Below are 47,003 nucleotides of genomic sequence, written 5' to 3'. Positions count from 1 at the left end.
CTCGAATTTTTGCGTCAGTTCCCACGGATTTGCGTCCATTCTCGAGTTTTTGCGTCAGTTTCCACGAATTTGCGTCAACTCACTATCTTTGACTCTTCTCCCACAGATTTGACGCCACATAAATATTACGACACCGCAAACATATTTATGACTTTCGAACGTTTATTACATCGTTTTCCAAGCATGTGCATCAACATCGATGGTTATGCATCTTCTATGTAAAAAGAGACCTAACCACAGTAGTGGCCAGGCCCCATGTAAAGGAAGAGAAGGAATTACCGTTAAATACTCTCCTGTTTCAATCCATCGATGATATTTTCTTTTTTAATTTTTTGTATGGAATACAGCATGGCTGCACCCACGATGACAAAGATAATGATGATAACAAATAAGATGCTCATCCATGGGAGTTGAAATCCATATTCAAAGGTATTTCTAAGTGACCAATAGATAAGATACATAACGACCAGGCTGATTGGAAGTCCATAGAGCAATGCCTTCACCCCATAAAACGCACTCTCATAGTTGATCATTTTGTTGAAACCTTTTGGCGTCATCCCCACTGAGCGCAACATTGCAAATTCACGTTTGCGAAGTGAGATGCTTGTGGAAATGGTATTAAAAATATTTGCAATGGATATCAATGAAATCAATGCGATAAATCCATACGTAAAAATGGACATCATGACAACCATTTGCTCTTGTTCTTGTCTTCTTTGATAGACATTATACACATGTGTACCTGAGTCTGTAATCTTATCCAGCTCGTCTTGCGTTGCCAATGGATCTGAGCTTTTCATGTATAATTCAGCTTGAATTTCACTTTTGGCTCTTTCGTTGTTTGAAACAATTTCATCGAATTGATCTTCTGAAACAATGATATCGAATCCGCTAAGTCCACCAGAAGATATCCCCATCGGATACAGATCTGTTAAAGCTCCTACCTCAATTGTATTTATAAACTGTTGCTCTTCGGTTTCATAGTTCATCAAATTTAAATCAATCCGATTCCCTACATCTGTAAGGATTGATTTCGTCTCCACAAATTTACCTGACTCGTAATCTTGATAGGAGATGTCGTCAATAATGATGGCAGCAGGTAATTCTTTATTAGCTAATTGCGTATGGTCCACACCAACTTTTTTAGCATAGGTTTCAAAGCTCTTCTTATCAATTCCATACAATCTTACAAAATAAGAGTATTTGCCGTCTTGAAGTGAAGAAGGGTCAATATATTTTTTCAGTAATTCTGGGAGCTGTTCTTCCTCAATCCATGAATTAAGATATAGTGTTTCAACAATAGTTGACTCTGTTACATGAGCAAGATTCGTAAACTGCAATAAATCATCTTTGCCCATCTGATCATTCATCACTTGAATATCAAATTTAATGTCCTCTTGAGACAGTTCGAGGGACTTTTTGAGATTATCTGTAAAAAACGAAACCGTTAGAAAGAGGACAATACTTATCACAAGTGAGAAAACAGTAGCTTGATATCTCTTTTTATTTCGTTTTAGGTTTTTTAAGCCAATTTCCGCTTCCATGCCGAACAGTTTTCGAACGATTTTTGACGTCTTGACTGTTTTTCTCGATAATTTGATATCCTGAGTTTGCCGGATGGCATCAATTGCAGATACCTTTGATGCTCGCTTCGCAGGTATATAGGTTGAAATAAAAATCGTAACAATCGAGATGATACACGCCACTAGGAGTGAAGCAGGTGTAACGATTAGCTTAAGTTTCTCATCTATATTCAGTGCACCTTCAAGATAAGAGTTAATAAACGAGAAGGTCACTCCTATTCCTGCTAGACCTGATAGAATACCAATGGGAATGCTAATTGCACCAATCACTGCTCCTTCAAAAAAGACAGAATTCCGTTTTTGTTTTTTGGTTGCCCCTACACTTGATAGCATCCCTAAGTGTCTGGAACGTTCAGACACACTGATTGCAAAAGCATTGTAGATTAACGCTACCGATCCAATAATAATAACTCCTATAATAATTCCAGCTAACGAAAATAGGGTCATTCGCAGGTTATCATTATCAGTTACACCATAATATCGTAATAAATCATCATTATAAGAAACAGAGCTGATTCCATTTTCTTTCGCTATTTTCTCAGAATGTTTATATAATGAGCCTTTCACTTTTTCTAACACAATAACAGCATCTACTGTACGAGTTGAGTTCAGAGCATTTTGATCTACGTATTTTATCACGGTGTATCCTGGGGACCACGCTTGCTCCCAAGTTGGGCGTTTGATGGTTCCTACAATTGTAAATGTTTCATTGCTATCAATCTTAAGAGTTTCCTTGGTGCCATTTTCATCTAATTGTAAAGGGTAATTTTGGCCAAGTGGATTCTCTTCCCCTTGAAGTACCCTTTTCCCGATATCTACTGTTAGCTTGTCACCAATGTTATATGTCACTTTCGCATTGTTAGCAATGTCTTCGGATATGACAATTTCATTTTCAGTGAATGGTAGTCGTCCCTCTGCTAACTCGATTGGAAATTGCTGAAAACCAGCTGAGTTGTATTCTTTAATAAATAAGTAGGGTTTCCCTTTATTTTCTGAACCTTCTAGCTTTGCATAGCCAAGGTCATTTGAGAGAATCAGCTTTTTGGTTTGACTATCATTTTCAATCGCCTGGATTTGCTCTGAATGAACGGCATTGTATTTAACGTGCCACTCTCCATTTGCAGAAATATTATCTCGAATCATTAAGTTTAAAAACGAAACGCCAAGTGTTGCAACAGCTGTAATCATCGCTACCGAGATGATTACACCAATGATCGTAACCAGCGTTCTTCGTTTATTTTCTTTCAAATGGCGAATCGTCAATTTATTGATGATGTTCACGGACGAATCACCTCATCCTTTGCAATCCTGCCATCCTCAATGGATATGACGCGGTCGGCTTGAAGGGCAATTCGCTCATCATGGGTAATCACAAGTAAGGTTTGATTATATGTTTTATTGAACATTTTTAAAAGTTCAATGATTTCTCCACTGTTCTTACTATCCAAGTTGCCAGTCGGCTCATCAGCTAACATAATGGCTGGGTTACTAATCAGGGCACGACCAATTGAAACCCGCTGCTGCTGACCACCTGATAGCTGATTGGGCAGGTGGTTTAAGCGTTGCTCTAAACCAAGAATTTTCACGACATCGGCTAACTGCTTCGGATCCACCTTATGTTCATCCAATAGCATTGGTAATGTAATGTTTTCTTCTACCGTTAAAATCGGGATTAAGTTATAGAACTGATAGATAAGTCCGATTTGCCTTCTTCTAAAAATCGCCAATTGAGTTTCATTCAAGTCATAAATATCCGTGTTATCAATTAGTACTTTTCCACTAGTTGGCCGATCCACTCCGCCAAGCAGATGTAAAAGCGTTGACTTTCCTGAACCAGATGGTCCGATAATGGCTACAAATTCTCCCTTTTTGACTGTAAACGACACATTATCAAGAGCTCTAACAGCTGTTTCACCTTTTCCGTAAACCTTAGACAGATTTTCAATTTGTAAGATATTCATTCCTAAACCTCCATAATTTCGATGTTGAGTTCAGTATATCTATCTAAGATGACTCTAAAGTGACTCCTAAAGTGACAATTTATTCACTTTCTAAAAACTCTTTTCTAAAAAATTGATGTTATTACTTAAAATTTATTGGAGGAACAAGGGTGATTTTCGCTTCTGACACTCACTTTCCGCGGGCGATCCGCAAGCCTCCTCAGGCCTACACGATGTAGGTCACGAAGCCGTTGCCACAGGACGTGGCGTTTTTAGGCTTCGAACATTAATTCTCACTGCGGGGTCTCGCTTGGCTCGCTATTCCCGCAGGACATTGAATAGGCTCCCTAGAAACTACACCGCACGAAGAAAACGCGTGCATTTTCAAGGATCTCGTGTCATACGCTACAATCACTAGAAGGAACACCAAAGTGTCTAATAATACTTATAATAGCTATCTCAAAAACAACAAAGTTTGCGAAAACAGCCTTCTTAAAAGACGGATCAGCTAGATGACTTGTTTATAGAATTTTATAATAAATATTGTCCCTTTTTCTTCTGCACTTTTTACTTCGATATCACCCTGCTGACTCTTGATAATGCTATATGCCATTGCAAGTCCAATTCCTACACTATCTTCACCTGCATTTTTCCCCTTGTAAAAACGTTTAAAGATATAAGGGACATCTTCTTTTGCTATACCTTTTCCGTTATCTGAAATGATGATTTCGGTATATAAGGCATTTTCGGAGAATGTAATGGAGATTCTTCCCCCCTCCTGGGTATGTTCGACACAATTTTTCAAAACATTGATGAGGGCCTCGGTCGTCCAATTGAAATCCCCTATCATAGAAACCTCTTTATCTCCTTCTACAATTAGAGTTTGCTGTTTTACATCCATCGGTACTAGGACCGGCTGAACAGCACGTTCTACTAATTCAGAAACATACACTGTATCCTTTTTAAAAGGAACGGTTCCCGCATCAATTTTTGAGAGCTTTAACAACGACGACACAAGCCATTCGATTCTTTCAAACTGAACGCGTATGTTATTTGTGAATTCGGCCCGCTTTGCGGCATCAAGTTTGGCTTCACCCAATAAATCAGCCATTACCATCATGGAGGTCAGTGGTGTTTTTAATTGATGGGAGATATCCGAAATCGCATTCGTTAATTTCAGTTTGTCCTGCTGCAGAAGTGAACTATGTTCTGATAGTTTTAAAGTCACTTTATAAATATCACTTTTTAATATACTTAGTTCACCCTCATGGTTGTCTCTTACGTCTAAACTATAATCACCACTCGTTATCTTCCGTAAATAACCAGAAAGTTTTTCAATTTCACGATATCTCCACTTCGTAAAGACCCAACAACACCCAATCAATAAAGATGATGGGAGAAAAACGAGGACTGCAGCCAGTCCAGAAAAAAGAAAATAGGCTAATACGGTTGAAACTAGCGTTATAGTGAATAATGCCAGAAGGAGGTACTGAATTTCCCGATTACGGATCATATCAGTTACCAACCTTATAGCCCATTCCGCGGACTGTCTTTATGATTTTCGGACTTTGCGGCTCATCCTCAAGCTTTTCTCGTAATCTCTTGATATAGACAGTCAATGTATTATCATTTACGAAATCTCCGGCTACATCCCAGATTCGATCTAGCAACTGTGTTCTCGTAAGGACTTGGCCAATATGGTTTGCGAATATCAAAAATAGACGGTACTCTAATGCTGTCAGGAGAATCTCCTCTCCATTCCTATACACCTTTCCCTCCAGGGTGTTGATCCGGATATTTTCAATATCGATTATCGTTTTGGGCTGAGCGATTGTTTGCTTGTTATACCGACGAAGTACCGACTTAATTCGGGACAAAAGCTCGCGTATGCGAAAAGGCTTTGTAATATAATCATCCGCCCCCAGATCGAGCCCCATTACCACATTTACTTCATCATCCAGTGCCGTTAAAAAAATAACTGGCTTATCCATCTGTTTTTTTACTAATTCACATAATTCATAGCCACTACCGTCCGGCAAAGATAAATCAAAGAGACATAGGTCGATTCCATTTAATTTTTCGTGAATGACCTTTTTAGCATCCTCTGCATTATGGCAGATAACAGTTTCATACCCCTCCTGCGTCAACGAATAATTCAAACCCGTTGCAATCGTCTTATCATCTTCTACAAGTAATATTTTCATAGTGACGGGACAAAGGATCAGGTCCGTTGTCCCAACACCTCCTATTGTTTAAATTAATGGACTTAGGGTTCAATCCGACTTTACTAGAATATTTTAACAAAAACAAATGCCCCTGGATATGTAGTAAGAATATTTCCAGGGGCTGCAATTTTATAAATAGATAAAATAAGCAATAAACGTCACAAATAGAACATACATGATGGGATGTACTTCACGATGTCTTCCCAAGGCAAGCATTGTAACAGGATACATGATGAACCCGAGGGCAATCCCTGTTGCGACACTGAAGGTTAATGGCATCATAATAATGGTCGTAAATGCCGGAATCGCAATATCGAGCTTTGTCCAATCGATATGCCGGACTTCTGCCACCATCATTGCCCCCACGATAATGAGGGCAGGAGCTGTTATTTCGGCCGTAACTACCGATAACAATGGCGAGAAAAAGAGGGCCAAGAAGAAAAAGGCGGATATCACGATCGATGAAAAACCAGTTCGGGCTCCTGCCGCAATACCTGCTGTTGATTCAATCAAGGAAGCAGTCGGAGAAGTCCCGAGAACAGAACCGATCACAGTCGCGGAAGCATCCGATAATAGCGCTGGCCCGGCATTTGGAATTTTATTATCCTTCAAAATTCCAGCCTGACTCGCGACGGCAATCAACGTCCCGGCTGTATCGAAAAATCCAACAAATAGAAAGGTGAAAATGACAATAATTAAATCGGGTGTAAATACATTTGGAAGTTCGGAAAATACCACACCAAAAGTTGGTTCAAGACTTGGTATACTACCAATGATACCTGTCGGCTTGTCAATGATGCCAAAAATCATCCCGACAATTGATGAAATAACCATACCGTAAAAAATGCCACCACGAATCCCTCTTACAAGCATAATGGAGGTAATGATGAATCCGAATAATGCAAGAACAGTCGCGCCAGATGTAAAATCTCCGAGTGATACAAATGTCGCCTCGTTCCCGACAATGATTCTTGCATTTTTTAAGCCGATAAAAGCGACAAAGAAACCAATCCCACCCGCAATTGCATACTTCAAATCCTGAGGAATCACATTAATAATTTTTTCGCGAATTTTTAAGACACTTAAAATTACAAATAAAATACCTGCGACAAAAACACCGGTTAATGCAGTCTGCCAAGGAATTCCCATCCCGATTACAACAGAATAGGTAAAAAATGAATTAAGACCCATACTAGGAGCAATTCCGATTGGATAATTAGATAGGATACCAATAAGCAATGAGCCAAGAATAATCGTGATTGCGGTCGCGGTAAACACGGCACCCTTGTCCATTCCTGATTCACCTAAAACAATCGGGTTGACCACAAGGATATAGGCCATCGAGAGAAATGTGGTTAAGCCACCGATAAATTCCTGCTTATAAGTTGTTTGGCGTTTACTGAAATCAAAATAATTTTGCATACATGTACGTGCCCCATTCAAATTAAAATTTATTTGTTATAGAAAATATAGAACAGTTTTGTTATAATAAACATAGAACAGATTAAATAGGACTTGGGACAAAAAACCTGTCCCTTTTGTCCCATAGAATTGGAGGGATCGAAAATGATGATTCAAATTGAACCTGAATCCGAAATTCCCATCTACCAGCAAATGACGAATCAAATCATTGAAGGAATCGCTAGAGGCTTAATTCATCCTGGCGAAACACTACCTTCTGTAAGGATGTTTGCTGCAGACCTTGGCATCAATATGCACACAGTTAACAAAAGCTATCACCAATTAGAGAAAAAAGGAATGATCCGAATCGTTCCTAAGTCTGGAGCAGTTATCTCATCCCCTCAAGATTTTAACGACTCATCCTTTAATAGATTAAAGAACGATTACAAATTACTTGTCGCAGAGTCTCTTGTTGTTGGTATGTCTAATGAACAAATCCATGAATTAGTTTCTTCTATTATTACAGATTTTAAAAGTTCATCAAATAAGGAGGCATAATTATGACGTTAGCTATCTTTCTCATCATCGCGGTGATTCTAGCCGGAATTCAAACCGCAGTTCCTTTTCTTGTGAAGCGCTCCGTTATTTTTGGTATTACAGTTCCTGAAAAACATATCAAAGATGAAAAACTTTCTTCTTATAAAAAGAAATATGCCCTACTCGTATCGCTTTTATCAATGATTGCTTTGGTGGGTTACACGTTCTGGGTACTTTCTAGTCATGTTGCTGAGGGACAGACTGTTTTGATTGGAACCATCATTCAATTTGCGATTATTCTTTTTAGCTTCACCCTTTATTTCTACTTTCACGGAAAAACTCTTCAGTTAAAAAAGACAAAGAATTGGGGAGAAAATACAACACAGGTTCAAATCGCAGACTTGTCAGCTCGTGCTAAAGATGAAATGCTGCCATGGTATGTTTTTTTAGTACCAATGCTTATTACCGTTGGTGTGATTGGGTACACAATCGCACAATATGATCTTCTTCCCGACCAGATTCCAACCCACTGGGGAATAAACGGTGAGCCCGATGCCTTTACTGAAAAAACACTTGCATCGGCTATTTCAAGCCCACTTACGATGTTCGTGATGCAGGCCATGTTCTTAGCAATTATTGTCAGCACCAAAAAATCAGGCATTAAATTAAGTGCAACAGCAACCAATGCTTCACGACTAAGACAACTCACTTTACGTAAATATACAAGCTGGTTCATGTTTTTAACAACCATTTTATTAACAGGGATGTTTAGTTTCTTTCAATTAAGAACGATTCACCCGGATATCGTCGATGGAACCATAGTGATGGCAATTCCAATCCTTTTTCTAGTTGTGACTTTAGCTTCTACCATTGTTTTTGCCGTTAAAGTTGGGCGTTCCGATAAAATGGATGTTGGTGAAACAAATGCAGGCATAAGAGATTATGACGATGATTCGCATTGGGTCGGCGGACTCTTTTATGTCAATAGACAGGATCCATCCATCTTCGTCGAAAAACGCTTTGGCGTGGGTTGGACACTCAACTTTGGAAACCCCATCGGTTATTTTATCATTTTAGTACCACTTGCACTCATCCTTTTGTTTAGTTTTCTTTAAAAATCGACAAGCGCGGGCTTGTCGATTTTTTTCATCACGATGTTGGATTTAGTTTCATTTTTGTATCATAAGCCCGGAACATCTTTCCGTACAAATAAGCAAAACTGCCTTGTAAGCCTGCTGCAATATAAAAAGGTAAAGCCAATGCACCTAATCCAAAGAGGTATCCCGCTACATAAGGGGCAATCGACATGGGGAGTCGCATTGAAAGAAGATGGATGCTTGAAGCAAAACCACTGCGGTGACCGCGGGTCAGGCTCACACTTAGTGCTTGCTGTGCTCCTTGTGACCCTCGATTTAAAGACGTTCGTAACATATAGAGAATCGAAACGAGTGCATAGGAGGATAACAACGGCATTAATATCAGGAGAAGACATGCCATGAAACGAACCAGTACAATCGAATGAACGGTTCCATACTTATCTGAAATTCTCGCCTGAAAAATGGAGGTCATCCCCGTTGCAAAAAAGGTAAGGGCCAACGTGCTACCAATTTGAACACCGCTCACCCCAAATTTGACAGAGAACCAGTACGCCATCATCGGTCCTGTCAATCCAATTGCCATTCCATTTAACACATTAATTCCAGCTAATTTTAACATTGCTGTGTTTTCTTCTTTGGTAAGTTTCTTTTCTTCCATGCTGGGTCGTTTTTTCGGTGTTTGCTGTTGTGTTTCTTCTTTTATCGTTAAAATAATCGAAGCCGTTACAAGTGAGAAGGCAAATGTAACATAAAAAACAAGATGATAGGAGGCGACTCCAGAACTTACACTCATCGTCCCAACGAGCAGCGCACCTGTCGCCATTCCGAAAAAACTAAGTGCATTGTTCAAGCTATAGATTTTACCTCGTTCAGAGGGTTTAATAAAGGATGCCAGCCAAGCCTGTTCGGCTGGCGCAAATGGACTTGCTGAACCGGCATCAGCTTTTCCAAAACCGGAAAAGGTGATTGCAATGAATAACAGAATCGGGTTGGTTGTCATAATCCCGATCAATGCACAGGCAGCTGTTAATAGCTCGGAAAAAAGAATGAAGGGTTTCCTGCCAATTCGGTCACTATACATACCGACGAGTGGTGCAATGAAAACACCGAGTACCCCACCCGCTGCCAGCACAGCTCCGATTCTTATCGCGCTCCACCCCAACGCATCAAGATATAGCGCTAGAACCACAACCATCATGCCTTGTCCAATGCTACGAATGGTATTGACCAGCATCAGCTTTTTGACTGCAGGATGGATCTTTGCTGAATTATCTTCTTTGATAAGCATGTGTTCACCACTTTAGTTTGTTATAGAGAATTTGGGCAAAACAGGAAAAATAAATAGTCTATTTTAAAGCCTTCCAAACAGGGGTGGGAATTATTCAGAGGTGAGGTTGGCTGGGCTCGGGACTTCATAGCAGGGACGCAAAAAAAAAGATACTAAGGGCATTTTTAAAATAGCCCCTAGTATCTTTCTCTTTACTTCATTTTACGATAAATCAATGATTCCACTTCTTTAATTGGCTCACGATTTGCTTCCTGCACGGCTTTTTCGACGATATGATGATCTGGCGCCAAATAACAGACGGGGTCTGTTGCTGCTGCGTCTCCCGTTAGAGCAAACGCCTGGCATCGGCATCCGCCACCGTCTTGATGCAGCATGTCACATGACCGGCATGTTTCCGGCAACCACTCATCCCCGCGAAATCGATTAAACGAATCCGATGCATACCAAATTTGCTGTAACGACCGCTCACGTACATTTTCAAAAGAGATACCTTCAATCATCCCAGCCGTCGGGCATGGTAACACATCTCCATTTGGGGCTACCGTAAGCGCGACGGCACCCCAACCGCCCATGCATGGCTTTGGCGTTGATTCATAATAATCAGGTATAACCCATATGATTTCCATTTCTTTACCAATTTGCTCTCTTGCTGCTTCAAAAATCTCACTTGCCCGCTCAATTTGCTCTTTACTTGGCAGAAGCTGCTCCCTGTTGAGTAGCGCCCAATTATAAAACTGGGTGTTTGCTAACTCCAAACGCTCTGCTCCGACTTCATGAGCAAACATAATTATTTCATCCAACGTATCAATATTCAACCGATGCAACACGACATTCATTGATAAGTGCATGCCCGACCGTTTTACCGCTTCTACAGCCTTGCGTTTCATATCAAACGCATTGAAACCACCAATCCGATTGGAAAGCTCTTCTTCCGCTGCTTGAAAGCTGATTTGAACATTGGCTAAACCAGCTTCCTTCAGAAGACTTGCTTTCTCCTCATTTAATCCAATCCCGCTCGTAATCAGGTTTGTATATATTTCTAATGAATTTGCATGTTCAATTAACGCAACCAAATCTCTCCGCAGAAGTGGCTCTCCGCCTGAAAAATGAACCTCCACCACTCCAATCTCCGCTGCTTCCGATAACACATGAAGCCAATCATTGGTGGATAATTCCGTTTCCATTAACGCCATTTCGATGGGGTTTGAACAATACGGACATTGCAATGGACAACGATGCGTAAGCTCAGCAAGTAACGAAAAAGGTGGCTGCACCTTATGTTTCTTTGACTCTAGCATCCTGCATCACCACCCATCCTTCGTCCACCATTTTTAAAATAAACTTCGTGATATCCGCCTGCATGACTTCAAAATCAGGCAAATTCTCCGACTCTAGCGAACCTCTCATTTTTTGGGTGATGGCGTGAATGGATTTATTTCCGTCACAAAATGCAAGAATCGATGCGGCAGTTTCATTCAAAACCACCACCTTTTCTGGTAACAAAAGGAGATGCTTTTCTCTCACTTTATCAAACTTAAGTCTCCCCTTTTGTGCGAGTTTTGGAAAGCTACTAGTCAAAATTCTCCACCACCAATCACCTTAATTAGGAAACGCTTTTTCAATCGCATCAAGCTGTGCCCAGAGTACATCACATTTAAACTGCAATGCCTCGACTGCAAGCTGCTGTGCTTCTAACGTATGGCAATAATCCAACACTATATTTAAAGCAAATTCCGTATCTCGCGGTGCTTGTGTTAAGCGATTTCTGAAATACCCTAGTCCTGAACGGTCAATCCATGGATATAATCGCTCAAGTATTTTTATCCGTTCTGAAATCAAAATCGGTGAAAATAGTTCGGTTAATGAAGAAGCAACCGCCTCCAGCCAAGGCTTTTCCTTTGCAAAATTGACATAGGCATCAACCGAAAAACGAACAGCCGGTACCACATGTTCCTCACTCAATACTTCTTCGCGCGATAGCCCGACAACTTCTCCGAGTCTTAGCCAAGCCTCGATTCCGCCCTCTTGCTCATCGTTCCCGTCATGGTCAATAATCCGCTGAATCCATTCACGTCTGAACTCCCTTGACGGAAGTTTCGATAGAATAACAGCATCCTTAATTGGAACTGATTTTTGATAGTAATACCGGTTGGCGACCCAGCCCCGGATTTGTTCTCGACTTAGAGTTCCTTCGTGCATTGCCACATGAAACGGGTGTTTGTCATGATAGGAAGCCCGCCCGACGTCGATTAATCTTTCTTTAAATTCCACCCGTGACCATGGTGTTCCCGCCTCATGAGTTACCCTCTCTACCCCTCCTTGTTGTGGCATCATCAAACCTCCAATTCCATACCTTCAAAGGCAATCTCAATACCATGTTGTTTCAATAGTTCTGCTTCCTTTGAACCTTTTTTCAAGATGGGATTACTATTGTTAATATGAATCAAAATTTTTCGTTCAGCTGAAAAAGAAGCTAATGTTTCAATCATGCCTGACGGGCCACTAATGGGCAGGTGCCCCATATCTCTTGCATTTCGCTTCGTCGCTCCTAATGAAACCAATTCATCCTCAGACCAAAAAGTGCCATCCACCAATAAAATATCTGCTTTTTGTAAAGCAGACTCAATTTCCGGGGTAATTGTATCCAATGTCGGAAAATAAGCCACGCATTTTCCAGACCTTTCATTTTGTAAAAGTAAACCAACTTCCCAAATATCTTCAGTATCACCATTGCCAGACTGTGCATAAAGTGGCGGGTTTTTAGAAACAGAAATCGGCTCAGTTAGGATTGTATCCCCAATTCGCTCCTTAACATTTGGAGCAAGTGTCTGCCATTCCCATGAACAATAGTTTTTCAGCATGGGAATTACCGGAAATGAAGTGTGTAAACAATTTCTCACCGTTTCCGTCCCATAAATCGTTAAATGGGAACCCTCTCGTAACGACAATAAACCGATCGAGTGGTCAAGCTCTGCATCGGTTAAAATCACACCAGCCAGTGGTGTTTCTCTAATTCCAGGACCCGCATGAAGTGCAGCAAATGTTTCAATCTGCCTGCCTACATCCGGGCCCGTATTGATGAGATACCAGTCCTTATCATTCGCACTTATGGCAAGGGAAGATTGTAACATCGGTGTAAGTGCAGCATCTCCGTCGCGGACACCACGGCAATTGGGACATGCACAATTCCATTGTGGAAATCCTCCTCCTGCAGCTACTCCCAAGACCCTGATTCGAATTTTGCTTCCATCCCTTCAATTCGACTTAAATGAACTTCCATCTATTATTACTCACGAATGTAGGAATACATTGTTACCTCTGCAGCCGTATTAATCACTTCGTACTCAGGAATGATCCACATGCCATTCACCCCCTTTAGTAACAATGAAATTTAGATTACGCCCTTTCAAACTATTCTTATGTTCCTTGCCCACATAAAATAACCTTGAATTTCGACAGAAAGTTGTCCAATTTGCCAAAATAAAAAACAATGCTCAAAATAGCATTGTTTATTGTCCAAGACTCGTACCCGTATGGAATAACTCCTTCTTTTTCCATCCTCCCCATTTATAATAAGAGAAAGAAAAGAGGCTGCTGATGATAAAACTAATTCCGATTCCTAGTGCAATTCCGTTCTGTCCGATTAAACTAGAACAGAAATAAGTTAGCGGATAACGAAGAAGCCAGAACGAGAGAATGTTCAGAACCAAGACTTGATACATGGCACCGGAACCTCTAACAACCCCATTCAAGATAAAATTAATCCCGATAAATGGATAAAAGAACGCCACTATTTTCAAATAATCCGTACCAAAGGTAACCGCTTCTTTTTCCTGAATAAACAACTTCGTAAACCCTTCGGAAAACAAAAATACAATGAGTGCAATGGAGACCATGATGACAATATTGAAAACCGTTCCGTACACCGCAATCTGGCGAACCCGCTCCCATTGGTTGGCTCCAATATTTTGACCTGCCATACTATTTACGGCTGTGCCTAAAGCCATCGCCGGAATGGTTATTAAACTATCAATTCGTTGTGAAGCACCAAAGCCCGCTACTACAGCACCGTCAAATGAATTGACGACGGATAAAATCGCCGTTACCCCTGCGAAAATCACCATCATTTGCAGCCCCGCAGGAATTCCTAATTTTAAAATCAACCAAATATCCTCTTTACTTGGTAAAGAGGGAATGGAATAAGGAACAAGCTTACGTCGAAACGTATAGGCTAACGCCAACAAAAATGAAATTCCTTGTGCCAACACAGTCGCCCATGCAGCTCCATGAATTCCCCAGCCAAACGTGGAAATAAAGATTGGATCCAAAATGGCATTTAATACAACGGCTACAAACACAAACCGCAATGGGGTTTTACTGTCACCCAAAGCCCTTAGGACAGTGCCAATAAAGTTATACCCCATAATAAATAATATTCCGAGAAAATTGATTTCTAAATAGGCCCTTGCCTCATGAAGCATCTCCGTTGGTGTATTCAAAAAGAGTAAGAGTGGTTCTGAGAAAAAGTAACCAAATAAACCGACTAAAATAGAAAGAGTAGTTAGTAACACAATAAATGCATTCACATACCTTTTTAATCCTTCATCATCACTCATCCCTTTTTGTTGGGAAAGAATGGTCAATGTAGCATTGTTAATTCCAATAATAAATGCCAATACCGTTACCACAACGGTCGAAGAAATCGTAACAGCACCAAGTGAATTCGCACCGAGTAAGTTTCCTATCCATAAACTATCGATAAATTGATAGGAAACCTGAAGCAGATTGGTTAACATGATCGGACCTGCAAAGAAAATCAATTGCTTGCGGATTGACCCCTGTGTAAAATCCTGTTGCGCCAAAACAAAACACTCCTTATTCGTTCAGAGATATCTGTTCTCTAGGATACCATACCTTCATTAAACTGTCTGATTCCTGTAACCCCTGGAATCCCAATAAAAAAAACAATAAAGGAGTTTTCCTCTATTGTTTTTCCTAGAATGTGAATTTATTAATTAACCTCACACATACTTTTTGATCTCGATCGTACGGCTAGGTTGACATGGTGTAAGATCCAGTTCAATCTCTTCATCTTGAATCATTGAAGCTGCTAAACTACCAATATATGGACCCATTGTAAGTCCAGATGCCCCTAAACCATTAGCGAGGAATACCCCTTCAAGTGTATCTACCCTTCCCAGGATCGGTAATAAATCTGGCCCCATTGGTCGAAATCCGATTCGAACCTCTTCCAATGTTCCATCTTCTAGACCTGGTGCAACCTCCAGGGCTTCTGTCAGAACTTCATTCACCCCACCGGCAGTCAAGCGATAATCAAATCCTGATCCCGTTTCTCTTGTCGCCCCTGCTACAACTTTCCCATTGTCAAATGGAACAAGATAATGAGTGGACTGTGGGATAATAATCGGCCAATCAGAAGTATCCCTTCCAGTTAATCTTATATGAGCGATCTGACCACGCTGTGGATTGACGTTTAAATGGATACCAAACGGCTCCAATAATTTTGGGGCCCAGGCACCTGTAGTGATGAGGACTTGATCAGCCATAATCGTTTTATTACCAACCGTCACACCTATTACTTTCCGGTTCTCATGAACAAGTTCTGCTTCCCCTTCGATAAACTCAGCACCATTACGCTGTGCAGCACGCTTAAGAGCATCACGTAGTAAAGCACCATCTACTCTTGCCCCTCCTGATACATACAAAGCTTCTAAGTTTTTATTAAGGGGTGGAAAGTACTCACGAGCCTGTTCACCATTGAGACGAAGAATATCTCCTATTTCAGGGGCATCAACCCGTTTGTTTTTTACTCTCTGTTCAATTTCATCCAATTTACCAGGGTCCGACGAGACACATAATGCTCCTACTTTTTTATAGCCGACTTCATGTTCACCTTCTCTTTGCAGGGCAGAAATCAATTCAGGATAAAAAACAAAGCTTTTTTTGGCAAGGCTATACCAATTCTCGTTTTCGACCTCTTTAAACCATGGACAGACAATTCCTGCTCCAGCAGAAGTTGCTTTACCGTCTTGTTTTTTATCTATCATGATGACTTCCAGATTATGTTTAGCTAAGTGATAGGCGGCACTTGCACCTACAATTCCTGTTCCGATGACAATCACTTTCATATACTCACTCCCTTTACATCTTCAAAAATCGATCCAAAGCTGGACAGTCACTAAAATGGCCCACTTGCTTTTATTTAATTATACAGACTATTCGCAAATAGGGTAAGGCCTCTAGATAATTACTCATATAAGGTACATCGAAAAAAGCCATTTGGTATATACCTGGACAGTGAATCGCAGGATCTTGTCAAATTTTCTTACGGGTTCCGAAGAAAATGATTGGCATATTGGGGGCAATTCTATTATTATAAGTATTATCAAAAAAATAGAATTGAACGCCTGAAAAATGGTGATACATAAAGCAAACTAGGAAATGGGTTTGACCCTATTTTTTTGAGAGTATCTTGAGGTAAAGGAGAAATGTATATGAGCAACAAAATTAGACTAGGTATCGTAGGTTACGGTAATCTTGGAAAAGGTGCAATTAAGGCTATTAAACAATCTCCTGACATGGAATTAGTAGCAGTGTTTACAAGAAGAGATCCAGAAAGCTTAAAGCTTGAGGATGCGAATGTGAAGGCTGAGCATATTTCAAATGCAAGTGATTATCAAGGTAAAATTGATGTCATGCTGCTTTGTGGAGGATCTGCGACAGATCTACCTGAACAAACTCCGCAATTCGCTAGCATGTTCAATACGGTAGATAGTTTTGATACACACGCGAAGATTCCCGAATTTTTCCAATCTGTAAACGAGGCTGCAAAAAATACTACAGCAATCATCTCAGTAGGTTGGGATCCAGGTCTATTCTCCATCAACCGTGTGATGGCGGATGCAATTTTACCTAACGGTGAAAATTATACATTCTGGGGCAAAGGATTAAGCCAAGGACACTCTGATGCAGTAAGACGTGTGAATGGTGTTAAAAACGGTGTCCAATATACAATCCCTTCTGAGGATGCAATGGAAAAAGTGCGCAGTGGTTCAAATCCAGAACTTACAACGGCTGAAAAACACCGTCGCGTTTGCTATATTGTGGCAGAGGAAGGTGCAGACAAAGCAGCAATTGAAAATGAAATTAAAACAATGCCAAACTATTTCGCGGATTACGAGACAGAAGTGAACTTCATTTCTGAAGAAGAACTAACTCGCGACCACAATAAAGCACCACATGGCGGATTTGTGATTCGCGGTGGGCAAACAAGTGAAAACACGAATCAGATTTACGAGTTTTCGTTAAAACTAGACAGCAACCCTGAATTTACTTCAGCAGTATTGGTTGCATATGCAAGAGCGGCATATCGCTTAAGCCAAGAGAAGCAATTTGGTGCAAAAACCGTATTTGATGTAGCGCCAAGCTATATCTCTCCTAAATCACCAGAGCAATTACGAAAAGACTACTTATAAGCAAGCAAAAAATCACTCACATTTGTTGTGAGTGATTTTTCTATATTACTCGTCACTTCCTCTGTATCGCTTGTATGGCAGCGGGTTCCAAATCCGGTATTTTAAATCGTCTGAACGTAGTGGTGCCGGAATATCATCAAAGATTTTCCGTGCTACTTCTAATTCACGCTCTGCTTCCGACTTATCCTGGTACATAAATTCGTCTGAAGCTTGCTCCAGCGCCTTATCCACCTTTTCTTCTAAATACTCTACCACCATTTCTTGTTGTCGATGGATTGACTCCCTCGCAGAAGCGACCCAATCAGGCTGTGCCGTACGAAGAGTGTCAGAAACATAGCTAAATTCATTAAAGACATCCTTGTAAATTTTATCTGCATTGTCACGTGCATCCCTAATTGCGCTTTCTAAATCTTCAATCGTAAGTTCTTCAACCTCAAGTGGCTTTCTCCGTTTTGGACCACCAATTCCTGACCTCGTTACGTAATATGGGAAGATACTTTTTATCGTTTTGCCAACTGGTGAAATCGCCATGTGATTTTCATCTACACCTTTTGGCTGCACGCCCTGCATCGCAATTCGGGCTGATTCCGGTCTTACAATTTCCTTTGGAGGTAGCACACCATAACGCAACAGTTCGCGAATCCCCGTACCAGAAATATTTATCCGATATTGCTCATCATGAGGGCATGTTTGTTCAGTTGCTTGCGCACTACAACGTGTACAATAGAACACCTCATGGAACAGACGAATATCAATCCCTAATTCATCTGGTGTAAATTCGTCGAAAATCGTGTGGCTTGCATATTTATCATAATAATCACCGATACCGGCGTGATCTCGCCCAATCAAGGCATGTGTACAGCCATAGTTTTTCATAATCAACGCATGAAGAACAGCTTCACGCGGTCCGGCAAAAATATAGGTAACCCGTAATGGAGCAAGAATCGTTCTTTCCTTTGGATAATATGTATCCAGCACACTGCGATAGGACAATACGCGGAATTCATGTCGTGTATATTCACGCTTTGCCATTTCGACCAGCGGCTGAACAAATAAACCTTCTAATTCTTCTAAAGCATTTCGATGAATGTACTCGTGGCCTCGGTGTAAAGGATTGGCTCCTGTAATAAACCCTCCAACCGATTTAAAATTCTTCTTCTCATAAAATAGCTTCCATGTGTCTTTTGGCTCCATTCGAATCTCTTCAAAGGGTCCCCAGTGAGCCCGTCGGAGTAATGTGATGGGTCCGGCTAAGGCTGTATCCCCCATTCGACGATAGATGGAATCTACACCTGGGTGGTTACGGTCAGTTGTACCGAAAACATGGTTTGCACGGAATTCACGATCATAGTGAAAAATATCCGTCAACTTAAGTATGGCTACAGGCACTCTTGTCTCATCTGCGAGAGCGACCTCATCCCCCACAGATAATGTCTTAATAATCTGTTGGTTCCGGTCACCAATTGGTGCGAAACTAAGCGGCACCGGCCAAACGACTCCATTTTTCAAGCGGCCTTTCGTCAGCACAGACTTATAGTCTTCCTCATCCATAAAGCCTTCATTTGGTGACAATACCCCTGTTGCAATCATTTCAAGAGTAATGACAGCCTCTAAATCCACCATAATCATTGGTAACTGCTTGGCCCTTTCCATTGCTGCCTTTTGTTCTTCCCCAGCAAGAACACGATTTACCAATTTGCCACCATGTGGCTGTTGTGGGTAGCTTGCGAAAGTCTTTTCATCTAAAACATCTGTAAATTGATCCATCCTATCACTCTCCCCTTATCACTTATATTCTATTGATATTCTTTATATCCTTCATAAACCGAATAATTTATTAGAAAATTTAATTTATTTTACGTAAGCGCTATAATTCAATTTTTAAAACATTTTCTCTTGTACAACAATTGTTTTATATTTATGATTAGTATTGAAACTAGCATAGGGGGATTGACATGGAGCTAAAGTACACAGGTAAAACAAAGGATGTCTACGAATTACAAGACGGAAATTACTTACTACAATTCAAAGATGATGTAACAGGCGTTGATGGTGTTTTTGATCCAGGTGCAAATACAGTCGGTTTAACCATTGAAGGTGCTGGACGTGCAGGATTAAAACTAACAAAATACTTTTTCGAACGATTAAATGAAAAAGGTGTACCAACACACTATATAGACGCTGATATCGAACAGGCAACGATGACAGTAAAACCGGCTGAAGTATTCGGTAAAGGGCTGGAAGTCATTTGTAGATACCGTGCTGTAGGTAGCTTCTTGCGTCGCTATGGTTTATATGCTGAGGAAGGACAAGCCTTGGATGCGTTTGTTGAAGTGACCTTAAAAGATGACGGTCGTGAAGATCCTCCAATCAGTGAAGACGCTTTGGACATGCTTGGCATCTTGTCTAAAGAAGAATATCAAGTATTAAAAAGCCTTACCCAACAAATTGCAGGGATCGTCAAGGATGAACTTGCGAAGAAGGGTATCGAACTCTATGATATAAAATTCGAATTCGGACGTACAGGCGATAACAAACAAATCGTACTCATCGATGAAATCTCCGGCGGCAACATGCGCGCCTACAAAGACGGACAATACGTCGAACCACTCGAATTAGAAAAAATGTTTCTATAATGGGATAAAGGGAAAAGTCCCTCGTACCGTACAATAATAAAAAGGGTTAGTTCGCCGTTAGTAAAACTTACGGGGACTAACCCTCTTTTATCATTGAAATAGTTTACTTGGTACAAAACTACCATGTGACCCGCTTTTGCATTGCTTCTTTACGAGTACTCTTACTGGGCACTTCCCGAATAAATGTTGTGGTATTTATCAAAAATAAAAGATTTTTTTTCTTTTGTGAATCCGATTTTCTCTGCTACTCGAATAGATGGTAGATTTCTAGGGTCTATAATACTGATTAACTTCTTCAACCCTAATTGATAAAAGCCGTATTCCTTGCATCCTTTTGCTGCTTCAGTTGCAAATCCCTTTGACCAAAATTCTTTGTTAATGTGATAGCCAATTTCAATCTCAGTTTTTCCGTCCACTTTTTGTTTTACAAGCCCGCAATCACCGATTAATTCATTCGTTTCCTTCAAGCAAATTCCCCACAACCCGAAACCATCCTCAAGGTATCTTTCTTGATTCCTTTTTATCCAGTTTTGTGACTGTTCAAAAGTAAATGGTGCTGGATAGTATTCCTTTGTTTCAGGATCTGAAAAAATAGTATGCAGGGAGTAGATATCATACTCATCATATTGCCTTAGATATAATCTTTCAGTCTCCAAAATAATCATGTTTATGCTCTCCACGTTCTCCATATGGTTTATTAGAAAACTCGATTCTTTTGTGTTCAATCTTTTTACCTACACTATTTCTCAACCCATAATCATTTCAATATAGAATAACTTCTACAAATAAAGAGTAAACCCTTCTTAGACAAACACACCAACAGCTTTTAATACAGCTGTTATCCCAATTCTTAAATTTTCCATTTTCTATTTAGTTAAATGTTGTTAACTCTTCTGAAACAGAATGTAAAAATTCTTTTTCAAATTGAATATAGTATGTCTCATCTATCATTGTATCCACCATTCCATCGGTTAATGATACCGATTGTATCGAGTGAAGTTCCATTTTATTCTCAAACAATTGTTCAATTGGAAAATTTCCTTCTATTTTAGTAGTAAATTGTTTTAATTGGCTTATTGGTAATACGTTTATTGTTTGATTTATCACTGCATTAGTGAGGTTTAATTGGTTTTCTTTATCCAAGATTCTTCCCTCTGTAGCAGCCATCATTAAAGCCACAACCTCTTCTCCATTCAAACGATTTTTTCCCTTTTTGAATTCAAATGCCACTTGAGATATAGCTCTTACTCGAATATCTTCTTGCAAGTCGTAATCTATGCCATTCACTAAATCAACCATCGATGAAAAGGTTTCTAAATCCATAACAGCATAATAATCAATTGGTAAATCAAATAGGTTAGAAACTGCTGTTCTTACATCTTCAGCTCCTCCCGAACCGTTTACATAAGCATGTGACAATTTATCATAAGGAGTAGTTCTATCAGTATCCAATATTGGGGCATAAGTATCACGAGGGATAGATAGAACTTTCATCATCTTTTTATCTTTACTATAAGTAAGTAAAAGGTTAATCGGTATTCTATTATTCTCATCTTTCATCATAAATAGAGTGGTAATATACTCGTCTTCTTGAGATACTACTCCACTTGCATCAATTCCGTTGTTTTCGTTATTAAAGTTTCCATGAAGAATCGATGGAATAAACAAAACGATACACAAGCCGACCACTAATAAAGCGGCTGTATAAATGGAGAATTGTTTTGAAATAGAAAAAAGAGGTTTCTTTTGTATATTATTACTTTTCTCCATTTTATTAATTTTTTCAAACACTTCATCACGGTCTTCTTTTGTGAATCTTAAATTTTGAAAAGACACATTATTAAATTTATCTTTTATTCGTTTATCTTCCATAAAATTCAGCCTCCTTTATCATCGACTCTAATCTTTGTTTTGCTCTTCTTAATCGAGTTTTCACTGTATTAACTGGGATATCTAGAACGTTAGCAATTTCGTCTGTTTTTAATGAATCATAGTAATATAGATAAATCACTTCCCGATACACTTTCGGGAGAGAAAAGATATTCTCTTTCATTTCTTCGTTATTATATTTATCAATAACTGTTTTTTCTGTTGATGGTAATATTGACCATGTTGTTTCATTTATAAAACTTCTTACTTGTACCATTTTGTAATTCCAACTTTTTAAATAATCTTTACATTCGTTAATTGTTATGCGATAGAGCCATGTTTTTATTTGTGCGTCAAATCGAAACGAATCAAGGTTTTTGAAGCATTTTATAAACGTATTTTGAACCATATCCTTTGCAATCTCGGTGTCTTTCACATAAGAAAATGCCAATCGTACCAACTCATTACCATATTCAATCATCATTTTTTCTAATATGAAATCTTTTTCTTCTCTGTCCAATCTACTACCCTCCCATTCAACCTACTTCAAATCCAGCTATTAGACGATTATCAAATCATAATAGGTTCAATTTTTAAAATATTTATTAACAGGATTCATTTTTATTGGCGTTAAACCTTTAATAATAATATTTCATATAAAAAAAGCATCCGTTAAAGATGCCTTCGATATCAGTTTCTTATTTTTCTTCCATTAAACTGCATCGTTTGTTTAATAAGGAATTCAACAAAAAAGCGATTAATCCTTTTTAGATCAACGCACCCTTTACTTTAAGTACAAACGTTCACACACTAAACGCGTTAAATTAAAATATTGTTCTATATTAGACGAGTCAAATCCACTGATTATTCGGTAACTTGTTTGACTATTTGTGCTGTAATCGAATATCATTAAATATTTATGATCGTATACTGTCATCCCTAACTTTCTCTCACCATTTGTTCTTAGAGTTAGCCAGTAGGATTCATTAAAATTAATTGACCCCATCCTGCCCCGTTAGTTTAATAAGTTTTCTTTTAGCTCACTTACAATTTCTTTATCTAAAATTCTTCCATAACCTTCATTATCATTGTTACTAATAATCGTGGCATTGTTGACACTAAACCAAATTCGATATTGATAAAGTCTTTCAGGCATATTTCCATCAAAAGTGTAGAACAAAGTAGCTAATATATCTTCATTTCTCGCCATTTCAGCTTTCGTATGTGGATCCCATATTACATTTTCCAATGATCTTTTAATTGAATCTAATTTTTCTTTGTCAGTAATCATAATAACATCATCTTCATAGTTTCCTTCTTGATTAACCTTTTGAACATCAGCTCTTATTAATTGCCGTTCTTTTCCAGAACAAGCTACAAGTATTACCCCTAAAACCAATATTGTAGTTAAACCAAAAAAATTTTTCATCTCTAACCCCCTTTTCAAAAATTTATTCCTTGAAGTTATAAAACCTCCTTCAACTATCTAGCTCCTTTAGTTCAATAACCAACATTCCCTGCTGTTTTGTTTGTTGTATTAACTTTTTCGCTATTAGCTCAACTTGATTATTAACATGTGGAAATAATAAAGGTTTGAAATGTTGAAATGTTGAACTCATTCTTTGTTTTCAGTCGAATGCATGCCCCTATCTTCGACCGGTTATTTACTTCAACAAAAAAGGTGGTTAATCCTTCTTGGATCAACACACCCCGTTAGTTGAAGAAGAAATTGATAAAACTTAAAAATCATACTTATCTTCTTTTTCTTGTCGAATTTTTGTATATGTTTCGGTGAGAAATACCGTATCTTCAACCAATCTTGTAATACGGAATAAAACATCATCATTTACTATTTTTTTTCTCAAGAAATCCTTTTCCTCAATAAATACATAAGTTTGAACGATTTGTGCCTTCATATATGAAAGAATTGGTTTTAATTGTTGTTCGGCAACAAGATAATGCTTCGATGAACCTGCTGTCACAAGTATACTCACCACTTTATCGCGAAATGCATTAACTGGCAGCAAATCAAAAATATTTTTCAACGTAGCTGGAATAGACGCTTGGAAAATGGGTGTACCGATCATAATGGCATCTGCTTCCATGATTTCCTTTGTAACAAACGCAGTATCACCCTCATAATCCAAATAATTACGCCCATCACTGAATTGAACATTATAATTCGCTAAATCAATAAGACTGTATTCTGCTTCTGGATATTTTTCAGCAATTTCTTTCGTTAAATAATCCATAGCTGTTTTGGTTTTAGAACCTACAATTGAACCTGAAATTCCAACAATTTTCATAACTTATCCCTCTCCTAATCTTTTACTGTATATTTTCTAATAGCAGGTAAAATTTCTGTACCTATTAGTTCAATATTTTTGGCTAAATTATCAAATGAAACTCCACCCAGGTCGATTTGTGCAAGATAACGCTGATGACCGAAAAGTTCATGTTGATATAAAATTTTTTCGATAATTTGTTGCGGGCTTCCAACATTCAATACGCTACGAACATCAGTACCTTGTGCCATAAGTTGTTTCGGAAAACCCTGACCATTTGCCAAAAAAGCCCCTTGATTAATATGAGGGTAATATTCCTTTAAGGCATCCTGGGTTGTTTCCGCCACATAAAAGAAACCAGTTGTTGCAATGGGTAGAGTATTAGGGTCAAAACCACTACTTTTTGCCACTTCTCTATAAACATCAATTGTTCTTTTAAAAGAACTAGTAGCCCCTCCAAGCATTGCCAAGGTCATTGGAACTCCAGCAGAACCAGCCTTTATCGCACTCGCAGGCGTACCTCCTACTGCACGCCAAATAGGTAGCGAACCATTTTTAGGTCTAGGCAAAATTTTTGCATTTTTCAACGGTTCTCTGAACTGACCACTCCAATTAACAACCTCTTCTTCATTTAACCTTAGAAGTAATTCAAATTTTTCCTCAAATAAAGCTTCATAATCACGTATATTGTAACCTAGTAGTTCAAAGAGACCGATACGCGAAGCCCGTCCTGCAATGATTTCAGTACGTCCATCCGAGATTAAATCAATTGTCGCAAAATCTTCATACACACGAACGGGGTCTGAAGTACTTATAATTGTAGAAGAACTACCGATTTTTATTTTTTCTGTTGCTTGGGCAATAGCCGATAAAACAACAGTATGTGCCTGAGTAGCAAAATACTCTTGGTGACTTTCTCCCACACCAAAAAAGTCAATACCTGCTTGTTCAGCTAACTTAGCCAATTCAATAATTTCATGAATCCGTTGCTTAGCTGAAATACGATCTCCAGTTTTAGGATCTGGCATGTGATCTCCTAAAGTATATAGACCAAATTCTAGACCTTTACTTTTGTCGATTCGATTTTTTTCCATATTATTAAACCTACCTTTATATAAAGTTGTTCTTTTTATCTGACACTGTTATTATGACTTATAAATACCTTTTTAAGAAGTACGCACTTTAAAGTGGTATAGTATACAAAGAGATACTATTGGAGGTAAATGAACATGAATATTGAACCGGAATTATGTCAAGTCGATGACGCTTTAGATATTATCGTGGGGAAATGGAAGCCCATTATTTTATTACATTTATTGAAAAACGGTACAATGAGATTCAGTGACTTAAAACGTAGTATCCCAGAGATTACACAGAAAATGTTAACTAAGCATTTGAGAGAGTTAGAAGATGAGGATATTATTGACCGAGTAGTTTACCCACAAGTACCACCTAAAGTTGAATATTCTATAACTGATTATGGAAGAAGTTTAGAACCTATTTTAGTGAATATGCATGAATGGGGTTTAAATCATCAGAAGCATAAACTGCAAAAGCAAAATGAAAGAGCATCGACAACCAAATAGTCGATGCTCTTAATAATTTAATGAGGCTTACATTATACTTCTTATTTCAATTAACCTGCTTTGTTTGCTCAATAATAAATTCAACAAAAGGGTGCATTAATTCCTTCTTGGATTAATGCACCCTTTAGCTAACAGCGATTCACAAAGTCTAATTTCAATATCACTTCAAGAAAAAATTAATAATAACTTTCTACAATCTTTCCTTGGTTATCATATCCTATCACATTGGCAATTTCCGTTTGAAACTCTTCTATTGTTGTTGCTAGAATTGGAGGTAAGTCTGCAATGAATGTATTATTTTTTGCTTTAATTTCCTGGATTTCCCCATTTTTATATTCAATAACAAACTTTTCTACCTCATATTGGTCTGTTGTAATTGCACCATGAATTATATTACCTATACCTTCAAAATAGTTAGCTTGAACAAAAAAAGGGTAACCTTTGCCTGAACTGAACCTCATACCAACGCTTTGGTCATTGCTGTATCTATACTTTCCCTTCTCGAAATGGTAAACACCTAAGATATGCTGAGTTTGGTCCAAATAATATACTAATTGCTTCTCTTTGTTTTGGTTGAGAATTTCTATTGGAGTTTTCCATTGACTTTGTACTGCTTCTTCAAGGGAACGATAACTTCTATTACAACCTGATAATATAAATAGAATGATAACTACAAATATGGTCACTTTCTTCATGAAATACCCCCAATTTCTAAAGAAAAATCTAATTCTTAACTTCAATAAGAAAGAGATATTATCCTTCATCCACAAAACTACACCTTTAGTTGAAGAAGCCTTTATTTTTCAAATCTCACTAACGTTTTTTCTGGTATTTTAATCTGATTAATATCAAAGTTATTGATTTGGAGAGTTATCTCGCCCTCTTGCTTATCCGTTTCTTCTCCAATCCAACAGCTATATAACGATACTATAATTATTATTGAAAATAGCCAAGCTAACAAAGGTATTTTGTGATGAATAGGCAAGATAAAGAAAATAATACCTGTAAATACAACAGATCACCTATGGTATGAAATAACCCCAAACTTACTGTTAAAATATTCTACACCTAAATATATTCCTACCCATAACAATACCATAATGTTCGTTTTTTCCATCCTTCAGGGAACTTCCCTAAGTATATTAATACGGTTGCAGAGTATGATACGGCATAGCTAAAATTGTAATCGTTGTATGGTTTAAATTAGCCTTATTTCACTGAATATTTTACTAAAGCAGTGATAATGTCCCTCATATTGTGGGAGACTAAAAAGTAAAAAAGAAAGGATAATTTATACATATGGAAGATAAAACAAAGATTCCTTTAACGGCTGCCGAAATATCGGGGTTATGGGCGCAATATATAAATGACACAGTGGCAACTTGTGTAAATCGTTACTTTTTAGAAAAAGTAGAAGACGAAGAAGTACGTCCAGTTATTGAATGGACATTGGATACAGCTAAAGAGAATCTTTCTATTATGGAAGAGCTTTTTAAAAAGGAAAATTATCCGATACCGATTGGATTTGCCGAGAATGATGTCAATCTTGATGCCCCCAAACTTGTTTCAGATTCGTTTATGCTTGTATACCTAAGGCATATGTCGATTATTGCTATGACTGCAGGTGGTTCATCACTTGGAATTGTTACACGTCCGGATCTTGTATCTTTTTTTAAACGTATATCCGAAAAAGGAATTATGTTGCAGGATTTAACAAGAGAATTAATGTTAAAACAAGGGACATATGTTAGGCCCCCGTCTCTATCCAAGCCGGATAAGGTTGAATTTGTAAAAGATCAAGGTTTTTTGGCCGGATTTTTTGGTGACAAGAGGGCCCTAACAGCTATTGAAATTACACAATTATTTATTAATCTTGAATCAAATGCGATTGGGAAAGCCTTAATAACTGGTTTTGCTCAGACTGCACAAGACGAGGAAGTAAAGCAATATTTTTCAAGAGGAAAAAAACTTGCTGAAAAAAATTCAGATATATTCACTCAATTTTTAAAAAAAGAGGATTTACCTACTCCTATGAGTTGGAGTTCAGCCATTTCAAATACTACAACGAATGTTTTTTTTGATAAACTCATGATGTATCATATATTAACTATGGCCTCAGTTTCAATTGGATATTATGGAACAGCTATGGGTACAAGTCAAAGAAGAGATTTAGGACTGAGGTATGCGTCGATGCTTCCAGAGGTTTTACTATATGCTGAAGATGGGGCCAATATTATGATTAAACATGGATGGTTGGAAAAACCTCCTCAAGCAGATAATAGAGATCAATTAATAAATGAATAGTAGTGTAAACCCATTCGAGTAACTATTTTGATGGGCTGCATTTCCTGTATTTGGGCAACTTTAAGGTGGAAGTTTTATATGAAGGTTGCAAAAAAAGCTAATCCGTTATATAGGATTGGCTCTTTTACGTTTCTATTCGTTAATGAATTATTTTATACTTTGAATAATCAACTTTTTCAGCTTCCGAAGGAGCCTGGCGAACACATAAAAAAGTAGTATTTTATTCATCCTATTATTAGGTTAAATGGTACGATTATTGAACATTAATTAAAATCAATCTTCAACTAACCTGCACCTTTTAGTGCAAAAAGCAATTACTGATTTTGAACGCTATTACCTGTTATTTCAATAAGTAAATACAGACTTTTAGTTTATAAGTTTATTCTTTATTAGATAAATCGAAAAGGCTATTCGATATCCCGCCAAGATTACCGCTTATAACCTCTAATAGTTGAATGATTTGGCTAAGCCATAGGGCAATGAATGCTGAACTGATCGCTATAACAACCCAGGAAAGAACTTTTATTATTTCTAAAGTCTTGACATCGATTTTCATTAAAATATTCCCCTTTATAAAATATAATTATTAATCTACTATAATGCACCCTTTAATTTAAGTGCATTTTTTCACAAGCAAAAAACCTTATGTTATTATTCTTTCAAGTTTTTAAAAAAATCATATATTTCATCAACTTTATAGGTTTTATAAACTAGTTCTTCTTTGTTAAATACGAGTATTACAGGGAATGTTTCAATTCCCAGTTCTTCTTTATAATCGACCACGTAATCTTCATCGTATTCCATCCATGTGGCTACGGCTTCTTGCTCTTTGTTTTCCATGATGTTCAAAATCTTTCCGTACATTTGCTCTTGCATCTCGTCGGGCACTTTCTCACCAATTTTGTACATTACAACAATATTAAATCCTTCTACATGTGATAAGAGCCTTAAATACTTATCTCCGTCTGTCATCTTTAATAATATTATTTCTTTCGGATAACCCTCGAACTCATTCCCTCTTGGTGGATTAACTAACACTTTTTGCCCCTTTTTTATATCATCAATAGATGCTTCTGTTCCATCCTCATAGTTAATAACTGTTTCTTCCGTTATCTTAGATGTATAAGAATATCCTTCACTTGTTATACCAGGACCTTTTCTATCTCGTTTTTCCCATTCAGAAATATCAACAACAACGCTGACTTCGCTTTTCTTAACTTCCAATACAGTTCCTATCATTTTATCATCTTTATAATGTCCGTAAGGGTACTCTCCATTGTCTACCGCATTTTTACTACAAGCAGAAATATATAACATGCTAAATAAGAAAATAACTAAAAATGGAATTCCTTTTCCCAAGTCGCTTCCCCCTCATTATGTATTAGACATCTTAAAATGATTTATATCTCATAAAACAAACCTGCTTCATTTGTTCAATAAGGAATTCAACAAAAAGGAGCTTTAATCCTTCTTCTATGACCTACGCTTCACCTTCACAAACTTGATTATTTTCTATGAATATCTGAAAAATAAATGACTAATTTACCAAGTTGCAAAATAATTATGTTAGACTTAAAAAAGGAAAAAAATTGAAGGAAGGGGATTGATAAGAAGATGAAATCGAAAGCATTATTAGGATTGGGTGCGGTTGTTATCGGAGGAGGTTTAGTCGTTGGATTTACGCACGTTGATGCACTATCGGAAGCAAAAGCGGAAAAACAATCGGAAGTGAAAGTGAACGCACCAACGAAGGAAGAAATCAATGAAATAATCAAGGATTATCCAAAGAATACACCCTTAAAGCCAGAAATGTCCGACAAAGTGACGAAATATCTTGAAACAGTGGAAAAGAACGAAGAACCAAGTTTCGAAACTATGAAGAATAACCCAACGGTCACGGCAGCGGTTTTTGCATATCAACAGGAAGACGAAGCATTGCAAAAGAAAATTCGATTCAATCTTCCATCTAGTTCACTACTTCATTACAACACATTTGAAAAAGGTTTCTATCCGCAAGATCTTCTTAACCAATCAGTTGAACGTGACATTCCGATTTTGGAATCCGTGAAATCAATGTCGGAAAATGTGGCATTGAATGGATTGATTGACGAAACGATTGAAGGTATAACCGAAGCACGGACAAACAGGGACGCAGAAGGATATTTCAAAGCATGGGCGAAATTGAACGCCTTGAATGATATAATTGGGGACTTATCTCGTCCGAAGGAATGGAAGGACGTATCAACAAAGGGTGATTTAACACATCCTGATTTCCCTACGAATGCGAAAGATTACATTTCAAGCAAATTGCGATTATGGAACAAGGAAGCCGACGAAAAATTAATGCAAGCGGGATATCCGCCCGAATACTACTACGCTATTGAATCATATGGAATCCTTACAGTCGTGGGCGATCATATTAAGGTTGAAGGTGCTGATCTTGAAAAAGATTTCCATAAGTTGCGAATGCTTGCAGCGGTTATACAAATCGAACAAGACAAGCGATCAAATCACGTAAAAATTGACAAAGCAAAAATGCATAAACAGCCCCCAAGTAAAACGGTTAAGAAGTGGAAGCCCGCAAGTGAACGATATCACCAAGCGGTTAAATACATGAAGCAATTGTTGAACGATATTAACGTCGTGGTCAACAAAACGGGACAACCGTTCGGCGTGTCGGAACACTTGGACGGAGATAAGGTTGACGAATTGGATTCGTTTTTAAAAGTTGACGAAGCGAATATCAAAGAAATGTTGAAATACTGGTAAAAACAAAACGACGGCGGGGCTTCCTGTCGTTTTGTTTTTTACGGTTCCTTTCGACAAAAGCGACTTTACCTGTTGCTTGTGGGGTTATTTTCACCATCCGTTTTTTTTATACCTTTACTTTTATAAGGTTTTGCACTCTTTTTTTTGTTTGCACTAGCCTGCCAACGATTCCAGCCCTTCTTGTCTGTTCCTCTCCCTGTTCCACCTTTTCCTTTAGCTTTACTCATAAAAATCACCCCATTTTCTAGTGTTAGTTTCCTATCTGGTTAGTTTTAGTATTTTACTCAGTTATTAACCATGTAAAGAATATGATTTTCACTTGCCAAATACCTCTGAATTTGATTGACTTTATATAGGATCAAGCCTCATTCAAACAGGTATGTTTATAATTTATTGATAAAAAATAAAGGCCGAGGAGGATACAAATATGATAAATGAAACAGATTTGAAGCACCTGAGACGTTGTGTTGATTTAGCAAAAACTGCATTGGAAAAAGGTGACGAGCCATTTGGTTCAGTCCTTGTTTCAGCAGATGGAGATGTGCTTTTTGAAGATCATAACCATGTGGCAGGCGGTGACCATACCCAACACCCTGAATTTGCGATAGCCAGATGGGCTGCCAATAATATGACAGCTGAAGAAAGAAGCAAAGCGACAGTATACACCTCAGGGGAACATTGCCCGATGTGCGCTGCGGCTCATGGCTGGGTTGGTTTAGGCCGGATCGTTTATGCAAGTTCGTCTGAACAGTTGGCACAATGGTTGAGCGAAATGGGGGCTCCTCCATCTCGTGTACGGAATCTTCCTATTCAAGATGTGATTCGAGATACCACAATAGATGGCCCTGTTCCTGAACTGGCGGAGGAAGTCCGAAGTCTCCATCGTCAGTTATACATTAGTAGGCGTTGAACATATCGCTCCCCGCTGTTTAAATATGTCATAGTTTCATAATATTAGTTTTTGCTCTACCAAACGCTTTGAAATGATCATTGTAGAAAAAACATAACTTCATTGACCAAAATGACTAGGAGAGTTATTACAATCCTAGTCTTTCTACTGTCCTTAATCAGAACCAATTTTTCAACTTAATTACATTACGGTTTCCCCTATTGATAAAACCTTTAATTGCTCCTTCGGCAGCTGGCATTTTTCCCATTCTCGCAGTAAACGCTCCAAGGCTTCGGGCCCTGTATCATCTGCTAATCGATAAGCACCATAATGCATGGGAACAAACTGCTTTGCTTCTAATTCGATAAATGCCTTCACACTATCTTCAGGAGAAATATGCGAGTCTGCCATAAACCATTCCGGTTCATAGGCGCCAATTGGCATAAATACGATATCAATCATAAAACGTGCAGCTATTTCCTTAAACCCGGAGAAATAGCCTGTATCCCCGACAAAATAAAACGTTTCACTGGTGGTTTGAAATATCCACCCGCCCCAATGGGAGGTATTCATATCGTTAAGCGACCTTCTTGTCCAGTGCTGAGCTGGAACAAAGTGAATGCTAATCCCTTCGTATTCTAACGATTCCCACCAGCTCATTTCTGTTACATTTTGATACCCTTTTTTTATAAAAAGAGACTTCATTCCAATGGGAACAAAATAGGACGGATTACCTTTTAATTTTTTCAAGGTTGGAAAATCAAGATGGTCATAATGCCCATGTGAAATGGCCACAACATCGATTTCCGGTAAATCTTCCAACGGAAATCCTGGTTCTGTTAATCGCTTCTGAAAACCCATCCGTTTCGCCCAAACCGGATCAGTAAGTATATTAAGTCCATTAAGTTGAAGCAAAAAGGTAGAATGTCCAATCCAGGTATAGGAAGTTCGAATTCTATTTTCCTTAATTTCTTGAATCCTTTTGTTTGAACATTGCGGAATATTTTCAGTTAAATCCTTCACTTTACTTTGTCTTTCCTTCTGCCACTTTCGCATATCCCGAAACGTTTTCTTAGTCGAAACATCATTCAAGTTACCATACCTTGACTTCATAATCTCACCTTTGGGACATAGGGACAGGTTCCGTTGTCCCAATCCTTTCTATTTGAGATTTAGGAGATAAGTCTTCCAACAAACTAATATCCGTTTTTCGTAACCTCTAGTTAAGTTAAATAAACCGTTCATTCTCCCTTTATGATAACGGTTATTCTAACTTAATACCAATTTTGGCCTTAGTTACAGATGAAGTTCTTCTAATCCTTATTCTGCAAAATCCCAGGCAGGATTCCAAACTACTTCCCACAAATGTCCGTCTGGGTCTTGGAAGTATCCAGAATATCCTCCCCAAAAGGTATCGTGTGCTGGAACTGTAATAGTTGCACCAGCCTTGACCGCCAGATCCATGACCTTATCAACCTCTTCTTTACTCCCTACATTATGACCAATCGTAAACTCAGTTGGACTTATTGGGGTCTGATTTATGTTTGTGTCGTGAGCGATATCCTTGCGGTTCCAAATTGCGAGTTTTAATCCTGGTTGTAAATCGAAAAAAGCAACCGCACCGTGTTCAAATTCTTGACCTACGATTCCTTTTGTTGGCAGTCCTAATCCTTCCTTGTAGAATTTTAATGACCTTTCCAAATCATCTACACCCAATGTTAGAACGGAAATTCGTGGTTTCATCTCATACACCCCTTTGGATTAACAACGTATTCGTTTATTTTTTGAATAACTTCTTTATAAAAAGAAACTTGATGTGGAACAAATTTATCCTTGCTTACAATTTCTTTCATACTTTGCCTTATTCCATCATCATTTATTTGAAATCCATTGATTTCGATTTCATCTTTTTCACCAAACCAGAGTTGAGAAAAATCAATAAGTTTAGCTTTCACAATCCCTGCAACCTCTTCTACTTGAAGCGTGAAGTCATGAAAGGTATTTTCGTTCTTGTATAAAAACACGTTCGCTCGTTCTTTATCAATAAAATCTTCTTGTACAACACAATAATCAATTACACCTAATTTTATTAACTCCTCAAAAGCTACATCTATCCCAATTTCTTCTTTTATTTCTCTTACTCCATCCTCAACTGTTTCATCAGCTAGTAAATGACCAGCAGCAGTAATATCTAATAGATTAGGATAGTCTTTTTTATTTTTACTACGAAGCTGTAAATAGATATAATCTACTCCCCCTTCATTACTGATAAACCAACAATGAAATACTTCATGCCAGTATCCAAGCTTATGTACATCGCTCCGAGATGCTACACCTATAAGGTTCTTATTATCATCAAAAATCTTTATTTTTTCTTGCTCTCCCATAAAGTTCCCCTCCTAAGTCCTGACTGTTTCCATTTCTCGAAATACATCTACCTTCGTTTAACGAAAAGTATATCATTTTTGACTTTTCAAAGTCTCTCTGTTTAACAACGATTACATTGTTCCTCAAAATAAAAAAATGGGTGCCGAAGCAACCGTTTCAGATACATTTAATAATGCAAGTAATTTCTTATGACTTTAAATTCTAACACAGCCTAAATGAACTTATCAGTCCTGTTTGCGGAACAAAAAGAGGAGCCCTGTTTAGGTTCATTTATAAACAGGAAAAAGCTGCCCTAATGACAGCTTTAATCCTCAAATTTTGAATTTGTTACAATAGGGTAGCGAATAACGGTCATTTGTTCCAATAGGCTTTTGCCTCTTGCTCAAGTACCTTTAATCTTTTATAGTAATCAGGAATCTCGTTAAGATGAGCCAATGCAATTTTCCCTGTAATAATAGGATTATCTTCTGTAACATTTGTTTGGCTTTTTATTGATCCATGTTCAAGCTCTGTGTTTACTCCCATCCAAAACTCATCCAAATCAAATTTGGTCTTATTAAAATCAATGCCTAATAGTAAAGCAATTGCGGCTGCTTCCTCTCTTGAAAAAGATTTAGCCCTAGCTACATAATGTTCATATCTATGCCAGTTTGTACTTCCAGTTGTTGGATATTGATATTGGGTTCTATAGTCATAACCGTTAATGAAGTGATTCAAATACGGATTATTTAAGTAGTTCAAAATACATCTCTCCTAAAAAGGCAGTTACCAATTATATATGTTAGTTTCCTAATTACGAGCATGTCTATCTTAAGTTAAACAAATAGTGAATCTCACAAAAGTTCGATTAAACTAATTAACTCCCCCGCAATATTCATTGATTTTCCCTCCAATATACAATAGACATTAACATAATATTCCAAATCCCTATACGACTTTCCTACTCCAAAAATACAAAAAGCGACTGCCTTGTTTAGCAATCGCACATAGATGAGCCTTTAGGTAACATACCTTAATAATTTATCCAATGAATTGATCTCCATATATGGTTGTATTTCAGTATCGTTCTTGATCATATGAGGATTAAACCAAATGCCTTTTATATTTGCATGTTGACAACCACCAATATCCTTCTCTAGGTTATCGCCAACGAATAATGCGTCTTCCGGCTGCACATTAAGCCTATTTAAAGCTAGATCAAATATGCGTTTGTCAGGTTTACTAAATCCCACTTCTTCAGAAATAATGATGGTATCAAAATAATCATTTAAATGAGTGTTTATGATTTTAGCTTTTTGTCTTTGTGTTGAGCCATTTGTTATTATGGCAACTTTCACATGCCTCTTTATCGTATTTACGATATTAATAGTATGTTGATCGATTGAAAAACAACGAGGAAAATGCTCATTCCAGAAATCTTGAATAGAATTGTTTGGCAATCGATATTTTGGAGAAAAGTCACCAAAAAATGATTCTAAAACCTTTGTTTTATTACTATGGCCATAGCTTCTTTTATCATATTCTTTGAATTTTATAAGCATCGCATTTTTCGTTGACAATTGAACATCCTCATAGCACTTCTCTAAAATCAGTAAAAACATGTTATCTACTGCTTGATCCCGATTAAGTAAGGTATCATCTAAATCAAATAGCATTGCTTTATAACCAGCCAAAATACCTTCACAGCCTTTCTGCATTCAACTAATCATTTACAATGAATATACTTTTCATTTCTTGTAAGCTAATCACTTAGCTTTATTTATACACGATAGACACCATATAATGTTTCAACTTTTAAATGATTGAGTTATTCTCTTTGTTCAATGTGCTGGGACGAAAAAACCTAAATTATATTATTAATGCCTGCTGGATTGAATGATTTTTCTTATTCCTACTAACTTTATCTCAGTATGGATTAGAATTATTTTACGTTTTGTTTCATCTTTAGGTAATCTGGATTTTCTAGGATCTCTGGACCAGGATATGTTAGGTACAAATATAGATCCTGATTAGGAACATTCGTAGTGGCCTTCAATACTTGATTAGTCTCCGTAGAGTAAAAATAGCGGTCACTATCAGCTTCATTTATGAAAGATGTAAATTTAGAGCCTTCATAATCATCAAATACTTTGTTAAAGTATTTTTTATCTACCTTCGTTAATACGATCATGTCTACCTTTTTATCGATGAAATAAAATCTTGCAAGCCCATTATAATCAAAGACTTCATCTGCCCCACTTCCATCCTCTTCTTCTATTGCATACTTTTCACCTAGGCGATCTATTATCCTATCCATTGAGTCTCCCAAAGTTATTCCATGGACGTGGAGGTAACCTTTTTCATTTGAGAATGCCGGTTTATGTAAGTTCAGTTCTCTTGGTTGTTGTTTGTCTGCTAAATTATTATGAGTGCATCCTGAAACAAAAATAACAGTCAATAAGAATAACATCATTTTATTTTTTATTTTCATCATTATATCTCCCTGGAAAATACTCATTTATTACTAAACTTCCCGTTAGCTTAATCACTTCAACAAAAAAAGCGATAATCCTCCTTAGATTATCGAACACTGCAGTGTAAACGTGTTTGCGAACACAAAAAGGGAGCATGAGAACTATCCTGCTTTATCTATTTAGAAAAAGCTGGATGTAAGAATTAGGATTCTATAATATAATGAAAGATAGATTAAAAAAGGGGAAGGTGATTGAACGATGACAGAAGGTTTAAGTCATACATACTATAAAGAATTAATTGATTTACAAGATGTAGAAGGGGTAGAATATCAGATTCAAAGTTTACTGAATGTTCCAATTGAATCCGTTTCCGACCTAGAACAGTGGTTAAAAGAGGAAAAAAATTTAATGATTAAAATTTCTGAGGCGATGACAGGTCACCAAGTCGACTTCTACCGGAACACAGAAGATGCAGAAATCAAGTCGACGTATCTTCACGATCAGCAGGTCATTCAGCCGCTTTTAATGAAGTATGAAGCAAAACTAAATGAGAAATTCTGTGAGTCTCCTTATTTACACCAATTAGAAGAAAAACGCTACGGATTAATGAGGCAAGTTCGCGAGTCCAAAGTGAAGCTGTTCAGAGAAGAAAACATTCCACTCATGGTAAAAGAACAAGAGCTCTGCACGAAGTATAGTGAAATCATGGGAGGTTTAACAGTTGATTGGGATGGGGAGGAAAAGCCTTTTCCGTTTATCCAATCCCAACTGGATCATCTTGACAGAGCCATAAGAGAAAAAGCTTATAGGAAGATAGGAGCTGCCTTTCGTCAAATCAAGCAGGATATGGATGCCATTATGGACGAACTCGTGCAGCTACGCCATCAAATCGCATTAAATGCAGGCTTTGAAAATTATCGTGATTATATGTTTGTGGTCAAAAATCGTGAGTATAGTGTTCAAGATTGTTATGACTTTCATGAAAATGTCGAGAAACATATTATCCCAGCTTGGAATCGACTGGCGGATGTATTTAAGTCCAAGCTTGGTGTCGATACCTATCGCCCTTGGGATAACACTGCAAAATTGATGAAAAACCCACCATACTCCGAGGTGTCTACTCTTATGGATGGCGTTTCTAAGATGTTAGGGAAAACTGACCCATATTTTGCAGACCGTTTCGATTACATGAGAGAGAATGGGTTACTAGATCTTGGAGATCGAAAAGGAAAAAGCCCAGGTGGTTTCTGTACGTCCTTACCTGTTTCAGGGGATACCTTTGTTTTTGCGAACTTTAGTCCCTCTTTTTTCTCTCTGATTGCATTAATTCATGAAATGGGCCATGCTGTGAATGGGTACCTCCAGTTTTCCGAACACGGTCCAACTGAAGACTACCAGCATCGAATGGAAATAGCTGAACTGTATTCTCATGGGATGGAATTGCTCTTATTGGATAAGCTGGATCGTTTTTATCCAGAAGAAGAAGACTTTAAGAGCGCACAGCGTGAAGAGCTTAGACGGGCATTCACAATGTTATTCGGTCCATTGTCAGGAGACCTTTTCCAGCATTGGATGTATACGAACCCTACCCATACTGCTAAAGAGCGTGATGAAAAATACTTTGAAATCTCAAAACGATATGGGTTAAACCCTGTCGATACTACTGGATTTGAAGAGGAAATTGGGATGAGTTGGGCAGGAACCCTTCATTATTTTGAAGTTCCTTTCTATAATATCGAATACTCGATTTCAATGCTTGGTGCTTTACAATTACTTGAAAACTATCAGAAAGACCCAGAGCAAGCTGTCGAATCCTTTAAAAAAGGTGCAAGTGCGGACTACAATCAATCCATCGCAGCTATTTATAAAGAAACTGGGGTCAGTTTTGATTTTTCAGAGCCGGCCGTTAAGCGAATGGGTGAATTCCTAGAAAAGGTCATTCAAGACATCCATTAATAAAGTTGGCTATTAGGACGGCTTAATGATATTTATGTGATATAAAAATGTCCCTCTAAGGTAAAACAGATATATTTTAATCTGACTGCCTAAGGGGGATTCTCTTTCGAAGTACCGACATTATAAAATAAGTCATTATTTCTGACCTTTTCGTTCTAAAAGTATAGGTGCTATATTTAGTAAGATAGAAACAATTGTCAAAAACCATAATGCCCTTTCCATACCAGGTACTACATCCATTAAAGCTGCCCAATCTTCCACTTCTACCCACACTGATACAAGACTGTATTCTGCACAAAGTGTTAATGCTGTAAATGATAATCCTATCGCCATAGCAAGCTTATAATCCTTTCCTGCTTTATACATATAAAGATTTATAAAAGTTGCTACTATTGCAATAATCCCAAATATCATAAATAACATTACTAACCTCCATATATTTTTATTTTTGTCGTGTAATAATACTAATGTACATTTTTTGAATTACTTTATTTATTAGACATTAATACGTCTATTCTTTTTTTACAGTAAAAGCTCATTCCTTTTGTGATTTCTTATTGAACAAATCTGCTTCGCAAAACTTTTTTTCTGTCTATACAATATCCAATGATTATGCCTTCTAAAGGGGGCGAACATAAGATTTATCCTATTTACTAATTCAATTATTTTATGGGATATTTATTCCTTAATTCTCTATAGTTGATAGTTCTAAAGTTCTAGTTTCCATATACCCTTTGTTCATTTCGTCATCCTCATAAACGTGTACTTCATATGTTAGTAGATTACCTTTTATTGAAAAATCAGCTACTTCTTCCTTATTAGGGAGTTCCAGGATTGGAGTGAGCTCAAGTGTTGTTAAATTTAAGTGATAGAGATTACCTCCACGAGTTACTGTACCATGAACAAGCCCAATCGTTATCAAAACTGAATCATTGTCATACCATGCAATTTCCTTAGCCGTCCATTGATGACCATGATTAAAATCAATATTCTCAATCGTATTACTGGTTAGCTCCTTCAATACAATTGTTCCATTCGCTTCAAATTCTCTAAGCCCTTCAATCATCACTTGTTTTTCACCATTCGGCGACAGAATCCATTCATTTGGACAATCAGGTTCCTTTTCACGTTGAACCCGCTTAAATTCATACGGAACTTCAATTACAGAAATAAAATTTACTTCTTTAGTTGGCCATTTGGCTTCGATATTGTAAACATAACGCCCCGTTTCATATGGGATTGAGAAACTATTTAATTTTAGAGGGACATCCTTATCCCAAAGATAAACCGTAACCTTCGGATCATTGTCAATATGAATAGTAGCTTTTTCGTTTGGGCTTGTTACAATAGAAGGTTGTTGAGTAGCATATTCTAACAGAGGTATTCCTTCATATCCTTCTTCATTCAATATCAGTTCATTTTTAGTTCCTCCAATCGTTATAGTCCCTTCATCAATCGATGCTTCTGTTTCTCCATTTTCCAATCCAAGACAACCAGAAAGTATAAGTGTAATGAGTAGCAAAAACATAATTTTTCTCAACTTTTCACATCCTTAAACATATTGAGTTAAATATATATTTAAATTCATCCTTCTTCACCGAACCTGCCCCTATAGAGAAATAACTTCTACAAAAAAAATGCTTCTCCTTCTTTCAGAAAAGCACCCGTTAGTTGAAGAAAGACTATTAGGGTAGCACCCTAATAGTCTATTTTCTAAATTGTGTTTTTACCGATTAATATATCCAAATCTACAGTAATTTGAGCCGAATCCTTATTTAAAAAAGATTTTACTCGTTCTTCTGTTGTTGACCAAGTTAATGGAGTCATTTGAATCAACCATTCAATTGAAGATTTGTTAAGATTCATGGTGTAATTTAACCTTAAACTTTCTACAAGTTGAAAATTCTCATTAAATCTCTCTACGGTTTCTAAATTAGAGTAATTTTGCTTTTCAGTTTCTTGATAAAGATGTTCCCTTAACTCTTTTAAATAACCACTTTGAGGCACAACTTTGATTATTAAGCCGTCTGATTTCAATAATCTATTAAATTCAGCATAATTTGAAGGAGATAAGATATTAAGAATAACATCGAATTTTTTATTGTTAAATGGTGTATTCGCAAGGTCAGCAACAGCCCAAATTTTATTAGGGTAGTTCTTTGAAGCTACAATGATTCCTTCTTTAGAAATATCAATCCCTACTCCTACTAAATTTATAGAGAAGTCAGAGCTAACAATTTCACTAATATTAGAAAGTTGTGACCCCTCACCACATCCCGTATCAAGTATAGATATTGTTTCTTTTGTCTTATCAAAATGTTCATCTATAATTTTTGCAATTGCGTGGCTTAATGGTTTATAAAAAGCACCTTTGGTAATAAGTTTTCTTCGTGCTTCAAAAAGACCTTTGCTGTACTTAGTGTTTACTGAGTGAGTTGTAAAATTGATATATCCTTGCTTGGCAAAATCAAATGTATGATTATTTGAGCAGATTAAACTTTTAAACTCCAAAACCTTCATAGATGAATTACAAATTGGACAAGCAAAAATGGTATCAAAACTGCTCACATATTTTGCACTCTTTATTCTTTTATTCTCTTGTAACAAAGAAGTCACCTCATTCATTCGTTTTTAGATAAATGAAAAAGGCATAGACAAATAAACCCTCTTCATACTTTTTCTAAAAAATATGAGTTGGATTCGAAAAATAGTCTATACCTATTTCTATCTGTAACGAATGAATTGAATAATCATGGAAATAGCTCCTTTTTTACATATATAGGGATTAAACCCATAGATAAATATTAACGAGTCTTTATCATATTTGCAAAACCTTTTTATTCCACTAACCTGCTCCGATAATACAATAAATTCAACAAAAAAAGCGATTAATCCTTCTTGGATCATCGCACCCGTTAGTTTAAGTTTAAAACTTCACAATCTCAACTCAACAAGTAGTCTCCTCATTTGAACAGTCTCTTGCATGTTTTAAGGTAATATCTATAAAACTTGATAACGCAGGGGAAACCCATTTATTTTTGTGATAAAGGACTTGGGAGTATATCTGTTTTAAATCAGCTTCACAAGGTATAATTTTCAACTTTCCTTTCTCTACTTCATCCTGTACAGCCATTAAAGGTAAATAAGCAATACCAAGTCCACTCATTACAGATCGTTTTATCGCCTCAATACTCCAAAGTTCCATGATGTTTGAAGGTACAATCCCTCTATCACGTAGGAACTCTTCAAATATTCTTCGATAACTGGCTTCTTTCTCGTTAGTAATTAAACACTCGCTAAGCTTCTGATTTTCGTAACTTTTAGGTAAACTATTCAGTGAACAGTCAGGACTTCCAACTACAACAATCGGTTCGTTCATTAACGGATGGATGACTAAATCTGAATCCTCAAACTGTGGCAACATGACAAACGCAATATCTGCACTACCTTCAAGTATTGCTTTCTTGTTATCTCCGCAAGTGGCATTACTTAAACGGATGCTTACATGAGGAAATTTCTTTCGATATTCTCTTAGTATGAGTTCTAAGCGGTATACCGTAAGAGATTCAGGAGCCGCAATCTTTAACGTCCCTCTTATATCCTTTTCCTCACTAGTAATGCTTTCAATTTTCCCATAAGTACCCAAAATTTCTTGCGTATAGGGTAACAGCTTCTTGCCAATATCAGTCAACCTTACCTTTCGACCCATCCGATCAAACAGTGGTGCGCCTAAATGCTCTTCAAGTGTCTGAATATGAGAAGTCACCGTTGATTGGGTGTAACCTAAATGTTCTGCTGCTTGTGTGAAGCTACCCATTTCAATGACCTTTTTAAACGTAACAAAATGGCGTATTTCCATCATTTCACCCACTTTAATTTTACTCTTACTTCTATAGTATCAAAAAAATCAATGGATAACTTCATAAACTTCAATTTTACTAATAATTAGTTACGGGTTAGTATTAAGAAAAAACAGGAGGATATTCGGAGGTGGTTGAGTTTTGAAACGTATACACTATAGCTGGTTTATTCTTGCCATAACATTTTTCTCCATTATTGTTGCTGGGATTGTCATGTCGTCATCAGGGGTTTTCATAGACCCTTTCGAAAAGGAATTTGGCTGGGATCGATCTGTTATTGCACTCGCTTTTGCAATTAGTCTTTTTTTATTTGGTATATCAGGCCCGTTCATGGCAGCATTATTAGAAGTGATTGGGTTAAAAAAAATGATGTTTGGTTCAATGGCAACTTTGCTGACAGGTCTCATGCTTACTCTAATTATTAACCAGTCATGGCAGCTGATCATTATTTGGGGTGTTATTATTGGACTGGGAGCGAGTCTTTTTTTAACGGTAGTAAGTCCATATGTAGCGAATCATTGGTTTGAGAAAAGAAGAGGTCTTGCAGTAGGAATATTAACGGCAAGTACCGCGACAGGTCAGTTAATTCTACTTCCTGTATTAGCGACAATAATCGATAATTATTCGTGGCGACTAGCGATTGGTTTAATTATGATTCTTAGTTTCATTATGCTGATAATAATCCTTTTATTTATGAAAAACACACCAAAGGAAGTTGGCATTATTCCCTATGGACTTGAAGAAGAAATACAAGAAAGCAATGATGTGCAAAAGGAAAACCCTATTATAATAGCTTTCAATGGTTTGTCTAAAGCTGCGAAGGTAAAGGAATTTTGGTTGTTAGCTGGTAGTTTCTTTATTTGTGGGCTTTCAACGAATGGATTAATTGGGACACATTTTATTTCTTACTGTATTAGTTTTGGCGTACCTTTAATTACAGCAGCATCGCTTCTCTCGTTTATGGGAATCTTTAACCTTGTAGGAACAACATTATCAGGTTGGCTGTCAGATCGTTTTGATAATCGATGGCTATTATTTTGGTACTACAGTTTAAGAGGTGCTTCTCTGGTACTACTACCTTATGCACTATTTGAAGGTTCGTTTACTTTACTAGCAATCTTTACTGTATTTTACGGATTAGATTGGATTGCAACAGTACCTCCAACTATTAGCATCTCAAGACAAATCTTCGGTATAAAAACAAGTGGCATTATATATGGTTGGATTTTTGCCTTTCATCAGGCTGGTGCTGCAGCAGCAGCTTATGGAGGGGGTCTAATCTATAAATTTTTTGACACTTACACTTGGGCGTTCTTTTTAGCAGGTGTTTTCTGTTTATTTGCAAGTCTATTTGTAATTATCATTAAAAAACCAGAATCAATTCAATTAACCTCAAAAATTACCATTAATACATAGGAATGTTTAACTTTTTAAGATAAATATGTATGAAGGAGGATATTCTATGGGACTTTATCTTGATGATTTAAAAGTGGGTGATACTTTTATTAGTAAGAAATATCATTTAAGTGCAGACAAAATAAAAAAATTTGCTAGTGAGTTTGATCCCCAAGTTTTTCATTGTGATGAGAATCTAGCGGAAGATACATTTTTTAAAGGATTAGCTGCTAGTGGTTGGCATACTGCAGCGATTACTATGAAATTATTGACAGATAGTCTGCCTTTTGCTCATGGGATTATTGGAGTTGGTGGAGAGATTAAATGGCCACAGCCAACTCGCCCAAATGATGTTTTATATGTAAAGAGTACAATTAAAGAAATCAAATTTTCTAAATCAAAATCGAACCAAGCACTTCTATTTGTTGAGTGTGAAACTTTAAATCAACGTAATGAGGTTTGTCAAAATTTGGTAGCAAAACTTTTAAGTTTTAGAAAGAGTTAAGGTTAAAAAATGCACTGTAAAAGCTATCGAGGGATTTTTGGCAGTTTGAAGCTCTTATCGATAGCTTTTTTTCTTATCTATAAAATGAAAAGGAAACTCCCTAATTACAAGGGCTAAAATAATACTTCACAATGGTTGAAAATGATTATTATAACAACATTTTATTATAAGCAACAATCTATCTGAAAACAGCCTTTTTATAAGATCATTTAAAAAGCAATCCCAGACTTTCATAAAGTCTTTATTGCGCTAACCTGCTCCTTTACTTGAATAAGCAACAAGCTGCGTTCAAATTAATGTTCCTCTACTCTTGCACCGGCTTTTAACCACTGCCCTTCACAACGTTATAAATTGTCAATTAGGACGATTTCCCCAGGGTTCAATTTGACCAATAGTCATCACTTTCTTTTTCATCTTAATAGCTTCAATTACACCTTCAGAAATTTCCTTATTTGTTAACCATCTTGACTGGGTACCTTCAGATTTAAAGCCTAATTGAACTTGATAATATACATAACTGGTAGGTGCTGCAGTCTTTTTCTTGATTTCATCTAAGTTTGAACTACTCCCTAATATATGAAATAATTCCCAACCATTTTTACCTTTTGAAACCTCATTAGCAATAATTTGAAGAGCATTTTCTGCTTTCGAATGAATCCATGCAACTACAATATCAATATCTCCATTTTGTTTAATTGTTAGATTTATTTTCTCATTTAATTCGTCATTATTTCTATAATCAACTAATAATGGAGTTACGTTACTATTCGAACTGGTCTCTTGTAGAAGTTGCTTCATTCGTTCAGCGTTTCTAGCAATAATGGACACATGATAGCCTCTATCTATTAACCAAAGCGAAACTCTTGATAACATACCAGTACCACCAACAACTAATGCGTGCTTCAATGATCTTTCCCCCTCTAATTGTTTTTTATTTACCAATATTCGATAAACAATTTGAATTCCCTCTTTGTCTTATTGAACTAAACTGCACCGTTAGTACAATAAACCTTGGATTGAGCAATAAATGTCTAATTAGCTTTCCTGAATAATTGATATAAAAAACACAAAATATAGTAAAAAAGGAGGCCAATTATGTTTGTAAAATTTCTAAGAGAAAGTAAAATAGCAGCCATTGTATTATTAATATTCAGATTATATTTAGGTTATAAATGGTTTACTAGTGGATGGGGAAAGATAACAAGTGGCGGATTTGATCCAAGTGGGTTTCTTCACGGTGCTGTCGCTAATGCAAGAGGTGATAATCCAACTGTTCAAGGTTGGTGGGCATCGTTCCTTGAGGTATTCGCTATTCCTAATGCTGGATTATTCGGTTTCCTTGTAATGTGGGGTGAAACTCTGGTGGGAATTGCATTAATAGTTGGGATATTTACAACTTTAGCTTCATTAATGGGAACAATAATGAACTTTGCATTTTTATTTAGTGGTACTGTTAGTGTTAATCCTCAAATGCTCCTGTTGACAATTTTTGTTTTAGTAGCAGGTAGAAATGCAGGCAGATACGGATTAGATTACTATATAAATCCTTATCTAAGACAAAAGTTTGGCAGAGCAAAAGGACCTATTGAACAACCTTAATTAGGACTTGAATTTTCTACGTTTTCCCTCTTTTAAATATATTTGATATATGTACCACTCGGCTCTTTATTTTAATAACTTCAACTAAAATGAGCGATAATCACTCTTGATTATCGCACCCATTAGTTTAAGTGCAATCCTTCACAATCTCATCCTATGTTCCAAAACAAAGATCTAGTTTTCATTAAAAGTATTTTTCAATTATATGGCCCTTTTAATAGAATAACTAAAATATGGCCCCGATCCTAAAACACTTAATTCTTCTTCATCTATCGCACCCATTGAACCTTTTTTAATTACAGAATAAAGGTCTTGCTGTAAGAACATACTATCACAAACAAAATGTCGAGATTTTTGTATGGGAGAAATAGCGATGTCAGGATCTGTTGAAATCATCTTTCGAACCTTTACCGCTTTTATTTTATTATGGGTATTTGTCCAGTTGCTCGGTAAACAGACGATTGCCCAGAGGACCTATCACCTTTATATCGCTTCAATTACGATGGGGACAATTGCAGGAAATCTAGCATTCAATATTAAAATTAAATTCCTGTATTTTATGATTGCAATTATAATTATGGGTACCGTCGTTTTTATGCTGAATCTTGTTGCGGTTCGAAATCCCCGCTTCAGGAAATGGATCGCTGGAGAACCTGTTACCCTAATTCAAAAAGGACAAATTCTCGAAGAGTCAATGGAGCGAATGGGGTATTCACCAGATTCTCTTAAACAGGCTTTGCGGGGCAAAGATATCTTCAACATTGAAGAAGTGGAATGCGCCATTTTAGAGATAAATGGCTCCCTCTCTGTATTAAAAAAAAACCAATACCAAAATACCACTAAGCGGGATCTAACTTTACTACCCTCAGCAGGAACTGTACCGATAGAGTTGGTCTATGATGGAAAGATCTTATACGAAAACTTACCTAAACACACCTACGA

At 37.2% G+C, this 47,003-nt stretch carries 47 protein-coding genes; 13 read left to right on the top strand and 34 right to left on the bottom strand.

All coding sequences use genetic code 11. From position 1 onward, the window contains the following. Window positions 1-281: 281 nt before the first annotated feature. From V7138_RS10535 to V7138_RS10515, 5 genes are all read right to left on the bottom strand, one after another. Entirely contained in the window at window positions 282-2,864 is a 2,583-nt protein-coding gene (locus tag V7138_RS10535; RefSeq protein WP_335396802.1) for an FtsX-like permease family protein, read from the bottom strand. Continuing rightward, window positions 2,861-3,544 carry an ABC transporter ATP-binding protein gene (locus V7138_RS10530; protein WP_335396799.1) on the bottom strand — a complete coding sequence of 228 codons (684 nt, stop codon included), beginning with the start codon at window positions 3,542-3,544 and terminating at the stop codon, window positions 2,861-2,863. The genes V7138_RS10535 and V7138_RS10530 overlap by 4 nt, the downstream gene beginning before the upstream one ends. Window positions 3,545-4,031: 487 nt before the next feature. Beyond that, window positions 4,032-5,036, bottom strand: coding sequence for a sensor histidine kinase (locus tag V7138_RS10525; protein ID WP_335396796.1), 1,005 nt, complete (start codon window positions 5,034-5,036; stop codon window positions 4,032-4,034). Window position 5,037: 1 nt separating this feature from the next. Then, window positions 5,038-5,727, bottom strand: coding sequence for a response regulator transcription factor (locus V7138_RS10520; RefSeq protein ID WP_335396793.1), 690 nt, complete (start codon window positions 5,725-5,727; stop codon window positions 5,038-5,040). Between the two features lie 150 nt (window positions 5,728-5,877). Then, entirely contained in the window at window positions 5,878-7,170 is a 1,293-nt protein-coding gene (locus V7138_RS10515; protein WP_335396790.1) for an NCS2 family permease, read from the bottom strand. A 144-nt stretch (window positions 7,171-7,314) separates the two neighbouring features. Between V7138_RS10515 and V7138_RS10510 the strand changes: the two genes are divergently transcribed. Both V7138_RS10510 and V7138_RS10505 read left to right on the top strand, forming a co-directional pair. Further along, window positions 7,315-7,707, top strand: a complete 393-nt coding sequence (locus V7138_RS10510; RefSeq protein WP_335396787.1) for a GntR family transcriptional regulator — start codon at window positions 7,315-7,317, stop codon at window positions 7,705-7,707. A gap of 2 nt (window positions 7,708-7,709) precedes the next feature. After that, the gene (locus V7138_RS10505; protein ID WP_335396784.1) at window positions 7,710-8,801 is read left to right on the top strand and encodes a DUF1648 domain-containing protein; all 1,092 of its coding nucleotides are present in this window, start codon (window positions 7,710-7,712) and stop codon (window positions 8,799-8,801) included. A gap of 34 nt (window positions 8,802-8,835) precedes the next feature. Here the strand turns inward: V7138_RS10505 and V7138_RS10500 are convergent, their stop codons facing one another. The 7 genes from V7138_RS10500 to V7138_RS10470 all read right to left on the bottom strand — a co-directional run bounded on the left by V7138_RS10500 (window position 8,836) and on the right by V7138_RS10470 (window position 16,220). Further along, window positions 8,836-10,071 (bottom strand): MFS transporter, encoded by a 1,236-nt coding sequence (locus V7138_RS10500; protein ID WP_335396781.1) that lies wholly within the window; start codon window positions 10,069-10,071, stop codon window positions 8,836-8,838. Between the two features lie 191 nt (window positions 10,072-10,262). Next, window positions 10,263-11,369 carry a pyrroloquinoline quinone biosynthesis protein PqqE gene (gene pqqE, locus V7138_RS10495; RefSeq protein ID WP_335396779.1) on the bottom strand — a complete coding sequence of 369 codons (1,107 nt, stop codon included), beginning with the start codon at window positions 11,367-11,369 and terminating at the stop codon, window positions 10,263-10,265. Next, window positions 11,347-11,649 carry a pyrroloquinoline quinone biosynthesis peptide chaperone PqqD gene (gene pqqD, locus V7138_RS10490; protein ID WP_335396776.1) on the bottom strand — a complete coding sequence of 101 codons (303 nt, stop codon included), beginning with the start codon at window positions 11,647-11,649 and terminating at the stop codon, window positions 11,347-11,349. The genes pqqE and pqqD overlap by 23 nt, the downstream gene beginning before the upstream one ends. Before the next feature lie 21 nt (window positions 11,650-11,670). After that, complete coding sequence (gene pqqC, locus V7138_RS10485; protein ID WP_335396774.1) at window positions 11,671-12,402, bottom strand: pyrroloquinoline-quinone synthase PqqC; 732 nt, start codon at window positions 12,400-12,402, stop codon at window positions 11,671-11,673. A 2-nt stretch (window positions 12,403-12,404) separates the two neighbouring features. Continuing rightward, window positions 12,405-13,295, bottom strand: coding sequence for a pyrroloquinoline quinone biosynthesis protein PqqB (pqqB, locus tag V7138_RS10480; protein ID WP_438824340.1), 891 nt, complete (start codon window positions 13,293-13,295; stop codon window positions 12,405-12,407). A 285-nt stretch (window positions 13,296-13,580) separates the two neighbouring features. Further along, complete coding sequence (locus V7138_RS10475) at window positions 13,581-14,933, bottom strand: MATE family efflux transporter (RefSeq protein WP_335396771.1); 1,353 nt, start codon at window positions 14,931-14,933, stop codon at window positions 13,581-13,583. A gap of 159 nt (window positions 14,934-15,092) precedes the next feature. After that, window positions 15,093-16,220 carry an NAD(P)/FAD-dependent oxidoreductase gene (locus tag V7138_RS10470; protein WP_335396768.1) on the bottom strand — a complete coding sequence of 376 codons (1,128 nt, stop codon included), beginning with the start codon at window positions 16,218-16,220 and terminating at the stop codon, window positions 15,093-15,095. 366 nt (window positions 16,221-16,586) lie between these two features. Between V7138_RS10470 and V7138_RS10465 the strand changes: the two genes are divergently transcribed. Then, the gene (locus tag V7138_RS10465) at window positions 16,587-17,567 is read left to right on the top strand and encodes a diaminopimelate dehydrogenase (RefSeq protein WP_335396765.1); all 981 of its coding nucleotides are present in this window, start codon (window positions 16,587-16,589) and stop codon (window positions 17,565-17,567) included. A 45-nt stretch (window positions 17,568-17,612) separates the two neighbouring features. Here the strand turns inward: V7138_RS10465 and V7138_RS10460 are convergent, their stop codons facing one another. Next, window positions 17,613-19,334 carry a sulfate adenylyltransferase gene (locus V7138_RS10460; protein WP_335396761.1) on the bottom strand — a complete coding sequence of 574 codons (1,722 nt, stop codon included), beginning with the start codon at window positions 19,332-19,334 and terminating at the stop codon, window positions 17,613-17,615. Window positions 19,335-19,522: 188 nt separating this feature from the next. Here V7138_RS10460 and V7138_RS10455 point away from each other — a divergent pair, with 188 nt between their 5' ends. Beyond that, a complete protein-coding gene (locus V7138_RS10455; RefSeq protein ID WP_335396758.1) occupies window positions 19,523-20,203 on the top strand; it encodes a phosphoribosylaminoimidazolesuccinocarboxamide synthase in 681 nt (226 codons plus the stop codon). A 161-nt stretch (window positions 20,204-20,364) separates the two neighbouring features. Here V7138_RS10455 and V7138_RS10450 read toward each other — a convergent pair whose 3' ends face one another. The 6 genes from V7138_RS10450 to V7138_RS10425 form a co-directional block, all read right to left on the bottom strand. Beyond that, entirely contained in the window at window positions 20,365-20,868 is a 504-nt protein-coding gene (locus tag V7138_RS10450; protein ID WP_335396755.1) for a GNAT family N-acetyltransferase, read from the bottom strand. A gap of 205 nt (window positions 20,869-21,073) precedes the next feature. Further along, the gene (locus V7138_RS10445) at window positions 21,074-22,075 is read right to left on the bottom strand and encodes an LCP family protein (RefSeq protein WP_335396753.1); all 1,002 of its coding nucleotides are present in this window, start codon (window positions 22,073-22,075) and stop codon (window positions 21,074-21,076) included. Continuing rightward, window positions 22,065-22,592, bottom strand: coding sequence for a sigma-70 family RNA polymerase sigma factor (locus V7138_RS10440; RefSeq protein ID WP_335396750.1), 528 nt, complete (start codon window positions 22,590-22,592; stop codon window positions 22,065-22,067). Before V7138_RS10440 ends, V7138_RS10445 begins: the two co-directional genes overlap by 11 nt. A 495-nt stretch (window positions 22,593-23,087) precedes the next feature. Beyond that, window positions 23,088-23,501, bottom strand: a complete 414-nt coding sequence (locus V7138_RS10435) for a hypothetical protein (protein ID WP_335396747.1) — start codon at window positions 23,499-23,501, stop codon at window positions 23,088-23,090. A 310-nt stretch (window positions 23,502-23,811) separates the two neighbouring features. Then, window positions 23,812-24,378 (bottom strand): NADPH-dependent FMN reductase, encoded by a 567-nt coding sequence (locus tag V7138_RS10430; RefSeq protein WP_335396744.1) that lies wholly within the window; start codon window positions 24,376-24,378, stop codon window positions 23,812-23,814. Between the two features lie 14 nt (window positions 24,379-24,392). Further along, the gene (locus V7138_RS10425) at window positions 24,393-25,451 is read right to left on the bottom strand and encodes an LLM class flavin-dependent oxidoreductase (protein ID WP_335396741.1); all 1,059 of its coding nucleotides are present in this window, start codon (window positions 25,449-25,451) and stop codon (window positions 24,393-24,395) included. A 135-nt stretch (window positions 25,452-25,586) separates the two neighbouring features. Here V7138_RS10425 and V7138_RS10420 point away from each other — a divergent pair, with 135 nt between their 5' ends. Continuing rightward, window positions 25,587-25,943 (top strand): winged helix-turn-helix transcriptional regulator, encoded by a 357-nt coding sequence (locus V7138_RS10420; RefSeq protein ID WP_335396740.1) that lies wholly within the window; start codon window positions 25,587-25,589, stop codon window positions 25,941-25,943. A 176-nt stretch (window positions 25,944-26,119) separates the two neighbouring features. On the opposite strand, the gene V7138_RS10415 is transcribed toward V7138_RS10420, so the two are convergent. Next, on the bottom strand, window positions 26,120-26,638 hold the full coding sequence (locus V7138_RS10415) for a hypothetical protein (RefSeq protein ID WP_335396738.1): 519 nt from the start codon (window positions 26,636-26,638) through the stop codon (window positions 26,120-26,122). A 604-nt stretch (window positions 26,639-27,242) separates the two neighbouring features. Here V7138_RS10415 and V7138_RS10410 point away from each other — a divergent pair. Beyond that, window positions 27,243-28,247 (top strand): DUF3231 family protein, encoded by a 1,005-nt coding sequence (locus tag V7138_RS10410; RefSeq protein WP_335396735.1) that lies wholly within the window; start codon window positions 27,243-27,245, stop codon window positions 28,245-28,247. Window positions 28,248-28,626: 379 nt separating this feature from the next. Here the strand turns inward: V7138_RS10410 and V7138_RS10405 are convergent, their stop codons facing one another. Together V7138_RS10405 and V7138_RS10400 are read right to left on the bottom strand one after the other, a co-directional pair. Next, entirely contained in the window at window positions 28,627-28,803 is a 177-nt protein-coding gene (locus V7138_RS10405) for a hypothetical protein (protein ID WP_335396732.1), read from the bottom strand. A 95-nt stretch (window positions 28,804-28,898) separates the two neighbouring features. Next, a complete protein-coding gene (locus tag V7138_RS10400) occupies window positions 28,899-29,606 on the bottom strand; it encodes a hypothetical protein (protein WP_335396730.1) in 708 nt (235 codons plus the stop codon). 255 nt (window positions 29,607-29,861) lie between these two features. On the opposite strand from V7138_RS10400, the gene V7138_RS10395 reads away from it, so the two are divergent. After that, entirely contained in the window at window positions 29,862-31,016 is a 1,155-nt protein-coding gene (locus V7138_RS10395) for a hypothetical protein (protein ID WP_335396727.1), read from the top strand. Window positions 31,017-31,081: 65 nt separating this feature from the next. Here the strand turns inward: V7138_RS10395 and V7138_RS10390 are convergent, their stop codons facing one another. Beyond that, window positions 31,082-31,243 carry a DUF3934 domain-containing protein gene (locus V7138_RS10390; RefSeq protein WP_335396724.1) on the bottom strand — a complete coding sequence of 54 codons (162 nt, stop codon included), beginning with the start codon at window positions 31,241-31,243 and terminating at the stop codon, window positions 31,082-31,084. Window positions 31,244-31,443: 200 nt separating this feature from the next. Between V7138_RS10390 and V7138_RS10385 the strand changes: the two genes are divergently transcribed. Continuing rightward, window positions 31,444-31,926 (top strand): nucleoside deaminase, encoded by a 483-nt coding sequence (locus V7138_RS10385; protein ID WP_335396721.1) that lies wholly within the window; start codon window positions 31,444-31,446, stop codon window positions 31,924-31,926. A 180-nt stretch (window positions 31,927-32,106) separates the two neighbouring features. Here V7138_RS10385 and V7138_RS10380 read toward each other — a convergent pair whose 3' ends face one another. The 6 genes from V7138_RS10380 to V7138_RS10355 form a co-directional block, all read right to left on the bottom strand. Then, the gene (locus tag V7138_RS10380; protein WP_335396718.1) at window positions 32,107-33,018 is read right to left on the bottom strand and encodes an MBL fold metallo-hydrolase; all 912 of its coding nucleotides are present in this window, start codon (window positions 33,016-33,018) and stop codon (window positions 32,107-32,109) included. A 207-nt stretch (window positions 33,019-33,225) separates the two neighbouring features. Further along, a complete protein-coding gene (locus tag V7138_RS10375; protein WP_335396716.1) occupies window positions 33,226-33,648 on the bottom strand; it encodes a VOC family protein in 423 nt (140 codons plus the stop codon). Next, entirely contained in the window at window positions 33,645-34,292 is a 648-nt protein-coding gene (locus V7138_RS10370; protein ID WP_335396713.1) for an NUDIX hydrolase, read from the bottom strand. The genes V7138_RS10375 and V7138_RS10370 overlap by 4 nt, the downstream gene beginning before the upstream one ends. A 352-nt stretch (window positions 34,293-34,644) precedes the next feature. After that, complete coding sequence (locus V7138_RS10365; protein WP_335396710.1) at window positions 34,645-35,034, bottom strand: DUF5661 family protein; 390 nt, start codon at window positions 35,032-35,034, stop codon at window positions 34,645-34,647. Between the two features lie 257 nt (window positions 35,035-35,291). Then, a complete protein-coding gene (locus V7138_RS10360; protein ID WP_335396807.1) occupies window positions 35,292-35,948 on the bottom strand; it encodes an HAD family hydrolase in 657 nt (218 codons plus the stop codon). A 266-nt stretch (window positions 35,949-36,214) separates the two neighbouring features. After that, the gene (locus V7138_RS10355) at window positions 36,215-36,763 is read right to left on the bottom strand and encodes a hypothetical protein (protein ID WP_335396707.1); all 549 of its coding nucleotides are present in this window, start codon (window positions 36,761-36,763) and stop codon (window positions 36,215-36,217) included. A gap of 241 nt (window positions 36,764-37,004) precedes the next feature. On the opposite strand from V7138_RS10355, the gene V7138_RS10350 reads away from it, so the two are divergent. Further along, a complete protein-coding gene (locus tag V7138_RS10350) occupies window positions 37,005-38,702 on the top strand; it encodes a M3 family oligoendopeptidase (RefSeq protein ID WP_335396704.1) in 1,698 nt (565 codons plus the stop codon). A gap of 135 nt (window positions 38,703-38,837) precedes the next feature. Here the strand turns inward: V7138_RS10350 and V7138_RS10345 are convergent, their stop codons facing one another. The 4 genes from V7138_RS10345 to V7138_RS10330 form a co-directional block, all read right to left on the bottom strand. After that, the gene (locus V7138_RS10345) at window positions 38,838-39,125 is read right to left on the bottom strand and encodes a hypothetical protein (protein ID WP_335396702.1); all 288 of its coding nucleotides are present in this window, start codon (window positions 39,123-39,125) and stop codon (window positions 38,838-38,840) included. Between the two features lie 262 nt (window positions 39,126-39,387). Next, a complete protein-coding gene (locus tag V7138_RS10340; protein ID WP_335396699.1) occupies window positions 39,388-40,242 on the bottom strand; it encodes a DUF4652 domain-containing protein in 855 nt (284 codons plus the stop codon). Window positions 40,243-40,415: 173 nt separating this feature from the next. After that, window positions 40,416-41,309: a putative RNA methyltransferase gene (locus V7138_RS10335; RefSeq protein WP_335396696.1), complete on the bottom strand. Its 894-nt coding sequence runs from the start codon at window positions 41,307-41,309 to the stop codon at window positions 40,416-40,418. A 340-nt stretch (window positions 41,310-41,649) separates the two neighbouring features. Further along, window positions 41,650-42,564 carry a LysR family transcriptional regulator gene (locus V7138_RS10330; RefSeq protein ID WP_335396805.1) on the bottom strand — a complete coding sequence of 305 codons (915 nt, stop codon included), beginning with the start codon at window positions 42,562-42,564 and terminating at the stop codon, window positions 41,650-41,652. 139 nt (window positions 42,565-42,703) lie between these two features. Here V7138_RS10330 and V7138_RS10325 point away from each other — a divergent pair, with 139 nt between their 5' ends. Together V7138_RS10325 and V7138_RS10320 are read left to right on the top strand one after the other, a co-directional pair. Then, window positions 42,704-43,978: an MFS transporter gene (locus tag V7138_RS10325; protein ID WP_335396693.1), complete on the top strand. Its 1,275-nt coding sequence runs from the start codon at window positions 42,704-42,706 to the stop codon at window positions 43,976-43,978. 46 nt (window positions 43,979-44,024) lie between these two features. Further along, window positions 44,025-44,462: a MaoC family dehydratase gene (locus V7138_RS10320; protein WP_335396690.1), complete on the top strand. Its 438-nt coding sequence runs from the start codon at window positions 44,025-44,027 to the stop codon at window positions 44,460-44,462. A gap of 354 nt (window positions 44,463-44,816) precedes the next feature. Here the strand turns inward: V7138_RS10320 and V7138_RS10315 are convergent, their stop codons facing one another. Beyond that, on the bottom strand, window positions 44,817-45,368 hold the full coding sequence (locus tag V7138_RS10315) for a short-chain dehydrogenase (RefSeq protein ID WP_335396687.1): 552 nt from the start codon (window positions 45,366-45,368) through the stop codon (window positions 44,817-44,819). A gap of 189 nt (window positions 45,369-45,557) precedes the next feature. On the opposite strand from V7138_RS10315, the gene V7138_RS10310 reads away from it, so the two are divergent. Beyond that, a complete protein-coding gene (locus tag V7138_RS10310) occupies window positions 45,558-46,061 on the top strand; it encodes a DoxX family protein (RefSeq protein ID WP_335396684.1) in 504 nt (167 codons plus the stop codon). Window positions 46,062-46,434: 373 nt separating this feature from the next. After that, a partial coding sequence (locus tag V7138_RS10305; protein ID WP_335396681.1) for a DUF421 domain-containing protein occupies window positions 46,435-47,003 on the top strand: 569 nt, incomplete at its 3' end.

This window comes from Bacillus sp. JJ1533 (genome assembly GCF_036965045.1).
GTDB lineage: Bacteria > Bacillota > Bacilli > Bacillales > Bacillaceae_L > Ferdinandcohnia.
The sequence above is the reverse complement of the archived record's forward strand: the minus strand, read 5'-3'. Positions and strand labels throughout refer to the sequence as shown.

Coding starts and splice junctions, on each gene's coding strand:
- V7138_RS10350 (WP_335396704.1), top strand. CDS start 37,005: ATGACAGAAGGTTTAAGTCATACATACTATAAAGAATTAATTGATTTA.
- V7138_RS10345 (WP_335396702.1), bottom strand. CDS start 39,125: ATGTTATTTATGATATTTGGGATTATTGCAATAGTAGCAACTTTTATA.
- V7138_RS10505 (WP_335396784.1), top strand. CDS start 7,710: ATGACGTTAGCTATCTTTCTCATCATCGCGGTGATTCTAGCCGGAATT.
- V7138_RS10385 (WP_335396721.1), top strand. CDS start 31,444: ATGATAAATGAAACAGATTTGAAGCACCTGAGACGTTGTGTTGATTTA.
- V7138_RS10520 (WP_335396793.1), bottom strand. CDS start 5,727: ATGAAAATATTACTTGTAGAAGATGATAAGACGATTGCAACGGGTTTG.
- V7138_RS10515 (WP_335396790.1), bottom strand. CDS start 7,170: ATGCAAAATTATTTTGATTTCAGTAAACGCCAAACAACTTATAAGCAG.
- V7138_RS10320 (WP_335396690.1), top strand. CDS start 44,025: ATGGGACTTTATCTTGATGATTTAAAAGTGGGTGATACTTTTATTAGT.
- V7138_RS10410 (WP_335396735.1), top strand. CDS start 27,243: ATGGAAGATAAAACAAAGATTCCTTTAACGGCTGCCGAAATATCGGGG.
- pqqC (WP_335396774.1), bottom strand. CDS start 12,402: ATGCCACAACAAGGAGGGGTAGAGAGGGTAACTCATGAGGCGGGAACA.
- V7138_RS10460 (WP_335396761.1), bottom strand. CDS start 19,334: ATGGATCAATTTACAGATGTTTTAGATGAAAAGACTTTCGCAAGCTAC.
- V7138_RS10360 (WP_335396807.1), bottom strand. CDS start 35,948: ATGCTATTTGATTTAGATGATACCTTACTTAATCGGGATCAAGCAGTA.
- V7138_RS10375 (WP_335396716.1), bottom strand. CDS start 33,648: ATGAAACCACGAATTTCCGTTCTAACATTGGGTGTAGATGATTTGGAA.
- V7138_RS10415 (WP_335396738.1), bottom strand. CDS start 26,638: ATGAAGAAAGTGACCATATTTGTAGTTATCATTCTATTTATATTATCA.
- V7138_RS10330 (WP_335396805.1), bottom strand. CDS start 42,564: ATGATGGAAATACGCCATTTTGTTACGTTTAAAAAGGTCATTGAAATG.
- V7138_RS10370 (WP_335396713.1), bottom strand. CDS start 34,292: ATGGGAGAGCAAGAAAAAATAAAGATTTTTGATGATAATAAGAACCTT.
- V7138_RS10435 (WP_335396747.1), bottom strand. CDS start 23,501: ATGAAAAATTTTTTTGGTTTAACTACAATATTGGTTTTAGGGGTAATA.
- V7138_RS10500 (WP_335396781.1), bottom strand. CDS start 10,071: ATGCTTATCAAAGAAGATAATTCAGCAAAGATCCATCCTGCAGTCAAA.
- V7138_RS10470 (WP_335396768.1), bottom strand. CDS start 16,220: ATGAAAGTGATTGTCATCGGAACAGGAATTGTAGGTGCAAGTGCCGCC.
- V7138_RS10445 (WP_335396753.1), bottom strand. CDS start 22,075: ATGGAAGATAAACGAATAAAAGATAAATTTAATAATGTGTCTTTTCAA.
- V7138_RS10430 (WP_335396744.1), bottom strand. CDS start 24,378: ATGAAAATTGTTGGAATTTCAGGTTCAATTGTAGGTTCTAAAACCAAA.
- V7138_RS10310 (WP_335396684.1), top strand. CDS start 45,558: ATGTTTGTAAAATTTCTAAGAGAAAGTAAAATAGCAGCCATTGTATTA.
- V7138_RS10405 (WP_335396732.1), bottom strand. CDS start 28,803: ATGAAAATCGATGTCAAGACTTTAGAAATAATAAAAGTTCTTTCCTGG.
- V7138_RS10395 (WP_335396727.1), top strand. CDS start 29,862: ATGAAATCGAAAGCATTATTAGGATTGGGTGCGGTTGTTATCGGAGGA.
- V7138_RS10525 (WP_335396796.1), bottom strand. CDS start 5,036: ATGATCCGTAATCGGGAAATTCAGTACCTCCTTCTGGCATTATTCACT.
- pqqE (WP_335396779.1), bottom strand. CDS start 11,369: ATGCTAGAGTCAAAGAAACATAAGGTGCAGCCACCTTTTTCGTTACTT.
- V7138_RS10355 (WP_335396707.1), bottom strand. CDS start 36,763: ATGAAAATAAAAAATAAAATGATGTTATTCTTATTGACTGTTATTTTT.
- V7138_RS10450 (WP_335396755.1), bottom strand. CDS start 20,868: ATGATTATTTTGGAGACTGAAAGATTATATCTAAGGCAATATGATGAG.
- V7138_RS10510 (WP_335396787.1), top strand. CDS start 7,315: ATGATGATTCAAATTGAACCTGAATCCGAAATTCCCATCTACCAGCAA.
- V7138_RS10380 (WP_335396718.1), bottom strand. CDS start 33,018: ATGAAGTCAAGGTATGGTAACTTGAATGATGTTTCGACTAAGAAAACG.
- V7138_RS10390 (WP_335396724.1), bottom strand. CDS start 31,243: ATGAGTAAAGCTAAAGGAAAAGGTGGAACAGGGAGAGGAACAGACAAG.
- V7138_RS10455 (WP_335396758.1), top strand. CDS start 19,523: ATGGAGCTAAAGTACACAGGTAAAACAAAGGATGTCTACGAATTACAA.
- V7138_RS10530 (WP_335396799.1), bottom strand. CDS start 3,544: ATGAATATCTTACAAATTGAAAATCTGTCTAAGGTTTACGGAAAAGGT.
- V7138_RS10425 (WP_335396741.1), bottom strand. CDS start 25,451: ATGGAAAAAAATCGAATCGACAAAAGTAAAGGTCTAGAATTTGGTCTA.
- V7138_RS10420 (WP_335396740.1), top strand. CDS start 25,587: ATGAATATTGAACCGGAATTATGTCAAGTCGATGACGCTTTAGATATT.
- V7138_RS10465 (WP_335396765.1), top strand. CDS start 16,587: ATGAGCAACAAAATTAGACTAGGTATCGTAGGTTACGGTAATCTTGGA.